The organism is Pseudarthrobacter linnaei, assembly GCF_055412825.1.
The window spans coordinates 1-57,671 of sequence record NZ_JBVAYX010000018.1 but is presented as its reverse complement, the minus strand read 5'-3'; the positions used below and the strand labels follow the sequence as shown (position 1 = coordinate 57,671).

The window sequence follows — 57,671 nt, the reverse complement described above, 5'->3', positions numbered from 1 at the left end:
GACGGCACCACCGGACAGGCCGGCCTCGAGCAGACCCAGGACGAGACCCTCAGGGGAACCGCGGGGAAACGGCTCTTCGAAATCGGCGCCGACGGGCTGCGCATCCCGGTCGGAGTCGACCAGCTGACCCCGGCCGTCAACGGCAAGGACATCAAGCTCACCCTGAACGCGGACCTCCAGTACTTCGCCCAGCAGGCCATCCAGAGCCAGCGGGACAAGCTCAACGCCGAGTGGGGCGTCGTGATCGTCCAGGACATCAAGACCGGCGACATCATCGCCATGGCGGACACCAACTCCCCGGACCCCAACGACCCGGGCAAGGCCGATGCCCAGGACCGCGGCGTCCGTGCCGTCACCGCGGCATACGAACCCGGATCGGTGCAAAAGATGATCACGGCCGCCGCCCTGATCGAGGAAGGCAAGTCCTTCCCGCTGGACAAGTTCACCATCCCGTCCTCGTACACCGTGGACGGGCAGACGTTCAGCGACTCCTTCCCGCATGGCACCGAGGAACGGACCCTGGCCGGCATCCTGGGCTGGTCGATGAACACCGGCACGGTCATGGCCGGCGAGCGGCTGAGCAAGGAACAGCGCTACGACTGGCTGAAGAAGTTCGGCATCGGCGAAGCGCCGGACATCGGCCTGCCCGCCGAGGCCACCGGCATCCTGACCCCCCACGAGCAATGGGACGGCCGCCAGGAGTACACCGTCCTGTTCGGCCAGGGCGTCTCGCAGTCCACGCTCCAGACCGTCCGGGCCTTTCAGAGCATCGGCAACAACGGGGTGATGCTCCAGCCGCGGCTGATCGACAGCTATATCAACCCGGACGGCACCGGGGAAAAGGCCCCGGCGCAGCCTTCGCGGCAGATCGTCACCCCGGAGACCGCCCGGCAGGTGCGGGACATCCTCGAAAGCGCCGTCACGGAGGGCCAGATCAAGGAGGCCGGCCTGGACGGCTACCGGGTCGGGGCGAAGACGGGCACCTCGCAGTCTCCGTGCGACGATGGCACCGCAGGCTTCTGCGGCTTCACGGCGTCGATGGTGGGAATGGCGCCGATGGACGATCCGCGGTTTATTGTTGAAGTGGTCCTGCAACGGCCCAAGGGCGATATCTACGGCATCTCGAACGGACCGGTCTTCCGGTCCGTGATGAGCCAGGCGCTGCGGACGTACAACGTCCCGCCGTCCACCGGCGATCCCGTCCGACTGCCGCAGTACGTGAAGTAGCACCCGCGCGGGAACCAGCACCACGCACGTCCGCCACCAACCTGTACCGGGAATACTGAGCCTGCCGGCCGGAGCAATCCTCCGTGCGCAGCGCCAGATCCACCAGCACCACCAACGGAGATCCACGTGACAGACCAGAATGCCCCCGGCGCTTCCGCCGCGCAGTCCGGCCCGGGGCCCGCCCCGGGCTTCAGGCCCACGGCGGTTGCTGCCGTGCCGCTGGCCGCCATCGGCGAGGCAATCGGCGTCGTTGTCCCCGGGGCGGCGGGCTCCGTCGCGGTCACCGGGATCTCCCTGAACTCCCGCACCGTCCAGCCCGGCGACCTCTACGTCGCCCTGCCCGGCGCGAGCCGGCACGGCGCCGACTTCGTCTCCCAGGCGCTGGCGGCCGGAGCGTCCGCCGTCCTGACGGACGACGCCGGTGCGCGCCTGCTTGCGTTCTCCCACGACATCGCCGTGCCGGTGCTGCTGGCCGGGGAACCCCGCAGCCTCGTCGGGCGGCTGTCCGCCCTGATCTATCGGAGCCGGCCGCAGGACGAGCCCGCTCCGGCCCTCTATGGCGTCACGGGCACCAACGGCAAGACCACCACGACCTACTTCATCAACGCCCTGCTGCAGGCCCTTGGGCAGAAGACAGGACTGATCGGCACCATCGAGATCCTGGCCGGCGGGGCTCCGATCCCCAGCCTCCTGACCACCCCGGAGTCCACCGACGTCCACGCGCTGCTGGCCATGATGCGCGAACGCGGCCTCGATGCGGCCTCGATGGAGGTTTCCTCGCATGCCATTTCCTTCCACCGCGTGGACGGGGTCCAGTTCGACGTCGCCGGCTTCACCAACCTGACCCAGGACCACCTCGACCTGCACGGCAGCATGGAGGAGTACTTCGAGACCAAGGCCCGGCTGTTCGCCCCCGGGCGGGCCCGCAGCGCCGTCGTGACCGTCGACGACGACTGGGGCGTGAAGCTTGCCGCAGCCGCCGGCATCCCGGTGACCACGCTAGCCGCGCACGTCACCGGCGGGGTGGCCGGAACGCCCGAAGCCGCGGACTGGACGGTCCTCCACCAGGCCCCGCGCGGACTCGGCACGGTCTTCACCCTCCGCCACCGCGACGGCACCGAGCTGCGCGTCCACACCGGGCTGCCCGGAAGCTTCAATGTGGCCAACGCCGCGCTGGCAACCGCCATGGTGCTCGCGGGCGGCCACGATGCCGCGGCAGTCCAGGCCGCGCTCGACGCCGGCGACCCCTTCACCGTCGCGGTCCCCGGCCGCATGCAGCTCGTCTCCACCGCCCCCGCCGCGGTGGTCGACTTTGCGCACAACCCCGATGCCCTGGCCCGCGCACTGGAGGCTGTCCGCTCCCCGGAACCGGGGTCCCGGGTGATCATTGTCTTTGGCGCCACCGGACAGCGGGACCAGGGCAAGCGCCCCGCCATGGGTGCCATCGCCGCGCGCCTCGCCGACATCGTCATTGTCAGCGACGACGACCCGCACGACGAGGACGCCGCGGAGATCCGCGCCGACGTCCTGGTGGGCGCAGTCGAGGCCAAGGAGCAAGAGGGCCTGGACTGCAGCATCATGGAGGTCTTCCCCCGCGATACCGCCATCCGGAAGGCCGTGGAACTCGCGGACCCGGCCGACACCATCCTCGTCGCGGGACGGGGCCACGAGATTTGGCAAGAAGTCAAGGGCGTCAACCTCGCCCTTGACGACAGGGTGGAGCTCCGCTCTGCCTTGACAGCTCGGGGATTCACCGTTCTCGAAGACCAGCGGATAGAGTCCTAAACCGAGATGATTGCATTTACCGCGGCGGAAATCGCCGACATAACGAACGGCCGGCTGGCCGCCGACCCGGGAACCACCCCCGGCTCCGTGGTCACCGACTCCCGGGAAGCCGCCCCGGGTTCCCTCTACGTGGCCAAGCCGGGCGACACGGCCGACGGCCATGACTTCGTCGGTGCGGCCTTCGACCGCGGCGCCGTACTGGCCCTGGTCGAACACGACGTCGCCGACGCCGCCGGCCGCAGCTACCCCGCCATCGTGGTCCAGGACTCGGTCATCGCGATGGGCGCCCTGGCCGCGGAAACCGTCCGGCGGATCCGCGCCGGCCGCGCGGCCGACGGCGAGCCGCTGACCGTGATTGGCATCACCGGGTCCGCCGGCAAGACCACCACCAAGGACCTGCTGGCCGGGATCCTGGCCGCGGAAGGCAACACCATTGCCCCGCAGGGTTCCTACAACGGCGAAGTCGGGGTCCCGCTCACGGTCTTCAAGGCCGGGGTCGACACCCGTTACCTCGTGATCGAGATGGGCGCCACGGGCGTCGGGCACATCAGCTACCTCGCCGAGATGGTCCGCCCCGACATCGGGGTGGTCCTTGGTGTCGGCACGGCCCACGCCGGCGAATTCGGCGGCGTGGACAACATCGCCCTCGCCAAGGGCGAGCTCGTCGAAGCCCTGCCTGCCACCGGCACCGCCGTCCTCAACCTGGACGACGCCCGCGTCGCCGCCATGGCCGCACGCACGCGGGCCACCGTGCTCGGCTACACCGCCAGGCCTGCCCGCGACAGCCTGATCGACACAGTCGAGGCACACACCAACGCTACAAACACTGGCGAAGCAGGCGCCGCCGGAGCAAGCACCGCCGCTGCAGAGCTGGTCCGTGCCGGGAGCCTCGGGCTCACGGCCGGCGGCAGCCCCGAATTCGACCTCTTCCTGCCGGGTGAAAGCGCCGGGCACCACGTCGCGGCCCGGCTGATCGGCGCCCACCACACCGCCAACCTGCTGGCAGCGGCGGCGGCGGCCCACGCCGCCGGCGTTCCCGCCGCGCGCATCGCGGCCTCGATGAGCGCACAGACAGCCGCCAGCCGGTGGCGGATGGAACGCACCGAACGGCCCGACGGCGTCACCGTCATCAACGACGCGTACAACGCCAACCCGGAATCCATGCGCGCCGCACTGCGCACCCTCGCCGACCTCGGCCGGGGCCGCCGGACCTGGGCCGTGCTCGGTGCCATGCTGGAGCTGGGCCCCGACTCCATCCGTGAACACATGGCCGTGGGCACCCAGGTGGTCCGGCTCAACATCTCCCGGCTCGTCGTCGTCGGACGCGAGGCCCGGTCCCTGTACGTCTCAGCCGTCAACGAGGGGTCCTGGGGCGACGAATGCGTCTTCGCCGAGACCCCGGAGGAAGCCTACGAGCTCCTGCAGGCCGAGCTGGAGCCCGGTGACCTGGTGCTCTTCAAGTCCTCCAACAGCATCGGGCTGCGCCACCTGGGCGATCGGATAGCATTACCCCCACAGACCCCCGGGACCGCTGCGGGTCCCGCTGAGGGAAGGGCTGCCGGAAACGCAGCCGGAGACGCCGCCGGAACCGCCACTGAAGGGAGTGCGCTGCTGTGATAGCACTGCTGATGGGCTCTGGACTGGCCCTGTTGTTCGCCTTCCTGGGCACCCCGCTCTTTATCCGCTTCCTCGTCCGTAAGAGCTACGGGCAATTCATCCGGGATGACGGACCCACCACCCACCACACGAAGCGCGGCACCCCCACCATGGGCGGCACCATTGTGGTCCTGGCGGTGCTCGCCAGCTACGGCATCACGCACGGCGTGATGTGGATGATCAACCCGGCATCCCCGGGCCCGTCCGCCTCAGCCATCCTGCTGCTGTTCCTTATGGTCGGCATGGGGCTGGTCGGCTTCCTGGATGACTTCATCAAGATCTCCAAGCAGCGGAGCCTGGGCCTGAACGCCAAGGCCAAGCTGATCCTGCAGGCCGCCGTGGGCATCATCTTCGCGGTCCTGGCCCTGCAGTTCCCGGACGAGAACGGCGTGACGCCCGCGTCCTACCAGATCTCCCTGGTCCGCGATATCCCGTGGCTGAACCTGGCCTTCGCCGGCACCCTGATCGGGGCCATCCTCTTCGTGCTGTGGTCGAACCTGATCATCACCGCCGCCACCAACGGCGTGAACCTCACGGACGGCCTCGACGGCCTCGCCGCCGGCGCCTCCATCATGGTCTTCGGCGCCTACACCCTGATGGGGATCTGGCAGAGCAACCAGGCCTGCGGCTCGCCCCGGCAGGCCGGCGCAGGCTGCTACATCGTCCGCGACCCGCTGGATCTGGCCCTGCTCGCCGCCATCCTCAGTGCGGCGCTGGTCGGCTTCCTGTGGTGGAACACCTCACCGGCCAAGATCTTCATGGGCGACACCGGATCGCTGGCCATCGGCGGCGCCGTCGCCGGTTTCGCCATCCTGTCCCGGACCGAGCTGCTGTTGGCCTTCATCGGCGGCCTCTTCGTCCTGATTACGCTCTCAGTCATCATCCAGGTCGGCTACTTCAAGATCACCAAGGGCAAACGGTTCTTCAAGATGGCCCCGCTCCAGCACCACTTTGAACTCAAAGGCTGGGCCGAGGTCACCGTCGTCGTCCGGTTCTGGATCCTGTGCGGACTCTTCGTCGCCGCCGGCCTGGGCATCTTCTACGCCGAATGGGTGGTCCTGCTGTGACCGGTCCGATTCCCGTCCCCCTCACCACCTCACCCAGGCTCCAGGGCCTGGTCAGTTGGGACTCCGACTGGGCCGGACTCCGGGTCGTCGTCACCGGCATCGGCGTCTCCGGCTTCGCCGCCGCCGACACGCTGATCGAACTGGGCGCCCGCGTGGTCGTGGTGGACGCCGCCACCGGCCCCACTGCGCAGGCCCAGGCGGACACTCTTCGCATCGTCGGCGCTGCCGGCGTCCTGCTGGGCGGGGACGCGGTGGAGGCCGTTCCGGAAATCGACGGCGCCAAGCCGGACCTGATCGTCACCTCCCCGGGCTGGCGGCCGGACCAGGCGCTGCTCGCTGCCGCGGCCCGGGCCCACATCCCGGTCTGGGGCGACGTCGAACTCGCCTGGCGGCTTCGCGAACGCCAGGGGCGCAAGACCGCCGACTGGCTGACCATCACCGGCACCAACGGCAAGACCACCACCGTCGGGCTGACGGAGTCGATGCTGCAGGCGGCCGGGCTCAAGGCCATCGCCGTCGGCAACGTCGGCACGCCGATCCTGGACGCCCTGCGCGATCCGGTGGACTACGATGTCTTCGCCGTCGAGCTCTCCAGCTTCCAGCTGCACTGGTCCGACTCCATCTCGCCCGTGGCGAGCGTCTGCCTCAATGTCGCCGAGGACCACGTCGACTGGCACGGCTCCTACGCTTCCTACCTGGCGGACAAGGCCAAGGTCTACGAACATACCCAGAAGGCGTGCATCTACAACGCCGAGCAGATCGAAACCGAACGCATGGTTGAGGACGCCGACGTCGTCGAGGGCTGCCGCGCGGTGGCCTTCACCACGCTCACACCGGCCGTCAGCATGCTCGGCGTCGTCGAAGGACTCCTGGTGGACCGCGCCTTCATTGCCGAGCGCAGGGACAGCGCCGCCGAACTGGCATCGGTGTCTGACCTCGGCCCGGTGGCTCCCCGCCACATGGTGGCCAATGCCCTGGCCGCCGCTGCCCTCGTCCGGGCCTACGGCGTCGAACCCGCCGCCGTCCGCAAGGGCCTGCTGAACTACCTGCCGGGGGACCACCGCATCCAGCTCGTCGCCCGCCACGACGATATCCTCTGGGTCAACGACTCCAAGGCCACCAACCCGCATGCCGCCGCCGCCTCGCTCTCCGCGTTCGAGAGCGTCGTGTGGATCGCAGGCGGGCTGTCCAAGGGCGTCAACTATGAGCCGCTGGTCCAAGAGCACGCCCGGCGGCTCAAGGCAGTGGTCCTCATCGGTGCGGACTCCAGCGATCTCCGCTCCGCGCTGCAGCGACACGCACCCGATGTCCCCGTGATCGACGCGGGGAAGGGCGAAAATGAAGAGGTGCAGACTGCCGGGACGGCCGGTGCCGTGGCAGGACCCTCGCCGGTTTTCGGTGAGACTGTGATGGCCCAGGCCGTTGCGTCGGCAGCGCAGCTGGCCGCCTCCGGGGACACTGTGCTCCTGGCCCCGGCGGCAGCATCCATGGATCAGTTCTCTTCCTACGCTCACCGTGGCGACGCCTTCATCGAAGCAGTCCGCGAGCTCGTGGAAGGGCAGGCTCAGACCAGCGAGGAGTAACAATGGTCAGCACGCCCACACGTCACCCCGCAGCCGCACCGGCCGCAACCAGGGCGCCCGCCGCAAAGCCACCGGCAGCGAAAGCACCAGCGGCCGGGGCTCCAACAGGCCCGCAAGCGGCCGTCCGGAGAGCCCAGGGCTGGTACCGGACATTCTGGTCCGCCCTGGAAGGAACCGGGAAATCCCGCAACGGCTCCACGTACTACCTGATCCTGGGATCAACCCTCGCGCTGACGGCCATCGGCATCATGATGGTGCTGTCCGCTTCCAGCGTCGAAGCCATCGCGGCAGGGGAGTCGCCCTACACCGCGGCCCTTAAGCAGGGGATGTTCGCCGGGATCGGGCTGTTCTTTATGTTCCTGCTCTCGCGGGTCAATGTCGTCTGGCTCAAGCGCGGCGCCTGGATCGCCATCCTCGTGGCGTTCGTGCTGCTGGTGCTCGTACTGCTCGTGGGCCGCAGCGCCCTCGGCAACCAGAACTGGATCGACATCGGACCTTTCACCTTCCAGCCCTCCGAGGCGGCCAAACTGGCGCTTGCCCTGTGGATGGCCACCGTCCTGGACCGCAAGGCCAAGCTGCTGTCCCAGGCCAAGCATGCCCTGATCCCCGTCGTGCTCCCGGGCGCCGCCGGAGTGATCGGGCTCATCCTCATGGGCAACGACCTCGGCACTGCCATGATCGTCATGATGATCACGGCCGCCGCCCTGTTCTTCGCCGGAGTGCGGCTGTACCTGTTCGGCATCGCCGGAATCGTCCTCGCCGCGGCCACCGCTGTCCTGGCCATCACGAGCCCCAACCGTGTCTGCCGCATCCTGTCCTGGACCGGGCAGACATGCGCGGACGGCTCCGACCTGAACTACCAGTCCACCAACGGCCTCTACGGGCTCGCCTCCGGTGGATGGTTCGGGGTGGGGCTGGGCCAGAGCCGGCAGAAGTACAGCTGGATCCCGGAAGCCCATAATGACTTCATCTTCGCCATCATCGGCGAGGAGCTTGGACTCGTCGGAACCCTGGTGGTGCTGGTCCTCTTCGCCATCCTGGGCACCGCCATCTACCGCGTGGTGGTGGCCCAGAAGGCCATGTTCCACCGGGTCCTGGCCGGCACCATCATGGTCTGGCTGCTCGGCCAAGCGACGGTCAACATGGCCGTGGTCACCGGGCTGGCCCCCGTGGTGGGAATCCCGCTCCCGTTCATTTCCTACGGCGGCTCGGCGCTGCTCATGTCGCTGTGCGCGATCGGCGTAGTCTTGTCACTGGCCCGGGCCCAGATGGCGCCCGGCCTGCAGCCCAAACGGCTGTTCAGGTTCGGCCCGGCCGGACTCGCGGCGTCCCTGCGGAAGCGGACTGCGGCGCGCACCGCGGCCGGACAGTCCGGCAAGTCCGGCAAGTCCGGCACGTCCGGACAGCCCGGCACCTCCGGCAAGCCCGGCAAATCCGGGAACAGTCCGGCAGCCGGGACCACCCCGGCCCGAAAGGCCACCGGCACGGCGGCCGCCGGAGCACCGGCTGCCGGAACACGGACCGCAAGAACGCCCGCCCCCAGTAATCCCGCACGAAAGCGTAAATAGGCCTCCATGAACACCGATGCATCTTTGTCCGTCGTCCTCGCCGGCGGCGGAACAGCCGGGCACATCAGCCCGCTCCTGGCCATCGCGAACGCACTCCGCGAGGCCCGCCCCGGTGCGCGGCTCCTGGCCGTCGGAACACCCGGCGGGATGGAAGCCCGGCTGGTCCCGGCCGCGGGACTGGACCTCGCCACAGTCAGCCGGGTGCCCTTCCCGCGCAGGCCTTCAATGGACCTGCTCCGGCTCCCCGGCCGGCTGGCCGGCGCCGTGAAACAGGCCGGCGTCATCCTCGACGGGGCGGAAGCGGACATCCTGGTCGGCGTCGGCGGGTACGTCTGCACCCCGATGTATCTCGCCGCCTGGCGCCGGAAAATCCCCATCGTCATCCACGAGGCGAACACCCGCCCGGGACTGGCGAACCGGGTGGGAGCCCGGCTGGGCGGACACGTCGCCGTCGCTTTCGCCGCCACCAGGCTGGGCGCCTCCCGGCACGTCGGCATGCCGATGCGCAAGGAAATCTCCGGCCTTGACCGGAAAGCGGCCCGGGCCGAGGCCCGGGCCGCCCTCGGCCTGGACCCGGACCGTCCGGCCCTGATTGTTACCGGCGGCTCCTCGGGCGCCCAAAGCATCAACCGCACCATCGCCGCCTCGGCCGGCCTCCTCGCGGAGGCCGGCATCCAGACCCTGCACCTCACCGGACGCGGCAAGGCAGTCCACGACGCCGACGGCAAGCCCCTCGCGGCCGCCGGCTACCAGCAGCGCGAATACGTCGACGGGATGGAAACCGTGTACGCAGCGGCAGACCTGCTGCTGGCCAGGTCCGGGGCGGCGACGGTTTGCGAGGTCGCCGCCGTCGGCCTGCCCGCCGTCTTCGTTCCGCTGCCGATCGGCAACGGCGAACAGGCCCTCAACGCCGCCGGACTCGTCGCAGCGGGAGGCGCCCTGCTCGTGGAGGACAGCACGTTTTCGCCCGGCTGGGTCAGCGAGCACATCATCCCGCTGCTCCAGGATCCCGACAGGCTCGCCCGGATGGCGGCCAGCGCCGAAAAACTCGGCATCCGGGACGCTGACCAGCGCATGGCCGGCCTCGTCCTGGAAACGGCGGCCGCGGTGAGCGCAAAGTCCCGGCAGGCACAGTCATTGAAGGCAAAGTCGTTGAAGGCAAAGCCCTCGACGCAGCACAGCAGGAAGCGGTAACGCAATGACCCAGCCCGAACACCAGCACATCCCCGCAGCGGCCCGCACCGGGGACGACCTCGGCCGGGTGCACTTCATCGGCATCGGCGGCGTCGGGATGTCCGCCGTGGCCCGCATCCTGGTGGCCCGAGGGCTGCCGGTCAGCGGCTCCGACGCCAAGGACCTGCCCGTGATGGCGGACCTGGCCGCCGCCGGCGCGCGGATCGGCGTCGGCTACGACGCTGCCAACCTGGGCGACGCACAAACCGTGGTCGCCGGTTCAGCCATCCGCCCGGACAATCCCGAACTCGTCGCGGCCCGGGACGCCGGGCTGCCTGTGCTGCACCGCTCCGAGGCCCTGGCGGCCGCGATGGCACAGGACACCGCCGTCACCGTGGCCGGCACGCACGGCAAGTCCACCACGACGTCGATGATCACCGTCCTCCTGCAGGGCGCCGGCCTGGACCCGTCCTTCGCCATCGGCGCGAACGTCCCGGCGCTGGGCGTCAACGCCGCCAGCGGCAGCTCGCCGGTCTTCGTCGCGGAAGCCGACGAATCCGACGGGTCCTTCCTGAACTACCGCCCGCAGATCGCCGTGGTGACCAACGTGGAGCCGGACCACCTCGACTACTACGGCACCGCCGAGGCCGTCTACGCCTCTTTCGACCGCTTCGCCGCCCTGCTTCCGGCCGACGGCGTGCTGGTTGCCTGTGCGGACGACCCCGGCGCCCGGGCACTTGCCCTGCGGACCCTGGAGCGCGGCAACACGCGCGTCGTGCTCTACGGCACCGGCGATGACGCCGAGGTTGTGCTGCACGACGGCGGCCCGGGGGACGTCGCGATCACCACCCCCGCGGGGCGCTTCCCTCTCGAGCTGCACGTCCCCGGGCGGCACAACGCCCTGAACGCGGCGGCCGCCTTCGCCGTCGCCCTGGAACTCGGAGTGGACCCCGGCCTGGCCGCCGGGGCCCTGGCCCACTTCACGGGGGCGTCCCGGCGCTTCGAATTCAAGGGCGGGGGCCGCGGGGTCCGGGTCTACGACGACTACGCCCACCACCCCACCGAAGTCCGCGCGGCCCTGTCCGCAGCCCGGTCGGTGGCTGGCGGCCACAAGCTGCACGTCCTCTTCCAGCCGCACCTGTTCTCCCGGACCCGGGAATTCGCCGAGGAGTTCGCCGCGGCACTCAACACCGCCGACACCGCACTGGTCCTGGACATCTACCCCGCCCGCGAAGATCCCATTCCCGGCGTCAGCAGCCAGCTGATTGCGGCGCACCTTGGCTCCGGCGGCCGGCTCGTCGGACCGGGCGACGAGGCTGTGCAGTCCGTTGTCTCCGCCGCCGCGCCGGGGGACATCGTGCTCACGGTCGGAGCCGGCGACGTCACCGCCTACGGGCCGCTGATCGTCGCGGCCCTGACCAACGGTGCCCACGGTGCCTAGCACCCGCCGGCCCAGCTACCGGGCGGGCGCACGCCGGCCGCCCGCGGCGCGCGCGGAGTCGGGGTCTTCGGACGTCATCTCCGCCTCCAAGGACAGCCCCGCGGGCGGCCATGCCACCGCCCCGCCGGCCCCGGACAACGTGCTGTCCTTCCCGGAACCCAAAGCCAAACGCCGCAGGCGTATCCTGCAGGGCACCATCGCGGCCCTGGTGGTGCTGGTCGGGGGCATCCTTGCCGCCGCCGTCTACTCGCCGGTCCTGGCCGTCCAGACAGTCACCGTGGAGGGGACCAAACTTCTGACACCGGACCAGGTGCGGACGGCCCTCGCGCCGCTGCAGGGCAAGCCGCTGCCGCAGATCAGCGACGACGACGTGACAGCCCTCCTGCAGCCGCTGGTCCAGGTCAAGAAGGTCACCGCCGAGGCCCGCCCGCCGTCGACGCTTCAGGTCAAGGTGACCGAACGCGTGCCGGTGGCATTGGTCAAACAGGGAGAGGCGCACCAGCTCGTCGACGTCGACGGCGTGAACCTCAGCGATACCGCCGACCCGGCCTCGGTTCCGCTACCGGTCATCGATGGCGGAGGCGGCACCCTGCCCAGGGACCTGTTCCATGCGATCACCGAAGTCCTGGGGGCCCTGCCGCCCGATGTGCTGGCCAGACTCTCGAACGCCTCGGCGAAGTCAGTGGACGCCGTTGAACTCAAGCTCGTCGACGGCCAGACGATTGTCTGGGGCAACGCGGGGGAGAAGGAGCTTAAGGCAAAGGTCCTCGAAGCCCTGCTGAAGGCACCCGCGGACCCGAAAAACCCGGTGCGGACCTACGATGTCAGCGTCCCGCGGCACCCGGTCACCCGATAGCCGCCGATCACTTCGGGGAAGCTATTTCACCGCTAATACCGCGACACGCGGCGCCGGTAATTGAATGTCCCCGGCATAGGAAATAGCGTCACAACATGAGTTACTTGACATAACTATAACCTTCAACTCGAAGGTTAGGGTTTAAAGCTTCAAGTCCGGCTCCATCAGTTTTCGCAATAGCGCAATAGAACACGAACAAGGGACACGTAACGTGGCAGCTCCGCAGAATTACTTGGCCGTCATCAAGGTCGTCGGCATCGGCGGCGGTGGCGTGAACGCAGTCAACCGCATGATCGAGGTGGGTCTTCGCGGCGTCGAATTCATCGCGGTCAACACCGATGCCCAGGCATTGTTGATGAGCGATGCAGACGTCAAGCTCGACATCGGGCGTGAGCTGACACGCGGCCTGGGAGCCGGTGCGAACCCGGAGGTCGGCCGGCAGGCTGCAGAGGACCACGCCGAGGAAATTGAAGAGGTCATCCGCGGCGCGGACATGGTCTTTGTCACCGCCGGCGAAGGCGGCGGCACGGGCACCGGGGGCGCTCCCGTCGTGGCCCGCATCGCCCGGTCGCTCGGCGCGCTTACCATCGGCGTTGTCACCCGCCCCTTCACCTTCGAAGGCCGCCGCCGCGCCGGCTCCGCCGAAGCCGGCATCGACGCCCTCCGCGACGAAGTCGACACCCTGATTGTTATCCCGAACGACCGCCTGCTCTCCATCAGTGACCGCAACGTCTCCGTCCTCGACGCGTTCCGTTCCGCCGACCAGGTCCTGCTCTCCGGTGTCCAGGGCATTACCGACCTGATCACCACCCCGGGCCTGATCAACCTCGACTTCGCCGACGTCAAGTCCGTGATGCAAGGCGCAGGCTCGGCGCTGATGGGAATCGGCTCGGCCCGCGGCGAAGACCGCGCGGTCAAGGCTGCGGAACTCGCCATCGCCTCCCCGCTGCTGGAGGCATCCATCGACGGAGCCCACGGCGTGCTGCTGTCGATCCAGGGCGGTTCGGACCTCGGACTCTTCGAAATCAACGAGGCGGCCCGTCTGGTCCAGGAAGTCGCCCACCCCGAGGCCAACATCATCTTCGGTGCGGTCATCGACGACGCCCTCGGCGACGAGGCCCGCGTCACGGTCATCGCGGCCGGCTTCGACGACGTCAAGGCCACCTCGCCGTCCATGGACCAGTCCCTTCCGCAGTCGGCTCCGCAGCGTCCGGCAGCGCCGGCAGCAGCCCCGGCCCAGGCTCCGGCCTCGGCCCAGGTCCAGCCGCTGCACGCCACGGTCGGCGCCTCCGGCTACGGCGCCTCCGGCTACGGCGGCTGGGGCCAGCAGCGACCGTCAGCAGTCCCGGCAGACGCCGGCTTCGACGTCGACCTGCCGTCCGTTGTGGAGCCGGACCTGTCCGGCCGCCACTCTGACGACCTGGATGTCCCTGACTTCCTCAAGTAAATCCTGATGCACCATGGCACTGCCGGATGGCAGTGCCATGGTGCTTTCTCGTAGGATCGAAGTTCTGCAAACAAATTTGGGCGGTGTGCTGAGTGTTCTCGTGGCGGGCGGAAGTCCGGCCCGGCGTGTGGGTGGCTTTCACCGACGCCGAGGCCGGCAACCTGGCGCTCCATGTCGGCGACGACCCGGCCGAGGTCGGGCACCGGCGCCGGGCCATCGAGGCGGCGCTGGGACTTAGCGGCCGGCCCTTCCAGTACATGAATCAGGTCCACGGCAACAACGTCGCCGGCATTGGCGCCGCTTCGGCGGTGGCCGGTGCCGGCGCCCCCACGGCCGGCGCCCCCACGGCCGGCGCCCCCACGGCCGGCCCCCCGGCTGCAGGCGTGCCGGCTGCCGGCGCCCCCACGGCCGACGCGATGGTGTCCTTCGGCGAACCCCTGGCCGTGATGGTGGCGGACTGTGTGCCGGTCGTCCTGGTGGGGGACAGAGCCGACGGAACATCCCCCGTCCTGGCGGTGGTGCACGCCGGGCGCCCCGGCGTTGCCTCCGGCGTCGTCCCGGCGGCGGTGGCGCGCATGCACGCGCTGGGCGCGGCAGGGCTGGGCGCCTGGATCGGCCCGTCCGTCTGCGGGCGCTGCTACGAGGTCCCCGGTGACATGCGCGACCACGTGGCGGCCCTGGTTCCCGCGGCCCGCTGCACCACCTCCCGCGGCACCCCTGGCCTGGACCTCCCGGCCGCCGTCCGCAGCCAACTGCAGGACGCCGGCGTCGGGGTCGAATACTCCGGGGGCTGCACCCTGGAGGACGACACCCTGTTCTCCTACCGCCGTGACCCGGACACCGGACGGTTCGCGGGACTCGTATGGACCGACGCCGGTCACTCCGTCCGGGGACCCGTCGGGCGAATGAGTAAATGAGTGAATGAGCGGATGACTGAACACGAGCCCGAACCCGGGCAGCACGATCCCCGGCTGGAGCAGCTCCGCGGGCGGCTCGCCGCCGTCCGGCAGCGCATCGACACCGCCGTCGCGGCCGCCGGCCGGCAGGAACGTCCGCGGCTGATCGTGGTTACCAAATTCCACCCCGCCGACGACGTCCGGCGGCTCGCCGCGCTCGGCATCACCGACGTCGGCGAGAACCGGGACCAGGAGGCCGCGGAGAAGGCTGGCGCATTGGTCGGGCTGCAGCTCCGCTGGCACTTCATCGGCCAGCTCCAGAGCAACAAGGCCAAGTCCGTCGTCAAATACGCCCACGCCGTGCACTCTGTGGACCGGCCGCAACTGGCCGCCGCCCTGGCCAGGGCCATGGCCGCCGAACAGGAACGGACCGGGCGGGCGCCGCTGGAGTGCTTCATCCAGGTCAGCCTCGACGACGAGGCGGGCGCCCACCGCGGCGGCGCCCTTCCGGCAGACGTCCCGGCGCTGGCAGAGCAGCTGGCCGCAGCGGAGGGGCTCCGCCTGGCCGGCGTGATGGCGGTCGCCCCCTTCGGCGCGGATCCGGTACCGGCATTCGAGAAGCTTGCGGAGCTGTCCGCCGGGCTGGCCGCCGTCCACCCCGGTGCCACGGGCATCTCCGCGGGCATGAGCCAGGATCTGGAACAGGCCGTCCGCTTCGGGGCGACACACCTGCGCGTTGGCTCCGATATTCTCGGTCCGCGTCCGGCGTTGCGGTAGGTTCAACGTATTGGAAGGTAATGGCGGGGATTCCAAGGCTACTAAGTCAAATGATCGGCCCGCTGACGGACACGATTAGGAGTCGACCATGGCCGGCGCTCTGCGCAAGACAATGATCTATCTTGGGCTCGCCGATGGCGACGAACACTATGAGTCCGAGCACCAAACATCGCACAAGGATGAGGACAATTCCATGGATCATGACCGCGAGGAACGCCGCGCACCGGCGCCTGTCCGCGAGGTCCCCAAGGAAGAGCCCTACGCCGCTGAAGAGGAATATCGCGCACCTGTGACACCCATCAAGCGAGCGGCATCAAGCCGTGAAGAGCACACCGGACTCCGCCAGATCACCACGATCCACCCGCGGTCCTACAACGACGCCAAACTCATCGGTGAAAGCTTCAGGGACGGCATCCCCGTCATCATGAACGTCACGGACATGGGTGAAGCAGACGCCAAGCGGCTCGTCGACTTCTCCGCCGGACTGGTCTTTGGACTCCGCGGCAGCATCGAGCGGGTCACCAACAAGGTCTTCCTGCTGTCGCCGTCGTACGTTGAAGTCATCGGCGACGACAAGAAGGTCAGCGAGACGCAGGCGGCCTTCTTCAACCAGAGCTAGACGGGGATTCTTCCGACAGATGCCAGGCAAGGACACCTTGTCTGGCATCCTTGCTGAATTTTCCGTGTTGAAATAGAGGCGTAACCATCAAGAGGACACTGCGGTATCCGGAATGAACATGGAGATATGAGCTAACTCATGGGAATTGTTTTCGGACTTGTCTATATCGCCCTGCTGTTGTTCTTTGTTGCCCTCATCGTCCGGCTGATCTTCGACTGGGTGCAGATGTTTGCGCGGAGCTGGCGGCCGCGCGGCGCGGCCCTCGTCACCGCACACGCTGTGTATTCCGTCACAGACAAGCCCCTCACACTGCTCCGGCGGTTCATCCCGCCGCTGCGGCTGGGGGGAATCTCCCTGGACCTCGGCTTCCTGCTCCTCTTTGTGGCAGTCACCATTGCCATGGCGGTAGCCAAGTACCTGGTGCTCTCCCAGCCCATCGTGGCGTAGCCGGCCCGCGGGCCCTGTCCGCGACCACCAACAGATTGAAACTCCGGTTTGACACTGCGGTGTTGAATTAGAGTAACCAGACCATATTTAGGTACCGTAGTTTGACGGCCGAAAGGCCTACTGACTAACTAGACCAACGAGGTGACCAGATGGCTTTGACGCCAGAAGACGTTGTCAACAAGCGCTTTCAGCCGACCAAGTTCCGCGAAGGCTACGACCAGGATGAAGTTGATGACTTCCTGGACGAGATCGTCGTCGAACTGCGACGCCTGAACCAGGAGAACGACGAGCTGCGCAAGAAGCTCGCCGAACTGGGCGCCGGCACGCCTGCCAGCTCCGCCGCCGCGGCTCCCGTCGTGGAAAAGGTTCCGGCACCCGTCAAGGTCGAGAAGGAAGACCGCGCCAAGGCAGAGGCCGAGGCCAAGGCCGCTGAAGCTGCCAAGGCTGCTGAAGCTGCCAAGAAAAAGGAAGCCGAGCAGGCAGCCGCCCCGGCACGCACCGTTGCCTCCCCGGCCGCCGAGTCCGCTGCAGGCCTGCTGGCCATGGCGCAGCAGATGCACGACAAGCACGTCGCCGACGGTGAGCAGCAGCGCGACAAAATCATCGCCGAAGCGCAGATCGAGGCCAGCAGCCTCGTCAACGACGCCCAGGAGAAGTCCCGCAAGATCCTCGGCGCCCTCGAGCAGCAGCGCTCCGTGCTGGAACGCAAGGTCGAGCAGCTCCGCGGCTTCGAGCGTGACTACCGCTCACGCCTGAAGGCCTACATCGAGGGCCAGCTGCGTGACCTGGACGCCCGTGGCTCTGTCGCGGCCCCTGAGGTCGAAGCCAGCAGCTAGGCGGAAAGCCAAGTATTCTGAAAGCCGGTGGCTGAGGATTCCTCGTCCGCCGGCTTTTGGCATTAACCCCCGGTTACCCCGGCGGCCGTGACCAAGCACCAGCTCCCAGTCCCCGCACTGGCCCGCGAACGAAAGCCTTATGACTGACGCACCATCACCCGACGCCACGCCGCCCGCTGAGTCGGTCCACACTGGCCCCACCAGGCCGCGGCCGCGCCGTGCCCTGCTGCTCGCCGTCTTCTTTGGCCTGGCGGTGTTCGCCTACGTCTTCGACCAGCTGACCAAACTGTGGGTTACCGGGAACATGACCGAGGGGGAGAGGATCCCGGTGCTGCCCCCGCTGTTGCACTGGTACTTCATCCGCAACTCCGGCGCTGCGTTCTCGATTGGCGAGAACGTCACCTGGGTGTTCACCATCATCATGACAGCGGTTTCCATCGCCATCCTGCTGCAGCTCCGCAAGCTGGGGTCGCTTTGGTGGGCCCTGGCCCTCGGGCTGCTGCTCGGCGGGGCGCTGGGCAACCTCACCGACCGGCTGTTCCGTGAGCCGTCGTTCGCCATGGGCCATGTCGTGGACTTCATCCAGCTCCCGAACTTCGCGATCTTCAATATCGCCGACTCGGCCGTGGTGTCCTCCGTGGTGATCATCTGCCTGCTGACGCTGCGCGGGATCTCGCTGGACGGCACCCACCTGACCAAGGACACAGCGAAACATGACTCCTGAGCACACGGCGCCTGAACCCAACACGCCCGAGGACCTGGTCCCCGAGGACCTGGCCCCCGAGGACCTGGCGTCAGCCGGTGGCCCGCCGGGGGACATCCTGCCCGAAGACGTCGACGACGACGTCGCTGCCGGTGCCACGGCCGCTGCCTCCTACAGGTTTGTGGTGCCGGATGAACTGGCGGGAAGCCGGGTGGATGCCGGGCTGGCGAAACTCATGGACATTTCCCGTTCACTGGCCGCCACGCTGATCGCGGAGGGCCACGTCATCAGCAAGGACAAAGCGGTCGGAAAGTCGCTCAAGCTTGCCTCCGGCGCCGTGCTCGACGTCACCGTCCCGGCACGCCGGGACCCCCTGGAAATTGTGGAGGAAGTAGTGGAAGGCCTGAACATCCTGCTGGACGATGACGAGTTCGTCGTTATCGACAAACCGGTCGGTGTGGCCGCGCATCCCTCGCCGGGCTGGGTGGGACCCACGGTCGTCGGCGGCCTGGCCGGCCTCGGCTACCGGATCTCCACGTCTGGCTCCCCGGAACGCTCCGGCATCGTCCACCGGCTCGACGTCGGGACGTCCGGGGTGATGGTGGTCGCCAAAACCGAAGACGCGTACACCGCGCTCAAGCGTGCCTTCAAGGAACGCACCGTGGACAAGGTCTACCACGCCGTGGTCCAGGGCCTTCCGGATCCGCTGGCCGGCACCATCGACGCCCCGATCGGCCGCCACCCGGGCCACGACTGGCGTTTCGCCGTGATCGAGGACGGCCGGGACTCCATCACGCACTATGAGGTCCTGGAGGCATTCGGGAAGGCCTCGCTCGTGGAAGTCCACCTCGAGACCGGCCGCACCCACCAGATCCGGGTCCACTTCTCCGCACTGCACCACCCCTGCGCCGGTGACCTGACCTACGGCGCGGACCCGCGCCTCGCCGCCACGCTGGGACTCACCCGGCAGTGGCTGCACGCCCGGCAGCTGGGCTTCGACCACCCCCGGACGGGGGAGCGGGTCACGGTCACCAGCGAGTACCCGCAGGACCTGCGGTACGCGCTGGAGGTCCTGGAGTCCGGACAGGCCTGACGCTCCTGCTGCGCCGCCGGATGTGACGTGGCAGATCGGGCGGCGGCCGGGGTGCCGCGCCGAAAGGTCGGTGCGCGGCACTAGAATGATTCGGTGACTTCCAGCAACGACTCGTTTGTCCATCTCCACAACCACACCGAGTACTCGATGCTGGACGGCGCCGCCCGGCTCAGTGAACTGTTCGATGAAACCGAGCGGCTCGGCATGCCGGCCCTCGCCACGACGGACCACGGCTACCTCTTCGGCGCCTTCGACTTCTGGAAACGGGCCACGGACCAGGGCATCAAACCGATCATCGGCGTCGAGGCCTATGTCACACCGGGGACGGCGCGCACGGACAAAACCCGCGTCCGCTGGGGCGAGGAAAACCAGCGCAAGGACGACATCTCCGGCGGTGGCGCCTACACCCACATGACGCTGCTCAGCTACAACAACGTGGGCATGCGGAACCTGTTCCGCGCCTCGTCGCTCGCCTCCCTGGACTCCGTCTTCGGCAAATGGCCCCGGCTGGACCGCCAACTGCTGAACACCTACTCCGAAGGCCTGATTGCCACCACCGGCTGCCCGTCCGGTGAGGTCCAGACCCGGCTCCGGCTCGGGCAGTACCGGGAAGCCGTCGAGGCGGCCGCCGAGTTCCGCGACATCTTCGGCGCCGAGAACTACTTCTGCGAACTCATGGACCATGGCCTGGACATCGAGCGGCGCGTCACCGGTGACCTGTTGCGTCTGGCCAAGGAACTGAACCTGCCGCTGGTGGCCACCAACGACCTTCACTACACCCACGAGCACGACGCGAAGGCGCACGAGGCCCTGCTGGCCATCCAGTCAGGCTCCACCCTGCTGGAGCCCACGTACGACAATGGCGGCTCGCGCTTCGCCTTCTCCGGCAGCGGCTACTACCTGAAGTCACCTCAGGAGATGCGGGAACTGTTCCGCGACCACCCGGAGGCGTGCGACAACACCCTCCTGATCGCCGAGCGCTGTGAAGTGTCCTTCAACACCGGCGCCAACTACATGCCCCGTTTCCCCTGCCCCGAGGGGGAGGACGAAACGTCCTGGCTGGTCAAGGAGGTCGACAAGGGACTCCAGTACCGCTATCCCAAGGGCATCCCGGACAAGGTGCGCACGCAGGCCGACTACGAACTCGGCGTCATCACGTCCATGGGGTTCCCGGGCTACTTCCTCGTGGTGGCCGACTTCATCAACTGGGCCAAGAACAACGGCATCCGGGTGGGTCCCGGACGTGGCTCGGGCGCCGGGTCCATGGTGGCCTACGCCATGCGCATCACCGACCTCGATCCGCTGCACCACGGCCTGATCTTCGAGCGCTTCCTCAACCCGGACCGCGTTTCCATGCCCGACTTCGACGTCGACTTCGATGACCGGCGCCGCTCTGAAGTCATCGACTACGTCACCCGCAAGTACGGCGACGAGCGCGTCGCGATGATCGTCACCTACGGCACCATCAAGACCAAGCAGGCGCTCAAGGACTCCTCGCGCGTGCTCGGCTACCCGTTCAGCATGGGCGAGCAGCTGACCAAGGCCCTGCCGCCGGCCGTGATGGCCAAGGACATCCCGCTGGCGGACATCCAGAACAAGGACTCCAAGCGCTACAGCGAGGCCGGTGACTTCCGGCAGCTGATCGCCACGGACCCGGAAGCCGCCAAGGTGTTTGAGACGGCGCTCGGCATCGAGGGCCTGAAACGCCAGTGGGGCGTCCACGCGGCCGGCGTCATCATGTCCTCGGACCCGATCATCGACGTCATCCCGGTGATGCGCCGTTTCCAGGACGGGCAGGTCATCACCCAGTTCGATTACCCCACGTCCGAGGGCCTCGGTCTGATCAAGATGGACTTCCTCGGACTGCGGAACCTCACGATCATTTCCGACGCCCTCGAGAACATCAAGATGAACCGCGGCGAGGACCTGGACCTGGAGGCGCTGGAACTCGACGACACGGCGTCCTACGAGCTGCTGGCCCGGGGCGACACCCTGGGGGTGTTCCAGCTCGACGGCGGCCCGATGCGCTCCCTGCTCAAGCTCATGAAGCCTGACAACTTCGAAGACATCTCCGCCGTGCTGGCCCTCTACCGGCCCGGACCCATGGGCGCCAACGCGCACACCGACTACGCGCTGCGCAAGAACAAAATCCAGGACGTCATCCCGATCCACCCGGAGCTGGAGGAACCGCTCTCCGAAATCCTTGGCGGCACCTATGGCCTGATCGTGTACCAGGAGCAGGTCATGGCCGTGGCGCAGAAGCTCGCCGGCTACACCCTGGGCCAGGCCGACATCCTGCGCCGCGCCATGGGCAAGAAAAAGAAATCCGAGCTGGACAAGCAGTTCGCCGGCTTCTCCCAGGGCATGCAGGACAACGGCTACTCCATGGCCGCTGTCAAGACCCTCTGGGACATCCTGCTGCCGTTCTCCGATTACGCCTTCAACAAGGCGCACTCGGCCGCATACGGCGTGATCTCCTACTGGACCGCCTACCTCAAGGCCCACTATGCGCCCGAGTACATGGCCGCCCTGCTCACCAGCGTCGGAGACGACAAGGACAAGTCGGCGATCTACCTCAACGAATGCCGGCGCATGGGCATCACGGTGCTGCCGCCGGACGTCAACGAATCCGCGCTGAACTTCACCCCCGTCGGCACCGACATCCGCTTCGGCATGGGTGCCATCCGCAATGTCGGCGTCAACGTCGTCGAGGCCATGGTGGCCGCCCGGGACAAGGAAGGCGCCTACACCTCCTTCAAGGACTACCTGGTGAAGGTTCCGGCGGTGGTGTGCAACAAGCGCACCATTGAATCGCTGATCAAGGCCGGCGCATTCGATTCCCTCGGCCACCACCGGCGCGCCCTGGCGATGATCCACGAAGAAGCGATCGACTCCGTCATCACGCTCAAGCGCAATGAGGCGATCGGCCAGTTCGACCTCTTCGCCGGGTTCGACGAGGCCGAATCCGAGGCCTCGCTGAGCATCGAGATCCCGGACCTGCCCGAATGGGAGAAGAAGGACAAGCTCTCCTTCGAACGGGACATGCTCGGCCTGTACGTCTCCGACCACCCGCTGCAGGGGCTCGAGGGTGTCCTGAGCCAGCACGCCGACCAGTCCATCACCTCGCTCATCGCTGAGGACGGCCCGCATGACGGCACCATTGTCACCATCGCCGGCATGATCACCTCACTGAGCCGGCGGATCGCGAAAGCCAGCGGCAACGCCTACGCCCGCGCGGAAATCGAGGACCTGGGCGGTTCCGTCGAGGTCATGTTCTTCGGCCAGGTCTACGGCCCCATCGCCTCCGTGCTCGCCGAAGACCTGATCGTGGTGGTCAAGGGAAGGCTGCAGCGCCGCGATGACGGCGCCGTCGCCCTCAACTGCATGGAACTGTCCGTCCCGGACCTCAGCGAGGGCCTCAACGGCCCGGTGGTGATCACCATGCAGACCCACAAGGCGACCGAAGCGGTCGTGACCGAGCTCGGGGACGTGCTGCGCACACACCGCGGCAAGTCCGAGGTCCGGCTGCACCTGCAGGGCGACTCCAGGGTGGAGATCATGGGCCTGCCCGTGCATCTGCGGGTGAACCCCAGCCCCTCCCTGTTCGGGGACCTGAAGGTGCTGCTCGGCCCGACCTGCCTGGACAACTGATGTGCAGGGGTTCGCGGTCCCGGGTTGGGCCGCGCGCCCGCAAGCTGACAGCTAACGCCCATGCCGCTCCAGAACATGGGCGTCAAGGGTCACCTCGCGAGGCGAAGTAGCCGGTCAGATCTCGTAATCGAGCGGCGCGGGCTGGCCGTAAGCGCCGGAGTGGTAGAGCAGGGGAGCGCCGCCGGCGCCCACCTCGCCTTCCACGACCTCGACCACCACCACGGCGTTGTTCTCGAAGGAGAGCCGCATCTGGACCTTGCCGATCAGCCAGCCCGCCACGTCATTCAGGATCGGCACCTCGTGGGGTCCGAGCTCCCAGTGATCGCCTTCGAAGCGGTTGCTGGTCCGGGCAAAGCGGTCGGCCAGCGCCTGGTTCTCCAGCCCCAGCATGTGGACGCCGATGTAGGTGGTGTTGGCCACGGCCGGCCAGGAGCTGGACGTGCGGGCCATGTTGAACGTGAACCGGGGCGGCTTCGCCGAGAGCGAAGCCACCGAGGTTGCCGTGAAACCGAAGGGGACGCCGTTGAAGTTGGCGGTGATGATGGCCACGCCGGCCGCATGCCGGCGGAACAGTTCCTTAAAGGTTCCCTCGAAGGCTTGGTCCTCTGTGGCCACTGCGATCCAACTCCCTGCTGCACGTGTGTGATGTTCCTACCTGCCAGCGTATTGCGCCCGCGAACGGCGGCGGTACTTGTTTACCCGGAGGCGTCATGTGGAACGTCACCCGCGGATGCGCAGTGTCATGGGCCCGGCCGGGGGAAAGCTTGTTAAGGTTTGTTGCATGACACAACCGGCAGTGCACGGCCAGGTCCCGCAGGATGCCCCGCAGGAGACTCCCCGGTTCCCGCTCCGGGGTTCCGGGCCGGACGCGGCGTCCGGCGGGCCGGGCCACGACGCCGGCGGGCCGGGCAACGACGCCGGCGTCCGGGCCACGTCGTGGCGGAAGGCCGCCGTCATCGCCGCCGCCGGCATCCCGGTAGGGCTGCTCTGGTGGCTCCTGGCGCCCTCCGGGCTGAACCTGCTCTCGGGCGATCCGGAGCTGCGCAGCGGCGGCAACACGGAAGGGTGGCTGCCGCGGGACCTGGTGCTGGCGGGCCTGTTCCTGCTCGCCGGCTGCATTTCCGGCGCCGTCGCCTCCGGCAGCAAGCACGACGCGCGGTCCGGCCGGGACGTTGTCCTTGCCGTGGGTGCCGGCGCGCTGGGCGCCCTTGCCGCCTGGGTGACCGGCGTTGTGTGTGGCCTCTGGTGGGGAACGCCCGAGGACACCTCGGCCAGCGCCAGCATTGCCTTCTCGCTGCGGTCCGTCGCCGTCCTCGCGATCTGGCCGGCTGCAACCGCGCTGACCATCTTCCTGAACACTGTCTTCACGACGCCGGAATCCGGTCCGGGGCCCGACCACGCGGCCGCAGAGCAGGCCCGAACCGGCAGCCCCGATGTAACAGGCGCGGGACCCGCCGGGGCTGCCCGTAAAATGAACGGGTGACCCCTTCAGCTGACAGCTCCGTGCCCGCCGTTACTGCGCCCCCGGTTCCCGCCGATCTCAACTTCCGCACCGTCGACCTCCGCGGCCGGCGGCTGACCCTTGCCGGCCTCCGCGCCGCGGTGCCCCGGGCGCAGGCCGGCACCATGGCCGATGCCGAGCACAAAGTCGTGGACATCATCGACGCCGTCCGGACCCGGGGTTTCGAGGCGCTCAGCGAGCTAGCCCTTACCTTCGACGGCGTGGAGCAGTCGCATCCCCGGGTCCCCGCCGCCGCGCTGGCGGCGGCTCTGGCCGGGCTCGACCCCGCCGTGCGGGCAGCTTTGGAAGAGTCCATCCGGCGCGCGCGGCTTTTCGCCGACGCCCAGCGGCCGGCTGACACCGACGTCGAACTCGGCGACGGCGCGGTGGTCAGCCAGAACTGGGTCCCCGTGGCTCGCGTGGGCCTCTACGTCCCGGGCGGGCTGGCGGTCTACCCGTCCTCCGTGATCATGAACGTCGTCCCAGCCCTCGCCGCCGGTGTTGAATCCATCGCTCTGGCATCTCCGCCGCAGAAGGACTTCGGCGGGCTCCCGCACCCCACGATCCTCGCCGCTGCGTGCCTGCTCGGGATTGACGAGGTCTACGCCATCGGCGGCGCCCAGGCGATTGCGGCCTTCGCGTACGGTATCCCCGCCGGGGAGGACCAGGCAGGACTGGACCCGGTGGACGTCGTCACCGGCCCGGGCAACGTCTTCGTCGCCACGGCGAAGCGCCTCGTCAAGGGCGTCGTCGGCATCGATTCCGAGGCCGGCACCACCGAGATCGCGATCCTCGCCGACGCCACGGCACAGCCGAACCTGGTCGCAGCTGACCTCATCAGCCAGGCCGAGCACGACCCCAAGGCGGCGTCCGTGCTGATCACGGACTCCGAGAACCTCGCCGCCGCCGTCCGGGTGGAACTGGAGCGCCAGGCGGCAACAACCAAGCACAGTGCGCGGGTCCGTGAGGCCCTCTCAGGCCCGCAGTCCGGCGTCGTCCTGGTGGACAATTTGGACCAGGGCATCGCGGCGTGCAACGCCTACGCCGCCGAACACCTGGAGATCATGACGGCGGACGCGGCTGTTGTCGCGGGCCGGATTCGCAGCGCCGGGGCGATCTTCGTGGGGGACTACAGCCCCGTCAGCCTGGGCGACTACTGCGCCGGCTCCAACCACGTTCTGCCGACCAGCGGCACCGCAGCGTTCTCCTCGGGGCTGAACGTGACCACTTTCCTGCGCGCCATCCAGGTGGTCAACTACTCCCGTGCCGCCCTGGCGGAGGTCAGCGGCCACATCGTGAGCCTGTCCGGGGCGGAGGACCTGCCGGCGCACGGCGATGCGGTCACCGCCCGGTTCCCGCAGGGCACCTGACCACAACATGTAGTAATTACAGGCTTGTTATTCAGCTACATCTAGTCGTAAACTGATGGCGGAGCCAACCGCTCCGGCGATCCATAACGGCGGTCCACAACGCGATCACCGTCCGGCCACTCGCTTGCGACAGGGGAGGAAACGTCATGTACTGTCCGTTTTGCCGTAACCCTGATTCGCGTGTGGTGGACAGCAGGATCGCCGACGACGGTTCCGCCATCCGCAGGCGCCGTCAGTGCCCCGAGTGCGGCCGCCGGTTCACTACTGTCGAGACCACAAGCCTGACCGTGATCAAGCGGTCGGGTGTCGGTGAGCCGTTCAGCCGCAGCAAGGTCATCAACGGCGTCCGCAAGGCCTGCCAGGGCCGTCCCGTCACCGAGGACGACCTCGCGATGCTGGCCCAGGAAGTCGAAGAGGCAATCCGTGCGTCCGGCGCCGCGGAAATCGAGGCGCATGAAGTCGGCCTCGCGATCCTGAACCCGCTCCAGCGGCTCGACGAGGTCGCCTACCTGCGCTTCGCGAGCGTCTACCAGGCGTTCGAATCCCTGGAGGACTTCGAAGCCGCCATTTCGCTACTCCGCCATGAGGCCGAGACCAAGGGCCGCGAGGGCACGAGCCAGCAGAAGAGCCAGCTCTAGGCCCGTCCAGGAGCGCCGGCTCACAGACTCCGGTGGTGGCAACGGAGGGGAAGCCGCGGCCACCACCGGCACCACATAACAAAAGAGCTATCACTCCGGGCCGTTCTAGGCATTCAGAACGACCCCGAGTGATAGCTCTTTTTTTGGCTACTTGGCGAGCTTGTGTTTCAGCGCGATCTCGAGGGCGGCGCCGACGATGCCGGCGTCGTTCTTCAGCTCGGCCGGAACGATGGGCGTGCGCAGCTGCAGCCGCGGCAGATATTCGTCCGCGCGCTTCGAGATGCCGCCGCCGATGATGAACAGCTCGGGGGAGAAGAGGAACTCCACGTGCGACAGGTAGCGCTGCAGCAGGACGCTGTACTCTTCCCAGCTCAGGCCGTCCCGCTCACGGGCCACCGCCGAGGCTTTGCTTTCGGCGTCAAATCCGTCAATTTCCAGATGGCCGAGTTCGGCGTTGGGGACCAGCTTGCCGTCGAAAATGAAGGCGGAACCAATACCGGTCCCGAGCGTGATGACCAGCACGGTCCCCTCCACGAATTCGCCAGCGCCGTAGCGTGCCTCGGCAAGGCCGGCGGCATCGGCGTCGTTGATGACCTCCACCGGCCTGCCCAGGCGGGCAGTCAACATCGCGTCGATGTCCATTTCCAGCCAGGACTTGTCGACGTTGGCGGCCGAGTGGACCACTCCGTGCTGGATGATACCGGGAAAGGTGACGCCCACCGGCGAGTCGGGGGCCGGAGCGTCCGGCCGGGCGGACAGCTCGGCGACAACCTGGGCCACAACCTCGGCCACGGATTCGGGTGTGGAGGGCTTCGGGGTGGGCATGCGCAGGCGGTCACCGACCAGTTTCCCCTTCTTCAGGTCCACGATCCCGCCCTTGATCCCGGTGCCACCGATGTCGATGCCGATGAGCGGAGCGTTCTTCTTCAACTTCTCGTCCTTCTTGGCCAATGTGGTTCCGTTCGTGGCAGGGGGCGGGGTAGGAGGGTGCGGCCCAAGGCCGACGGGCGAAGACCGGGATCTTCTGGTGGAGCGGGAATTAGGGGAGCGTCAAGACTTCCGCGCCGGACTCCGTGACAAGCAGGGTGTGCTCGAACTGTGCGGTACGTTTGCGGTCGCGGGTCACGACGGTCCAGTCATCGGCCCACATGTCCCAGTCCACGGTGCCAAGCGTCAGCATCGGTTCGATCGTAAAGACCATTCCGGCTTCGATGACGGTGTTGTAGGCGGGTGCGGCGTCGTAGTGGGGGATGATCAGGCCGGTGTGGAAAGCCTCACCGACGCCGTGGCCGGTAAAGTCCCGGACCACGCCATAACCGAAGCGCCTGGCGTAGGACTCGATGGTCCGCCCGATCACGTTGATTTCCCGGCCGGGGGCCACGGCACGGATGGCGCGGTTCAGGGACTCCTGCGTGCGCTCGACGAGCAGCCGGGATTCTTCATCGACATCCCCGGCCAGGAAGGTGTAGTTGGTGTCGCCGTGAACGCCGCCAATGAAGGCCGTGATGTCGATGTTGAGGATGTCCCCGTCCCGGACCACAGTGCTGTCCGGGATGCCGTGGCAGATGACTTCGTTCAGCGATGAGCACAGGGACTTGGGGAATCCGCGGTAGCCGAGGGTGGACGGGTACGCGTTGTGGTCGAGCAGGAACTCGTGGCCCACCCGGTCCAACTGGTCCGTGGTGACGCCGGGCTGGATGTGCTTTCCGACCTCCACGATCGCCTGCGCGGCGATCCGTGAGGCGATGCGGATCTTTTCGATGGTCTCCGCCGACTTGACCTCGGAGCCGGTGAACTTGGCCGGTGCGGGCTTACCCACGTATTCGGGACGCGGGATCGACACCGGAACGGGAAGCTGCGGACTGACGGCTCCCGGGACGAGGGTACCGATGGGTGCAGTCGAGGCGAGAGAAGGCATACATTGATCATATAAGGCGCGGCCGGAGGCAAATAAACAACGGCCAGGAAATATCAGCTGAGGAGCATCGATGCCGGAGTACTGGTACAACGTCAACACGCATGAGGTCGAAGAGGACGCCATGTCCGATTGGAGCCAGCTGATTGGCCCGTACAAGACGCGGGAAGAAGCTGAACACGCCCTCGAGAAGGTTAAGGCCCGCAACGAATCCTGGGAAAAAGGCGACGAGGACGACTAAAGGCGATCACCCATAGTGGAGCTGCAGGCACTCCTGGCAAGGGTCCTCGAGGGGCGCTGGCCAGGATGGATCCTCCGGGACTCCTGCAGGGAATCCGTGCCGGGCGTATTGAGGTACCAGTGCGGGAAGGGGTCCGGGGGCAGTTCCAGGTGGGGGTCCCGGTCTGGGTCCGCGGGCAAATCCTGGCCCGGTCCGTCGTCCGCGGGCGGGCCTTGGTCTAGGCCGTCGCCGGTNGGGTGGCAGGCCTGATCAATTCAACCAATTCAATACAATAAATTGGTATCAACAAACTTGGCACACTATTGAGTTCTCAAACAACAGACACATTCGAAGTACTACCCGAAACAATTCAATGCAATTGAATTATTCTGTTTCGCTTTTTCTTCGCTGCGATATTTGAAGCTTATTTCATTCATATCCACTTTGCAAATCCAGATTTTCATCTAAATTCCACTTGGTGGAACAATTGCGCCCACGAAAATGTGAAGCAATTTTCACTCCTGCGCCGCGTGCTCCAGGGGAGCCGAAAGCGCTAGAAGAATTGCTTCTCTATTTTTGTTGGGGTTGGTCACCACTCTGCGGTGGCGACTCAAAAAACAATACACCCTCCTTCCCGACCTTGCAACTGGGTCGGGCAGGAGGGTGCAGATGACGTGCGGTGCCGTTCTAGGCCGCGGAAACTTCCACCGTGGCAAGGTTCTTCTTGCCCCGGCGCAGCAACAGGTAGCGCCCGTGCAGCAGCTGGCCGGGCTCGATCACGGCGTCCGGATCCGCGACCTTGGCGTTGTTGACGTAGGCCCCGCCCTCCCCCACGGTGCGGCGGGCGGCGGACTTGCTCTCCGACAGGCCCGTGGCGACGAGCAGTTCGATAATGCCCAGACTGCCGGCATCGACGGTGGCCGACGGGAGTTCGGACGTGGCAGCCTTGAGCGTGGCCTCGTCCAGGACGCTGAGGTCACCATTGCCGAACAGTGCGGCAGAGGCGGCGATGACCTTCTCCGTGGCGTCCACGCCGTGGACGAGGCAGGTCACCTCGTAGGCGAGCTTCCGCTGTCCTTCGCGGGCGAAGGGCCGCTCGGCCACCGCGGTTTCCAAGGCCGCAATCTCGGCGCGGCCCAGGAAGGTAAACACCTTCAGGCGTGCCGCCACGTCGCTGTCCGCCGTGTTGAGCCAGAACTGGTAGAAGGCATAAGGGCTGCACATCTCCGGATCAAGCCAGATGGCGTTACCCTCGCTCTTGCCGAACTTCGTGCCGTCGGAGTTCGTGATGAGTGGAGTACCCAGCGCGTGGACGTGCTCGCCTTCTACCTTGCGGATGAGATCGGTGCCACTCGTAAGATTGCCCCACTGGTCCGAACCGCCGGTCTGCAGGACGCAGCCGTAGTCGCGGAAAAGCTGCAGGTAGTCCATGCCCTGAAGGATCTGGTAGCTGAACTCCGTGTAGCTGATCCCCTCGTCGGAATTCAGGCGGTTGGCAACAATGTCCTTCTTGATCATGGTGCCGACCCGGAAGTGTTTGCCGATCCCGCGAAGGAAGTCGATGGCGCTCAGCGGCGCGGTCCAGTCAAGGTTGTTGACCATTTGTGCCGCGTTGTCGCCCTCGAAGCTGAGGAAACGCTGGACCTGCTCCTGCAGTTTCCCGACCCATTCGGCGACCGTCTCGGGGGTGTTCAGCACGCGTTCGGCGGTCTGCCGGGGATCTCCGATCAGGCCGGTGGAGCCGCCGACCAGACCGAGGGGCTTGTGGCCGGCCAGCTGGATCCGGCGCATCAGCAGCAGCTGGACCAGGTTGCCCAGGTGCAGGCTTGCCGCGGTGGGGTCGAATCCGCAGTAATACGTCGCGGGATCACCGGCGAGGAGCTTCTCCAGCTCCGCCTCATCCGTTGAGACGTGGACCAGGCCTCGCCATTTCAGCTCCTGCCACACATTGGCGAAGCTGGGGTCATTCTGCTGGGAACGTAGATCATTTAGCTGGGACACGGAATCTAAGTTAGCAGGGTCCGGGCGCCGTCAGCGCCTGTGACCGCCGGGCGCCCGGGCGCCCGGCGGCGGTCCTCAGTCCTCGATGCCCGCCGGCACCCCGGCGGAGGCGATGAGCCGCAGCCGCTGGGTGGGCCTGGTCATCGCGACGTACAGGTCGCCGACCCGGCCGTGCTCATGGTTGAGCATGGCCGACGGCTCCAGCACCACGACGCCGTCGAACTCCAGGCCCTTGGCTTCACGGGGGCTGATCACCACGATGTCCTGCACGTAGCTGCCGGCATCCGTGCCGACGCGGCGGCCATAGACTGTGCGCAGCGCGGCGGTCGCCTCGGGGAGGAGCTCGCCGTCGGCAATGACGGCCAGCAGGCCGCCCTCAAGCGCGCCCAACTCCTCCGGCATGACCTCCACGAGCTTGCTGATGATGCCGCCGCGCTCGACGCGGTCGATCACCGGCGCCCAGCGGCCCTCGCGGACCGCCTTCGGTGCGGACACGACGAGCCCCGCCGCGTTGGCCATCCGGGCGGCCGCTTCCGCGATCTGCGACGGGGTGCGGTAGTTGACCGTGAGTTCCTCGAGCTGCCAGCGGTCGCCGAACATGGGCGCGAGGGCGCTGTGCCAGGAGTTGGCGCCGGCCACGGAGCTCGTCTGGGCAATATCGCCCACGATGGTGAAGGACTTCAGCGGGCAGCGGCGGACCAGCAGGCGCCACTGCATCGGAGAGAGCTCCTGGGCCTCGTCCACCACAATGTGCCCGAACGCCCAGCTGCGGTCCGTCGTGGCGCGCTCGGCGGCGGTCAGCCGGGCTTCGCGTTCCTGGTTTTGATCCACGAGCTCTTCCGCGGAGATCAGGACGTCCACGCCGGCTGTTTCCATATTGACCAGCGTCTGCTTGGCATTGGCCAGGTCGCGGGCACGGTCCTGTTCCTGCTGGGCAAGTCCGCGGCCTGCGGCAGCGTCGAGTTCGCCGAGGAGTTCGGCGGCCTCGTCCAGCAGCGGCACGTCCGCCTCGGTCCACGGGGCGTCGGCGGGCCGGAGCAGCAGTTCACGCTCGGCCGGGGTGAGGTGGGGGGTGCAGGCCGCCAGGATCGCCGGTCGGCTGAGGAGTTCACCGATGAGCTTCTCCGGCGTCATCGGCATCCAGCAGAGGTTCAGGGCGATGCGGACGTCCCGCGCGGAGCGGACGTCCTCCGCCAGGTAGGAGCGGTCAGCGTTGTTGCCGATGCTGCCGGCTTCCACGAGTTCCGTCAGCTGCTCGGTCAGTTCGCGCAGCAGGATCTTGACGAACGAGACACGGGCCTCGTTGTGCGGCTTGCCGGTCGAGCGGGCCCGGTCCCGGGCACGGCGGACCTGCCGCGGGGTGAGCAGAAGTTTGCGCCCGTCGACTTCGAGGACGCGGTTCTCCGCCGGGATTCGCTGCCGGTTGGCCACGGCGTTCGCCACGACCTCGGCCATGTCCAGCCTGCCCTTGATCGCCGCAACCGCGGAATCGGGTTCGGCGATGGCGTGGATGCCAGGCATCAGGCGCCCTACACTCGCCATCACGACTCCGGTTTCGCCGAGCGACGGCAGCACACGCTCGATGTACTTCATGAACGACGACGACGGGCCCACCAGCAGGACACCGGCGGTCTTGAGCCGGTCACGGTGGGTGTAGAGCAGGTAGGCGGCGCGGTGCAGTGCGACCGCGGTCTTGCCGGTGCCGGGACCGCCCTGGACGACGAGGGCACCAGAAATCGACGAACGGATGATTCGGTCCTGCTCGGACTGGATGGTCCCCACGATGTCCGACATCCGGCCGGTCCGCTTGGAGTTCAGGGCCGCCAGCAGGGCGCCCTCGCCCTGGAGGGACTCGTTGTCGGCCAGCAGGTCGGCGTCGAGGACGTCATCCTCGATCGCTTTGACCTCGCGGCCCTGCAGGACCAGGTGGCGGCGGCGGCGCACACCCTGCCGGTCGAACGCGGTGGCCTGGTAGAAGTGCCCGGCCTCGGGCGCGCGCCAGTCCAGCATGAGGCGCTGGAGGTCGTCGGTGGTCAGGCCGATCCGGCCGATGTACTGGGCCTCCCCGGAGTCGAGGTCGAGGCGGCCGAACACGAGCCGGTCGTCGACGGCGTCGAGCTGCGCCAGGCGGTCCTCGTACAGCGCGGCGAAGGCGTCGCGCTCGGAGACGTTCTGCATGGTGCCCACCGCACCGGCACGCCGTACCTGCGCCAGCTGGGCGCGCTTTTCCGCCCGCAGCTCATCCAGCCGGGCGTAGAGTCCGGCCACGTAGTCGCGTTCATGGGCCAAATCAGCGTCGTGCATCGAACGTTCCCCTATCGAAAAAGACAGACCAACCATTCTACAACCATTTTTGTCCCCCGCCGGCACATGTCAGTTTTGTGCAGGCATTCTACCGAGGGGTGCGGAATGGTCCACTCCTGCCGGCGGCAGCTTCCCGGCTTTGCGGCCGGTGATAACGCCGGTGCCGGCGGCGGACGCTGAAGCGAGGCGCACCTGGCAGGACACCATCACGGTGACGAACCGGACGATGGTATCGGCCGGGATATCTGACATCGCGCCGAGCATCCTGTTGGACAGCCAGAGGAAAAGTCCGGCAACAAGGACGCTTGTCGGCAGATCCTCGACCGGCGTCACTCCGTGCCCGAAACCGAAATGACTCCGGTTGCTGTGCCTGGCCCCGGGCTCGGAGCGGCGGGGCGGGGGTCTCAGGCGTCAGCGGGGGTTCCTATCGCCACACTCGACCGCGATGGCGGGCGGCCGATGCCCCGCCGCAACATCAGGAAGGACCAGTGCTCCGGGCGCCGCGCCCACGAGAGCCGTTCACGGCTCAGGGCCCCCGCCCGACCTCGGCCAGGGCGGGCGGCGCCTGCAACCGCACCCGACGCCGGGGTGGTGGAGTCAATCCTGGCCATCGTTCTCTGGGGGTGCTCGCTGTGATTCACCCATCACCCTTACTGGCCGGACCCGGGTCGCTGACCGGTGCGGCGGGTGAGCGCAGGAGCCCGTGCGCCAGCCCGTACCTGACGACGTCGAGCGCCTTGCTGAGCGCATGTTCCGCGTCGAACCGCTGGGCCGCCGCCGCATCCAGGCGGTCGTGGTCCTTCGCCCATTCGGAACGGCGGAACCGGTCAGCGTCCCCGTGCAGGAGCCGTCCGTAGAGAAAGTCTTCGAAAACCTCGCGGCCGTCGTCCGGGGCCGCTCCGGGCATCTCATGCTGGCGGCCCTGGACCATCTCGGCGGTGAACTGTTCAGCCACCGATTCCGCCCCCTCCGCGAGCCTGTGGTCTGCGGCATAGTTGCAAAGCCGGAGTGCCCTCACCACCAGTTTGAGGGACACGTGTTCATCCCGGACGATGAATTTGCGCAGCAGGGCCGCACGGAAGAGCTCCAGCCACCGCCGGCGTTCCGCCTCGGGGGAATCTGCCGGCACCGGCCCGTCAGCAGGCTTGAACAGCTCGACCATCCGGAAATAGTCGGCGGCCAGCTGCGCAAAGATCTCGAGCCGTTCGAGCTCGCTGCGTGGTTTCCCGCGCTTGCCCTCACCCATGTAATGCCATCCTCCCCCGCCGCCGGTTCCAGGAAACCGCCAATACCGCCAGAACCCCCAAACCACTTCAGCCGCCAGCCAAACCACAGCCGCCCGCCACAGCCGTCCGGCTAGGCCGTCCGCACCCTCGCGGCCTTGTAGCGCGAGACGGTCGGGTCACCGCTCAGCCAGAAGCGCCAAGGGTAGTCGTGGGTGCCTCCGGGGCCGGAGACACCGACGCGCGGCCCGGCGCTGACGTCCACAGCCGGCAGGGCGGGCAGTTCCAGTCCGAACGGGGCCTGGAGGGCGTCCCTGCCGCTGTCCGCCGTCGTGATTCCGAGCGACGTGGCGAGCCGGGCCGGGCCGCTCGCAAGGTCCTTGGGCGATTTCGACGCCGGCCGCCGGCTGAGCGCGAGCTGCTCGCCGGCCACAATCTCGCCGGCCCGCAGCAGCACGGCAGAGGCCACACCGGCAGGCCCGCACACGATGTTGGCGCAGTGGTGCATGCCGTAGGTGAAGTAGACGTAGAAACGGCCGGCCGGGCCGAACATCGGGGCGTTGCGCGCGGTCGCGCCGCGGAAGGTGTGCGAGCCGGGGTCCGGGTGCGGCGAGTCATGCGGGCCCAGGTAGGCCTCTACCTCCGTGATCCGCACGGACACCGGGCCGCCGCTCCCCCCATGCGTCAGCACCGCGCCGAGCAGCAGGGGCGCCACCTGCCGGGCGTCCAGGGACAGGAGCTCCCGCAGTGCGTCCGCGGGCGGCCCGCCGGAAGGGAGTCCGCGGCCCGGCACACGGAGTGGAGGCATCAACGTCATGCTCCGACTTTAACAAACGGCACCCTTCCCCTTCCACAGCCGTGTCCGATTTCCGCTAGCAGCAGCTCCCGGAAGCTGGCAGGATGAACGCATGGACTTCTGGCAGCGCTACCGGGCAATCGATGCCCGGGACACCCGGTTCGACGGGCAGTTCTACACCGCTGTCCGCACCACGGGCATCTATTGCCGGCCCTCCTGCCCGGCCCGGACCCCCAAGGCGGGGAATGTCACCTTCTACGAAACGTCCGCCGCCGCGCACGACGCCGGGTACCGGGCCTGCAAACGCTGCCTGCCCGAGGCCGTCCCCGGCACGCCGGCCTGGAACGTGCGCTCCGACATTGCCGGACGCGCGATGCGGCTCATCAACGACGGTGTGATCAACCGCGACGGTGTGGAGGGGCTGGCGGCCCGGCTGGGCTACTCCTCGCGGCAGCTCAACCGGATCCTGAGCCACGAACTCGGCGCGGGACCGCTGTCGCTGGCCCGGGCAGGCCGGGCCCAGACAGCCCGCACCCTGCTCGTTTCCACGACCATGAAAGTCGCCGACATTGCCTTCGCTGCAGGTTTCAGCAGCGTGCGCCAGTTCAACGGGACCATCGGCGAGATCTTCGCCATGACACCCTCGGCGCTGCGGGCCACGGCCCGGCACCACCGTCCGCCGGGCCCGCCCGCGCAGTCGACGACGGCACTGACATTGAACCTGCCGTACCGTGAGCCGTTCGACCCGGGTGTCTTCGAGTTCCTCGCGGTCCGGGCCATCCCGGGGATCGAACAAGGCTCGCCGACTTTCTATGCCCGGACCCTGCGCCTGGCCCATGGCGACGCCCGCTTCCGGGTGGACTACGACGCCGGCTCCCCGGGCCGTCCGCTCGTGCTGACCATCGGCGCCGTGGACCTCCGGGACCTGCCGCCCCTGCTCAGCAGGGTCCGGCGGCTGCTGGACCTCGACGCCGACCCGGTCGCCATCGACGGTGCGCTGGGGTCTGATCCGCGGCTCTCCGCCAGTGTCGCCGCGACCGCCGGGATCCGGATGCCCGGCGCCGTCGACCCGCAGGAACTGCTGGTCCGGGCCATGATCGGCCAGCAGATCACCGTCGCCGCCGCCCGTACCGCCCTCACCCAACTGTCCGCAGCCGGCAGCGAGAGCCTGGTCCCGGCGGACGGCCTGCACCGGCTGTTCCCGACGGCGGAGCAGATTGCCGGGCACGGTTTCGAACTGCTCCGCGGTCCCCAGCGCCGCATCGATTCCGTCCGCGCAGCCGCCGCGGCGATGGCCTCGGGCGGGCTCGACTTCGGCTACGGCGACGACCTTCCCGGCCTGGAGTCCAAACTGCTGCCCCTCGCCGGTGTGGGGCCTTGGACGGTGGGCTATCTGGCGATGCGCGTGATCGGCGCCCCGGATGTCTTCCTGGCCAACGACGCAGCGGTACGCAATGGCATCCGCTCCCTCGCCCGGACGACGGACGGCGCGGCAGCGGCCCCGGACACCACCTTGAGTCCTGATTTCCGGGAGCTCAGCCCCTGGCGCTCCTACGCCACGATGCACCTCTGGCGCGCTGCAGCGGCGGCCCAGGCCGCGGCGCGCAAAACGCCCCCGACTCAGACTCTGCCACCCCCGCACGCTCCGCCGCAGGCACGAACAAGGACTCCAGTTCAGGCCCCACCGCAGACTCCGAAGAAAGCGATCCGATGAAAGCCCAGTTGTTGACCATGTCCACCCCGGACGGCCCGTTCACCATCATTGCCCGGGACGGGGCCGTGCTGGCCTCGGGGTGGACTGCCGTTCCGGGCGAGCTGACCGGCCAGATCCATCCGGAGCTGCTTCCCGGGGATTACGAGACCGTCAGCGGGCTCGGCGGCATCTCGGCGGCGGTGGAGGATTTCTATGCCGGAAACCCCGGGCCCGCTATGGCGGTGCCGGTGCTGCAGAAGTCCGGTCCATTCCGGGGGCACGCGTGGGATGTCCTCAGGACGGTCGCGCCGGGACACCCCGTGACCTACACCGAGTACGCGGAGCTGTCCGGCAACGTCAAAGCCGTTCGCGCGGCGGCCAGCGCCTGCGCCTTCAACGCGGCAGCGCTGTTCGTCCCCTGCCACCGGGTGATCCGCACGGACGGCAGCCTGGGCGGCTTCCGCTGGGGGCTGGACATCAAGGAAAGCCTGCTGGACCGGGAACGCCGGCAGGGCTCCGACGTGGCATAGCGCCGGCCGCTTTGCGCCGAGTGCCAGTCGCCGAGGTGAGAGCTTGCGCCCGCGTCGCAACGGATCATCGGCGTCGGATGTCGCCTCGGCGCGGGTCCTAAGGGGTGACGGGCACCCCGGCCGGCCAGGGCAGCAGCGCCGGGAGGTCCACGCCGTCGGCCGCCGCGGTGGCGCGCAGGCTGCCGAGGCTCGGGGTGCGTCCCGCGAGCCAGGCCGCGATATCGGTCAGCATGCCGTTGATGGCGGTCGACCGGCCGCCAGGGGTACCGATCGACACTGCCGGCAGGCCGAGCGGCTGGAGCACGAACCGCTGCCCGTCCGGCACCCGCGCGGCGAGGAAATCGAAGAGGTGCTCGCAGAACGGCCGGCTCCACGTTTCCGGGCCGCGCCCGGTGCCGAGGTCGGTGGCGTGGATGACGAGCTCGCGCCAGAGCGCCAGCCCGCCGTCGACAACGACTCCCCCGCGGAAGCTGATGGGCGCCTGCCAGCCGGCGTCGTCCAGCGCGCCGAAGGCCTGCAGCGCCCGGTCCAGGGCGGCGTCCAGATCGGCCCGGTGTTCCGCGATCGGATGCCCGGCAGCCATCTCGATGGCGCGGGTCCGGCCCTCGTAGCCGCCGTCATAAAGCTCTATGCTGTCGCCTTGGGCGGCGTATTCCAGCTGGCGGGCCATCGCATTCGCGATCCCGCAGACGTGGGCCAGCACGTGGCCGCGCGTCCAGCCCGGCAGTTCCGAAGGGGCCTTGAGGTCCCCGTCGGAAAAAGTGGCCGCGATTCCAGTTACGACGCCGGCAGCGCGGCGCAGTTCGTCCAGGAGTTTTTCCGGCGTGATGGTGGTCATGGCGATCATCCTAATACGAACGCCATACGGACACCCTGAACGAATGCCGATTAACTGAACGACTCCGGCCCAAAGCGGTGGCGGAGATGCCGGCGGTCGTGCCGGGCCTGCCAGAACTCGATCTCCCGGGGCCGGAGGGCGTACAGCTGCCAGTCCGGGTTGTCGCTGCCGTCCGCGCCGGGCCGGGCGTGCCAGTCCGCAGCCGAGGCCTCGGCGGACAGCTCCACCACACCGCCGGTGACGCGCACCTGCCGACCCTGCTGCTGCCAGAAGAAGTTCAGGGCGGCGTGCGGGTTGGCCGCGAGTTCGAGCCCCTTGCGGGATTCCCTGGAAGTCGCGAAGTGCCAGCCCTCAGCATCGATGTCCTTGAGGATCAGCATCCGGGACGACGGCCTCCCGAGCTCATCCGCTGTGGCAAGGCTGCACGCGTTGGGCTGCGGGACACCGGCGGCCAGCGCCTCCTCGAGCCAGAGCCGAAAGAGTTCGGCGGCGTCCGCGGGGGCGGTGTCCGGGTCGAAGTCCGGGAGCACCTCGGGGAAATCGGGCAGGGCACGCAGCAGCTGGCGGAACGTTTCGCTCATGTCCCTACCTTAAACGAAGGAAGTCCCGGCAGGGCCCGACCATCAGTGGCCGGCCCTGCCGGGACTGCCCGGCGCGTGCTACCCCGCGTATCCGCGGACGGCGGCGAGCTCACCCTCGAGGGCGAGCAACTGCCGCTCGACGGCGGCCGGTGCGGTGCCGCCCTGGGAGTTCCGGCTGTTCAGCGAGCCTTCGGTGGACAGGACCGTACGGACCTCCGGCGTCAGGTGCGCGGAGATCGCGGCGTATTCCTCATCCGTGAGGTCCCAGAGTTCGACGCCGCGGCTTTCGGCCTGCTTGACCGCGGCGCCGGAGAGCTCGTGCGCCTCCCGGAACGGAACGCCCTGGCGGACCAGCCATTCGGCAATATCCGTGGCCAGCGCGAAGCCCTGCGGTGCCAGGGCCTCCATCCGTTCGGTATTGAACGTCAGCGTAGCGATCATGCCGGAGACTGCCGGGAGCAGGACCTCCAGCGTGTCGGCGGCGTCGAAGACCGGTTCCTTGTCCTCCTGCAGGTCGCGGTTGTACGCGAGCGGCAGCCCCTTCAGGGTGGCCAGCAGCCCGGTCAGGTTGCCGATCAGCCGGCCGGCCTTGCCGCGTGCCAGTTCCGCCACGTCCGGGTTCTTCTTCTGCGGCATGATCGAGGAGCCGGTGGAGTAGGAATCGTGCAGGGTGACGAAGGAGAACTCCTTGGTGGCCCACAGGATGACTTCCTCCGACACGCGGGAGAGGTCCACCCCGATCATGGCCGTGATCCACGCGAACTCGGCGAAGACATCGCGGGAGGCGGTGCCATCGATCGAGTTGTGCGTGGCGGAGAAGAAGCCCAGGTCCGCGGCCACGGCTTCCGGGTCCAGGCCCAGGGACGAACCCGCGAGGGCGCCGGAGCCGTAGGGCGAGACGCCGGCGCGCTTGTCCCAGTCCTGGAAACGCTGCACATCGCGCAGCAGCGCCCAGGCGTGGGCCAGCAGGTGGTGGCTGAGCAGCACCGGCTGGGCGTGCTGCAGGTGGGTGCGGCCGGGCATGGCCACGCCCCGGTGCGCCTTGGCCTGCTCGACGAGGGCATCGACCGTGGCGAGCACGCCGCGGGCGATGATCCGGGCGTGGTCGCGCAGGAACATCCTTCCCAGCGTGGCCACCTGGTCGTTGCGGGACCGGCCCGCGCGGAGTTTGCCGCCGAGCTGGGTGCCGGCGCGCTCGATCAGTCCGCGTTCCAGCGACCCGTGCACGTCCTCATCGGATTCCGCCGGCAGGTAGGCGCCGGAGGCGACGTCCATATCCAGCCGGCCCAGGGCGTCCAGCATGCCCTCGAGCTCGGCGTCGTCCAGCAGCCCGGCCTTATGCAGCACACGGGCGTGCGCCTTGGACCCGGCGATGTCGTAGCGGGCCAGCCGCCAGTCAAAGTGCGTGGACTTGCTCAGCGCGGCGAGGGCGTCCGCGGGGCCGCCGGCGAACCGGCCGCCCCACAGGGCACCCGCATTTGTCGCCTCGGACTTCTGCTCAGCCACGCGGGCTACTGACCTGCGACGCGGATGTCGCGGCCGGAGGCAACCTTGGCGGACATGCCCCACAGCTCGATGAAGCCGCGCGCCATCGACTGGTCGAAGGTGTCGCCGGTGTCATAGGTGGCGAGGTCGAAGTCGTAGAGCGAGGTCCCGGAGCGGCGCCCGTTGACGATCGCCTGGCCGCCGTGCAGCATCATGCGGATGTCACCCGTGACGTAGCGCTGCGTGTCCTCGATGAAGGCATCGAGGGAGCGCTTGAGCGGCGAGAACCACTGGCCGTCGTAGACCAGCTCGGACCAGCGCTGGCCGACCGTGGCCTTGAAGCGGGCCTGCTCGCGCTCGACCGTGATGTCCTCGAGGTGTTTGTGCGCGGTGATGAGAGCCATGGCGCCCGGTGCCTCGTAGACTTCGCGGGACTTGATGCCGACGAGGCGGTCCTCGACGACGTCGATGCGGCCGATGCCCTGGGCGCCGGCGCGGCGGTTGAGTTCCTTGATGGCCTGCAGCGGGGTGACCCTGATGCCGTCGATCGCGACCGGGATGCCGGCCTCGAAGGAGATGGTGACCTCGTCCGGGGCCGGGGGGAATTCCGGGGTCGCGGTGTAGTCGTAGATGTCCTTGGTGGGGGCGTTCCAGATGTCCTCGAGGTAGCCGGTCTCGACGGCGCGGCCCCAGACGTTCTGGTCGATCGAGTACGGGTTTTTCTTGGTGGTCTCGATCGGCAGTCCCTTGTCCTCCGCGAAGGCGATGGCCTTGTCGCGGGTCAGGGCGAGGTCGCGGACCGGGGCAATGCACTTCAGGTCCGGGCCGAGGGTCTGGATGCCGACTTCGAAGCGGACCTGGTCGTTGCCCTTGCCGGTGCAGCCGTGGGCCACCGTGGTGGCGCCGAACTCACGGGCGGCCTTGACGAGGTGCTTGACGATCACCGGGCGCGAGATCGCGGAGACCAGCGGGTAGTGGCCCTGGTAGAGGGCGTTGGCCTTCAGCGCGGGCATGCAGTATTCGTCGGCGAATTCGTCGGACGCGTCGGCCACGTAGGCCTCGACGGCGCCGCAGCCCAGGGCACGCTGGCGGATCGTCTCCAGCGACTCGCCGCCCTGTCCGACGTCGACCGCCACGGCGATAACCTCGGCGCCGGTCGCTTCACCGATCCAGCCGATGGCTACGGATGTATCCAGGCCACCGGAGTAGGCCAGCACAATACGCTCAGTCACTTGAAATGCTCCTTAGTTGTTTGGGGAAATTAGTTGTTTGGGAAAAATATCGAGGGAAAGCTTGTCTACGGAAAGCCTGTCACATCCCGGTCGCAGGCCCAATCTTCAGGCCGGGTGCTCTCAGCCGGTGCCGGCGTCCTCGGCGAGCTGCAGGAAACGGGCGGCCGTGCCGGCCCCGCCGAGCGGATCGCGGGTGACCAGCAACACGGTGTCGTCGCCGGCGATGGTGCCGAGGATCGAGGGCATCACGGAGTGGTCGATGGCCAGGGCGAGGAAGTTGGCCGCGCCCGGCGGCGTCCGGAGCACCACGATGTTCGCGGACGCTTCGGCGCTCACCAGCAGTTCCCCGCAGAGCCGGGCCAACCGCGCGTCGAGGATCTCCTGGGTGACGCCGCTCTTGGCGGCGCGTTCCCCGCCCTCCCCCGGCACCGCGTAGACGAGCACGCCGTCCTTGCCGCGCACCCGCACCGCGCCCAGCTCCACCAGGTCCCGGGACAGCGTGGCCTGGGTGACCTGGACGCCGTCGTCCGCGAGCAGCGCCGCCAGTTCGGCCTGCGAGCGGACCGATTCACCGGTGAGGATCGTGGTGATCCGCGCCTGCCGGGCCGTCTTGGTGGCCGGACTGGCCCCCGGAGAGGCGGGCTGGACGGACACTATCCGAGTCCTTCGACCGGCGCCAGCCCCTCGACGATAGCCAGCCGGGAACGGTGCATCAGCCACGCCATCAGGGCCTTCTGGGCGTGCAGCCGGTTCTCGGCCTCGTCCCAGACGACGGACTGCGGACCGTCGATGACGGCCGCGGCGATCTCGTAGCCGCGGTAGGCGGGCAGGCAGTGGAGCACGACAGCGTCCGGCGCGGCGAGCTTCATCGCCGCCTCATCGACGGCGTAGCGGCGGAACAGCTGCAGCCGGGCTTCCTTCTCGTCCTCCTGGCCCATGGACACCCAGGTGTCGGTGGCGACGACGTCGGCGCCGAGCAGCGCCTCGGCGGGGTCCACGGTGACGAGCACCGAGCCGCCGGTCTCCGCCGCACGGTCTTCGGCCGCAGCGATGATGGCCGGGGACGGCAGGTAGCCGTCCGGGCCGGCGATGCGGACATGCATGCCGGCGGTGACGCCTGCCAGCAGGTAGGAGTTGGCCATGTTGTTGGCGGAGTCGCCGAGGTAGCACATGGTCAGGCCCGCCAGGTCGCCCTTATGTTCCTTGATGGTGAGCAGGTCCGCGAGGAGCTGGCAGGGGTGGTAGTCATCGCACAGGGCGTTGATGACCGGCACGCGGGAGTTTGCGGCCATGGCCACCAGCCCGGAGTGGGCGCCGGTGCGCCAGACGATGGTGGACACCATGCGTTCCAGGACCTTGGCGGTGTCCTCGACGGATTCCTTATGGCCGATCTGCGCCTCGCCCGGGTTGATGACCAGCGCGTTGCCGCCCATGTCGGCGACGCCGGCTGCGAAGGACACCCGCGACCGGGTGGAGGTCTTGTCGAAGATCACGGCGACTGTCTGGCGTCCGCTGCCTTCCGCGGCGAAGGGCTGAACGCTGTAGGGGGCGGCCTTCATCCGGACGGCGAGGTCCAAGACCTCGGCCTGCTCGGCCGGGGTGAGGTCCGTGTCCTTAAGGAAGTGGCGGGTCTGGCTGGTAGAAGTCACGGTCGAAATGTCAGTCGCGGTCACTGGGCATCCTTTGCGGTCTGGAGGAGGGCGGGCAGTGCCGCGAGGAAGCGGTCGGCCTGTTCGGTGGTGAGGATCAGGGGAGGTGCGAGGCGGATGGTGTGCGGGCCGGGGCTGTTGACGATGAAGCCCGCCTCGAGGCCGGCGGCCACGAGGGCCGGGGCGACGTCGGCGTCCAGATCGAAGCCGATCAGGAGCCCTTCGCCACGGACCTCGGTGACGCCGTCGACCGCGGCGAGGCCGGCACGCAGGTGTCCGCCCACCGTCCGGACGTGGCCCAGTACCTGCTGGGTTTCCAGCACGTGCAGGGTGGCCAGCGCCGCGGCGGTGGCCACGGGGTTGCCGCCGAAGGTGGTCCCGTGCTGGCCGGCGGTCAGCAGGGCCGACGTGTCCGGGCCGTAGGTGACGAGGGCGCCGATCGGGAAGCCGCCGCCGAGGCCCTTGGCGAGGGTCACGGCGTCGGGCACAATCCCGGCGTCCCCGCTCGCGAGCCACTTGCCGGTGCGGCCGATGCCGGTCTGGACCTCGTCCAGGATCAGCAGGGCACCGGCGGCGCTGGTCGCCTCCCGGGCCGCCCGCAGATAGCCGGCCGGCAGCGGGCGGACCCCGGCCTCGCCCTGGATCGGTTCGAGGAAGACCGCGGCGACGGTGTCGTCCACCGCGGCGCGGAGGGCATCGATGTCGCCGAAGGGAACGTGCTCGACGCCGCCGGGCAGCGGGGCGAACGGCGCCCGGTAGGCTTCCTTCGCGGTCAGCGCCAGGGCGCCCATCGTGCGGCCGTGGAAGGCGCCTTGGAGGGCGATGATCCGGGTCCGCGGCTTCTTTTCCGATCCGGTGTTGCGCCGCGCCAGCTTGAAGGCGGCCTCGACGGCCTCGGTGCCGGAGTTGGCAAAGAACACCCTGGACCCGGCCGGGGCCTTGGTGATCTCCAGCAGCTTCTCGGCCAGCGCGATCTGGGTGGGGCTCGTGAAGAAATTCGAGACGTGGCCCAGGGTGGCGAGCTGGCTGGAGATCACCGAGGTGACGAACGGGTGCGCGTGGCCCAGGGCATTCACCGCGATCCCGCCGAGCAAGTCCAGGTATTCCTTGCCGTCGGCGTCCCACACCAAGCAGCCGGCGCCGCGGACCAGGACCCGCTGCGGGGTGCCGAAGACGCCCAGCAGCGAGGAGGAGTAACGGGAGAGCCAGTCGGCTCCCGTGCCGGGACCGCTATTCCCGACGATTGCGCTGAGTTCGGGGGATTTTTCCAGCTGGTTCATTTGTTGTCCTCGTCCGGGACGACCTGGGTGCCGATGCCCGCCGTCGTGAAGGTCTCCAGGAGCATCGAGTGCGGCAGCCTGCCGTCGACGATGTGCGCGCGTTCGACGCCGCCGTCAACGGCCTTGAGGCAGGCTTCCATTTTCGGGATCATCCCTGACTCCAGGCGCGGCAGCAGTGCGCGCAGTTCCGATGCGGTGAGCGAGGAAATCAGCGAGGAGCGGTCAGGCCAGTTGGCGTAGAGTCCCTCGACGTCGGTGAGGATGACCAGCTTCGAGGCGCCGAGGGCTTCGGCCAGGGCCGCCGCGGCGGTGTCCGCGTTGACGTTCAGCACCTGGCCGGTGGTCTGCGCCTGCTTGGCGCCCGGGTCGCCGCTGCCGTCCTCGAAGATTTCCGGAGCCACCGTGGAGATCACCGGGATGCGCCCGGCCGCGACGATGTCCAGGATTCCCTCCGGGTTCACGCCGATCACTTCGCCGACCAGGCCCAGGTCCACCTCCTCGCCATCCACAACCGTGCCGGTCCGGACCGCGCGGAGCAGGCCGCCGTCCTCGCCGGACATCCCCACAGCGTAGGGGCCGTGGGAGTTGATCAGGCCGACGAGCTCGCGGCCGACCTGGCCGGTGAGGACCATGCGGACCACGTCCATGGCCTCCGGCGTGGTGACCCGCAGCCCGCCCTTGAACTCCGATTCGATGCCGAGCCGGCTGAGCATGGCGTTGATCTGCGGGCCGCCGCCGTGCACCACCACCGGGTGGATCCCGACGTGGTGCAGGAAGACGACGTCCTCGGCGAAGGCGCGGCGGAGCTCGTCGTTGACCATGGCGTTGCCGCCGTACTTGATCACCATGGTGGTGCCGGCAAAGCGCTGGATCCACGGCAGTGCCTCGATCAGGGTGCCGGCCTTGCTCTGGGCATCGGACATGGAGGTGGTCTCGCGGGTCTGGGTGTTCATGCTGTTCGTCCCTCCGGGAACTGCCTAGCTGGAGTAGGCACTGTTTTCGTGGACGTACTCGTGGGTGAGGTCGTTGGTCCAGATCGTGGCCTCGGCCTCACCGGCCTGGAGATCGATGTCGACCCGGACCTCGCGGGGTTCCAGGTCCACGAGGCCGCGGTCATCGCCGATGCTGCCATTGCGGCAGATCTGCACGCCGTTCATGGAGACGTTGAGCCGGTCGGGCTCGAAGGCAGCGTCGGTGGTTCCGACCGCGGAGAGCACCCGGCCCCAGTTGGGGTCCTTGCCGAAGATCGCGGCCTTGAAGAGGTTGGAGCGGGCGACGGCGCGGCTGACCACCTCGGCGTCCTTTTCGCTGGCGGCGTTGAACGTGCGGATCGCGATGTCGTGGCTGGCGCCTTCGGCGTCGCCGATCAGCTTGCGGGCCAGTTCCGCGCAGACCTGGGTCAGGCCCTTGCCGAAGTCGACGGCGGACGGCACAGCGCCGGAGGCTGCGGAGGCGAGCAGCACCACGGTGTCGTTGGTGGACATGCAGCCGTCCGAGTCCGCCCGGTCAAAGGTGACCCGGGTGGCGTCCCGGAGCACGACGTCGAGCATGTCCGGCTGGACGTCGGCATCCGTGGTGAGGACCACCAGCATGGTGGCGAGCCCGGGGGCGAGCATTCCGGCGCCCTTGGCCATCCCGCCAATGGTGAATTCCTTGCCGTCGGCATCCGCGCCGATGAACAGCGCCTGCTTGGGCACGGAGTCCGTGGTCATGATCGCGGTGGCGGCGTCGGGTCCGCCGTCGGAGCTCAGCGCTGCCGTGGCGGCGCCGATCCCGGCGAGGATCTTGTCCATCGGCAGCTGCTCGCCGATCAGGCCGGTGGAGCAGACGAAGACGTCGGTGGCCGAGACGCCGAGCGCCTCCGCGGTCTTCTCGGCAGTGGTGTGCGTGTTTTGGAAACCCTGCGGGCCGGTGCAGGCGTTGGCTCCGCCGGAGTTCAGGATCACCGCGTCCACGCGGCCGTCCTTGACGACCTCGCGGGACCAGTGCACGGGGGCGGCGGCCACCCGGTTGGAGGTGAACACGGCCGCGGCCGCCTTGGCGGGGCCGTCGTTGACCACGAGGGCCAGGTCCGGGTTGCCGGAGGTCTTCAGGCCGGCCGTGACGCCGGCGGCGCGGAATCCCTGGGGGACGGTGATGCTCATGGTGCGACTCCCTGCAGATCGAGGCCGGCGGTTTCCGCCAGGCCGAGGGCAATATTCATGGACTGCACGGCCCCGCCGGCGGTCCCCTTGGTCAGGTTGTCGATGGCGCAGGTGACGATGACGCGGCCGGTATGCCCGTCGAGAGCCAGCTGCATCACGGCGTGGTTGGATCCCTGCACCGACTTGGTGGAGGGCCAGCGGCCTTCCGGGAGCAGGTGGACAAAGGGCTCGTCGTCGTACGCCTCGCTCCAGGCGTGGCGGAGTTCCTCGGCGGTGACGCCGGGCCGGACCTTCGCCGTCGCGGTGGTGAGGATGCCCCGGCTCATGGGGGCCAGGGTGGGGGTAAAGGACACCGTGACCGGCGCGTTCAGGGCCTGGGAGAGCCCCTGTTCGATCTCCGGGGTGTGCCGGTGTCCGCCGCCGACGCCGTACGGGCTCATCGAGCCCATGACTTCGGCGCCGATCAGGTTGACCTTGGCGGCCTTGCCGGCCCCGGAGGTGCCGGACGCGGAAACGATGACGACGTCGTCCGCCTGCAGCAGGTGGTTGCTGAAGCCCGGGGTCAGGGCCAGCAGGGCCGACGTCGGGTAGCAGCCCGGCACGGCGATCCGTTTGGCGCCGCGCAGCGCCTCGCGCTGGCCCGGAAGCTCCGGCAGCCCGTAGGGCCAGGTTCCAGCGTGCGGGGTGCCGTAGAACTTCTCCCAGGCGGCCGCATCGGACAGCCGGTGGTCGGCGCCGGCGTCGATGACGAGCGTCCCAGGCGGCAGCTGCGCCGCGATCTCCGCAGAGGCACCGTGTGGCAGGGCCAGGAACACGACGTCGTGTCCGGACAGGTTCGCCACAGTCGTGTCTTCGAGGATTCGGCTTGCCAGACCGTGGAGATGGGGCTGTAATTCCCCTAGTCTGGAACCGGCGTTGCTGTGGGCCGTGATGGCGCCGATCGTAACGTCGGGGTGGCCGGCGAGGAGCCGCAGCACCTCGCCGCCGGCATAACCGCTTGCGCCGGAGACGGCAACAGAAATAGTCATACCACCGACTATACAGCAAGAGTATGCATAGATGCCGATAATTATGCATACGCTGCTCCGTGTCCGGGCCTGGCCCCGGAAGGTCCCGACCGGCGCCCGCACCCGGCCGGTCGATCCGGTTCGGGAGGGCAGTGCAGTGCCGGGGCGTATCCTTGGGGAAGGGTGACCCCCCAATCTTGCCGTCCGAGTGTCGGGCGCAGCGTTGCCCGTAACAGTTTCGAGGCACGCGCTACATGACCCTCACCGCCGCAACGCCGGAGCGACCGAAATCGCGTATCCGGCAGCCGAACGCCGTCGTCCTGAGCTACTCCGAACTCCTGAAGACCGTCAAGGCTGCGGGACTGCTGGAACGCCGCGTCGGCTTCTACATCACGGTGTTCTCCGTGCTGGTCCTCCTGATGACCGCGACCTGGTTCGGCTTCGCCCTGATCGGTGACAGCTGGTTCCAGCTCCTCATCGCCGCGGCCATCGGCATCCTTTGCACCCAGCTGAGCTTCCTGGCCCACGAGGCCGGACACCGCCAGATCTTCGCCTCCCGCCGCGCCAATGACTGGGCCGCACGGCTGCTGGCCACCTCGGTCGCCGGGATCAGCTACTCCTGGTGGGAGCAGAAGCACGGCGCGCACCACAACCACCCCAACGTGATTTCGAAGGACCCGGACATCGCCACCGGCGCCATCGCATTCTTCCCGGAAGCCGCCGCCACCCGGCAGGGACGGCTTTCCTTCCTTACCCGCAAGCAGGGCTGGTTCTTCTTTCCGCTGCTGTTCCTCGTGGGCCTGGGCCTGCAGATCGATTCGATCAAGTTCATCTTCCAGCGCTCCAAGGTCACGCACCGCTGGGTTGAGATCCCGATCCTCGTGGTCCGCCTGAGCCTGCTCCCGGTGCTCGCCTTCACCTTCCTGCCGTGGGGCATGGCGCTCGCGTTCATCGCGGTCCAGCTCGCCGTCTTCGGTTTCTACATGGGAGCCTCCTTCGCCCCGAACCACAAGGGCATGCCGGTCCTGCCGGCCGACAGCCGCGTGGACTTCTTCAGCCGCCAGGTCCTGACGTCCCGGAACATCTCCGGCGGCCGCTTTATGGACATCCTGCTCGGCGGCCTCAACCGCCAGGCCGAGCATCACCTCTTCCCGGACATGGCCCGGCCGCAGCTCGACAAGGCCGCCGTGATCGTCCGCGAGTTCTGCGCGAAGCACCAGGTTCCCTACACCGAAACCACGCTGATGCAGTCGTACGGCATCATCGTCCGCTACCTCAACGACGTCGGCCTCTCCGCCGGACGCCACTTCGAGTGCCCGATGGCGACCGTCACCCGCCGCTACTAAGCGCCAGCGCTGGGCGGCTGCACTGGGCGGCAGCACTGGGCGGCAGCGCGGTTCCGCGGAGGCCTCCTGCCCGGGGCCATGATTTTCCTGTTTGACACGAAGTGACGGCCGGATACCGGCCGTCACTTCGTCCTTGGCGCCGGTGTCCCTAGGATGGGTCCAGGATAAGGGCCGAGAATTCCGGGCCGGAATACTCAGTCCGGAAATACTCAGTCCGGAGAATTCGGCCGCATAGTCAGCCAGGAAGATCATTGCTGATCTTCCGCCCACCCAAGGAGACACAGGATGCATGCAATCGTCGCCCGCGAGGCCGGGGGCCCCGGGGTCCTCACGCTCGCCCCGGTGGAACGCCCGGTTCCGGGTCCGGGCCAGCTGCTGGTGAAGGTCGCCGCCGTCGGGGTGAACTTCATCGACACCTACAAGCGCAGCGGCAGCTACAAGGTGACCTACCCCTTCACCCCCGGCTCGGAGGCCTCGGGCACGGTGGAGGAACTTGGTGACGGCGTGACCGGATTCTCCCCGGGCGACCGGGTCGCCACGGCTGAAGGCGTCAACTGCTATGCCGGCTACGCCCTGATCGATGAGGACAAGGCACTGCCGGTCCCCCACGGCGTGGACGACTTCACGGCCGCTGCCCTACCGCTGCAGGGGATCACCGCGCACTACCTGATCAATTCCTCCTTCAAGGTCGAGCCCGGCCACACCGTGCTGCTGCACGCCGGAGCCGGCGGCGTCGGACTCCTGCTGATCCAGCTGCTCAAGGCCCGGGGCGCGCGCGTCATCACGACCGTCTCTACCGGCGACAAGGAGCAGCTGGCCCGCGAGGCCGGCGCCGACCATGTGCTGCGCTACGAGGGCTTCGCCGCCAGGGTGCGTGAACTGACCGACGGGGCCGGCGCGGACGTGGTGTACGACGGCGTCGGGAAGGACACCTTTGACGGGTCCCTCGAGGCCCTGCGCATCCGGGGCACGCTGGTGCTCTTCGGTGCCGCTTCCGGGCCGGTGCCGCCCTTCGATCCGCAGCGGCTCAACGCCGGAGGCTCGCTGTACCTGACCCGGCCGACAGTGGGCCATTTCCTGCGCAACGCGCGGGAGCGCCGCTGGCGCTCGGACGAGCTCTTCGCGGCGGTCGCCGACGGAAGCCTCAAGGTCCGGATTGGCGCCCGCTACGATCTGGCGGAAGCCGCCCGGGCCCACGATGACCTGGAGCAGCGGCGCACCACCGGCAAAGTCATCCTGATTCCGTAGCTCCTGCCGCCCGACGGCAGGGGGACACGTCGGCAAAAAGAGCGTGCGGACAACCGGCCGGAGGCGGAGTATTAACACAAAGCGACGCCGGACACCTTCCGTTCACCTAGGCCGGAGAAGATCCCCCTGTGACTGAGCAACAACAGCAACCCCAACGCAACGGCCTTCCGCAGGCGCTCGCCACCGTCAGCCCGGTCTTCCAGGCGCAACTCCCGGGGTCGCTGGCCGCACCGCCGGAGCGGACGCTGGTCGACATCCTCCATGACTCGGCCAGTCGCTTCCCGGATGCCTCCGCGCTCGACGACGGCCACCAGTCGCTCAGTTATGCCCAGCTGCTGTCGGCGGTCCGGGCCAAGGCACGGGAGCTGCACCGGGCAGGACTGGGGGCCGGGGACAAGATCGGCGTCCGGATTCCCTCCGGCACCAACCAGCTCTACATCGCCGTCCTGGCTGTGCTCCTCATCGGGGCGGCATATGTCCCGGTCGACGCCGACGATCCGGAGGAGCGCGCCCGGCTGGTGTTCGGCGAAGCCCGGGTCGCCGGCACGCTACACGGCGCCGCGGAGATTGTGACGGAGGGTTCCCGGCCCCGCCCGTTCCCGGCCCCGCGGCTGCCCGGCCCGGACGACGACGCCTGGGTCATCTTCACGTCCGGCTCCACCGGCACCCCCAAAGGCGTCGCCGTGCAGCACCGCTCCGCGGCGGCCTTTGTCGACGCCGAGGCCCGGATTTTCCTCCAGGACGATCCCATCGGCCCGCAGGACCGTGTCCTGGCGGGACTGTCGGTGGCCTTCGACGCCTCCTGCGAGGAAATGTGGCTGGCCTGGCGGTACGGCGCCTGCCTGGTCCCGGCGCCGCGGGCCCTGGTCCGGACCGGCATGGACCTCGGCCCCTGGCTGATCAGCCACGGCATCACCGTCGTGTCCACCGTTCCCACCCTTGCCGCGCTCTGGCCGGCGGAGTCCCTGGAGAGCGTACGTCTGCTGATTTTCGGCGGCGAGGCGTGCCCGCCGGACCTCGCCGAGCGGCTCGCCGTCGAGGGCCGCGAGGTCTGGAACACTTACGGCCCCACCGAGGCCACCGTCGTGGCCTGCGCTGCGCCGCTGCGGGGTACCGGACCAGTCCGGATCGGCCTGCCGCTGGACGGCTGGGACCTCGCCGTCGTGGACGCCGACTCCGTGCCGGTCGCCGAGGGGGAAATCGGCGAACTGATCATCGGCGGCGTCGGCCTGGCCCGGTACCTGGACCCGGCCAAGGACGCCGAGAAATATGCCCCCATGCCGTCGCTCGGCTGGACGCGCGCCTACCGCTCCGGCGACCTGGTCCGCTACGAGGCCGCGGGGCTGATCTTCCAGGGCCGCGCCGACGAACAGGTCAAGCTGGGCGGGCGCCGGATCGAACTCGGCGAGATCGACGCCGCCCTGCAGGCTTTGCCGGACGTGGCCGGCGCGGCCGCAACCGTGCAGACGACGGCGGCCGGAAACCAGATCCTCGTCGGTTACCTGTCCCCCGCCGGCGGCCGGGATCTCGATCTGGCGGCCGCCCGGGAGCTCCTTGGCGAAAGTCTGCCGGCTGCGCTGATTCCGCTGCTGACCGTGGTCGATTCGCTGCCTACCAAGACCAGCGGCAAAGTCGACCGGCACGCGTTGCCCTGGCCGCTGGCCGGGGCCGGCGCCACCGGCGCCGCAGCGGCCCCGCTGAACCTCCCGGATGATGCAACCTGGATCGTGGAGCAGTGGAGTGCGGTGCTCGGCAGCGCCGTGTCCAACCTGGACGCCGACTTCTTCGCCTACGGGGGCGGGTCTCTCGCCGCCGCGCAGCTCGTGTCCGCCCTTCGCGTGCGCTACCCCACCATCACGGTGGCCGACATCTACGCCACTCCCCGGGTCGGGGCGCTCATCGAAACCGCGCGCCAGTCGCTGCCCGAGGGCGGGGCTGGTCCGGCCCCGGAACGCACGGTCCGGCGCACGGCCCGCAAGTCACAGGTCTTCCAGACGCTGATGGGCGTTCCGCTGCACATCCTGGTCGGCATGCGCTGGCTGACGTATCTCATGGCGGCGAACAATCTGCTCTCCTCCCTGGCCGGCTTCTCGGCGGCGCCCACGGTGTCCTGGTGGTGGGTGGGCGCCTCCTGGCTCGTCTTCGTCAGCCCTGCGGGCCGGATGCTGATCTCCATCGCCGCCGCCCGGCTGCTGCTGCGCAAGGCGGTGCCGGGAACGTACCCGCGCTCCGGCCGGGTGCACCTGCGCCTCTGGCTGGCCGAGCAGATCCAGGACCTGGCCGGCGCGGTGAGCCTGGCCAGCGCCCCCTGGGTGCCGTATTACGCCCGGGCCCTCGGGGCGAAGATCGGCGACGACGTCCAGCTTCACTCGCTGCCGCCCGTCACCGGCCTGCTCTCGCTCGGCAGCGGCTGCAACGTCGAGCCCGAGGTCGATCTGTCCGGCTGGTGGATCGACGGCGACGTCGTCCACATCGGCGCCATCCGTATCGGGCCCCGCGCAACCATCGGCGCCCGCAGTACCCTGATGCCCGGGGCAACGATCGGCGCCGGGGCCCGGGTGGAACCCGGCTCGGCCGTGCTGGGCAAGGTGAAGGCCGGGCAGCTGGTCGCCGGGTCCCCGGCCGAGCGGCGGGGCAAGGCCAAACACTCCTGGCCGGAGGCTCCCCCGGAGCACCGGCTGATCGGCCGGCTCTGGTTTGCCGGCTTCGCCACCGCCTCGGCGGCCCTGGCCCTGATCCCCTATCTGTCCGCCGCCGCCGCGGCCCTCGTGGTCTTTGCCTTCATCCGGGGCAGCGCCTCGCTGACCGCCGCGCTGCCGCAGCTCCTGCTGTCCCTGCCGCCGGCGGCTCTCGTCTGGTTCCTATCCAACCTTGTGCTGATCCTCCTCACCACCCGGCTCCTGGGGCTGGGGCTGGCCGAAGGCTACTACCGGGTGCGCAGCAGGATCGGCTGGCAGGTCTGGGCCACAGAACGGGTCCTGGACCTGGCCCGCGACCTGCTCTTCCCCATCTACGCCAGTCTCTTCACACCGGTCTGGCTGCGCCTGCTGGGCGCGAGGATCGGCAAGAACGTGGAGGCCTCCACTGTCCTGCTGATCCCGAAGATGACCACCGTGGGCGAAGGAGCCTTCCTGGCCGATGACACGATGGTGGCCTCCTATGAGCTCGACGGCGGCTGGTTGCGGATCGCCCCCGCGAAGATTGGCAAACGCTCCTTCCTGGGCAACTCCGGGATGACCGCGGCCGGCCGCAACGTTCCCAAAAACTCCCTCGTGGCCGTGCTCTCGGCCACTCCCGCGAAGGCGAAGGCCGGGACATCCTGGCTGGGCAGCCCGCCGGTCCGGCTCCGGCGGACCGCCATCGCCTCCGACGACACGAGGACGTACCAGCCGCCGCTGAGGCTGAAGATCGCCCGGGCGCTGTGGGAACTGTGCCGTTTTGTCCCCGTCGTGGCGACGGTCGCGATCGCCGCAGGGGTTCTCCTCGCCTTCGACTGGCTCGCCACGGTCTTCAATTACGGCATCGCGGCGCTCCTGGGCGGCGTCGTGATCCTGCTCGCCGGCGCCGCGGCAGCCGGCAGCGCCGTCGTGGCGAAATGGCTGCTGGTGGGGCGCATCCGGCCCGGCGAGCACCCGCTGTGGAGCTCCTTCATCTGGCGCAACGAGGTCGTGGATACCTTCATCGAAATGGTCAGTGCGCCCTGGTTCGCGCGCTCGGCCGCCGGGACCCCCGCCCTTGTCTGGTGGCTGCGGGCCCTCGGGGCACGGATCGGCGCCGGCACCTGGTGCGAGAGCTACTGGCTTCCCGAGGCGGATCTCGTCACCCTGGGCCGGAACTCCACGGTCAACCGCGGCTGCGTGGTCCAGACCCATCTCTTCCACGACCGCGTCATGAGCATCGACACTGTTACGCTCGATGACGGGGCAACGATGGGACCGCACGGAGTCATCCTCCCGCAGGCGCGGATTGGCAAGGGGGGCACCGTGGGCCCGGCATCCCTGGTCATGCGGGGTGAGACGGTGCCCGCCGCGAGCTACTGGATGGGGAATCCGGTGAGCCCGTGGGTCGGGCCGGCGGTGCCGGCCCCTAAGCCGAAGTAGCCCCGCGCTGTTCGTCCTGCACCTGCAATCCCGAAAGCCGGTTTGATGAGTTCGAGTCCCCTGAGTCCCGCTGCCCCGGCGGGCGCCGGCAGCGGCCTGCCCACCGACGATGCGGCGGGCTCCCCCGACCCCTACCTGCCGGGCCATGGCACGGATGCCTACCGGGTGACCCGCTATGAACTCGAGCTGGACTACAAGCTCAGTAGCAACCGCCTGAACGGACGCGCCGTGGTGCATGCCGTGACGCAACGCCCCACCTCGGCCATTGTGCTGGACCTGACCGGACTCCGGGCCACCAAGATCCAGCTCAGCGGGCGGAGGGTGCGGAAGTTCAGCCAGCGCGCCGACCAGCTCGTCGTCGTCCCCGATGCCGGCCTGCTGCCGGGTGAGGAATTCACCCTGGACATCCGCTACGAGGGCAACCCGACGCCCCGACGCGGGCTATGGGGCGAAGTGGGCTGGGAGGAACTGACCGACGGCGTCCTCGTGGCGGGCCAGCCCAACGGCGCACCGTCCTGGTTCCCCTGCAACGACCACCCGCTGGACAAGGCCAGTTACCGAATCTCGGTGACCACGGATGCGAACTACCGGGCCGTGTGCAACGGGATCCTGATCGCCCGCACCAGCCGGTCCAGCCGCGAGACCTGGGTCTACGAGCAGACGGAGCCCATGTCCACCTACCTCGCCACGGTCCAGATCGGCCGCTACGAGCTCCTGACCCTCAACCCCGTCACTGCGGCGGCGCAGGTGCCCCAGTACGCGGCCGTTCCGTCTGCGCTGGCCGACGCGGCCCGGGCGGGACTGGCGCGGCAGCCAGAGATGATGCGCACCTTCATCGACTGCTTTGGCCCGTATCCTTTCGCAGAGTACACGGTGGTGGTGGCGGGCGACGAGCTGGAAATCCCACTGGAGGCGCAGAGCCTGTCCATCTTCGGCCCCAACCATCTGGAGCCTGGCTGGGACTCCCAGCGGCTCATCGCCCACGAGTTGTCCCACCAGTGGTTTGGCAACTCGCTGACGGCGGCCTCGTGGAAGGACATTTGGCTGCACGAGGGATTTGCCTGCTATGCGGAATGGATCTGGTCCGAAGAGGCCGGGGTCATGACGGTGGCGCGCCGGGCCGCCAGCGCGTGGCGGAAACTCAGCGCCGGAAAGCAGGACCTGCTCGTGGGCGACCCCGGGCCGGAACTGATGTTCGATGACCGGGTGTACAAACGCGGCGCCCTGGCGCTGCATGCCCTGCGCCTGCGCTGCGGCGACCTGGCGTTCTTCTCCCTCCTGCACGAATGGGCCAGCCAGAACCGGCACGGCTCCGTCTCGACGCCGCAGTTCATCCTCACCGCGGACCACGCGACCGGCCTCGACACGGAGGCACTGCTGCACCCGTGGCTGTACCAGGAGGCCCTGCCGCCCCTGCCTCTCAGCGGCTAGGGACAACTTGGCGGATTGACCGCCCCGAATCAGCGTGCAGCCTGTCGTTCAGGCGCACTGGATCAGGAAGGATTCCGGGTGGGGCCCACCGGGGCCCGGTGGCCAGGGCGGATCCGCCAAGTCAGCCGGGGACCATTCGTGCCCCCGTATCGAGGTACCAGTGCGGGAAGGGGTCCGCGGGCAGTTCCAGGTTGGGGTCCCGGTCTGGGTCCGGGGGCAGGTCCAGGTTGGGATCCCGGTCTGGGTCCGCGGGCAGTTCCAGGTGGGGGTCCCGGTCTGGGTCCGGGGGCAGTTCCAGGTGGGGGTCCCGGTCTGGGTCCGGGGGCAGTTCCAGGTTGGGATCCCGGTCTGGGTCCGCGGGCAGTTCCAGGTGGGGATCCCGGTCTGGGTCCGCGGGCAGTTCCAGGTGGGGATCCCGGTCTGGGTCCGGGGGCAAATCCTGGCCCGGTCCGTCGTCCGCGGGCGGGCCTTGGTCTAGGCCGTCGCCGGCGGGCAGGAGGTGGGGTGGCCAGTCGGATGGTTCCCAGTCCTGTTGTTCGCTGGGATAGTTCCGGCCTGAGGGCGAGGTCCAGCCGGGCGGTTTGTTTTTGCTGGCCCCGGCCGGTGTCCAGGCGGAGCCGTGTTTCAGGCCGTGGTGCTTGCGGCACGGCTGGCCGAGGTTGGTGATCCCGGTGGTGCCTCCGTCGGCCCAGGCCAGCAGGTGGTCGGCCTCGTTGTCCAGGGACGGGTTGTTACAGCCCGGGAAGGGGCACCGGCCGTCGCGCAGCCGGAGCCATTGGCGCATCGCCTTCGGGATCCGGTAGCTGGTCCGGCCGATTTCCAGCGGGGCACCGTCCCGCGGGTCGGTCAGGACCCGGTGGAAGGACTCCGCGCCGTCGGCGACCAGCGCCCGGGCCATGGACGGCGGGATCGGCCCGTACCCGTCCAGCATCGCCGGTTCCTCACCGGCACCCAGGAGCGAGGGGACCGGGACGGTGATCAGGACCTGCGCCCGCGGGACCGGCACACCCGGGCACCCGCCCCCACAGGCACCCGCGCAGCCGCCCGCGGACGTACCGGTTCCGCCGCCGGCAGGAGCACTGCCGGCCGGGCCTCTCGAGGTCCCGGCGCAGGCGCAGGTGTTGGTGTTGTTGCCCAGCAGCCAGGTGGCGGCGATGTCGGCGCGGAGCTGGGTCAGGGTCCGGGGTNCGCCGTCGGCGACCAGCGCCCGGGCCATGGACGGCGGGATCGGCCCGTACCCGTCCAGCATCGCCGGTTCCTCACCGGCACCCAGGAGCGAGAGGACCGGGACGGTGATCAGGACCTGCGCCCGCGGGACCGGCACACCCGGGCACCCGCCGTTGCCATCGGCGTCGGTGCCGGTGCCCAGCAGCCAGGTGGCGGCGATGTCGGCGCGGAGCTGGGTCAGGGTCCGGGGCTCGGCCGGGCCCTGGAGGGCGCGGGCGGCGGCGGTGGTCCGTTCCCAGATCCCCGCGGCGGTGCCGGCCGGGAGGTAGGCGGAGAGCCAGGCCATCCCGTCCCGGTCCGGGGCGAATTCAACCCGCCGGTCCTTGGCGCTCCTGGTGTGGCGTTGTTCGATGCTGACCGGGTGGTGGCGTTCGCGCCAGGTGCGTGATTTCGTGCGGAACCGTCCCGGGACGAGTTCCCCGGCGGGGCAGCCGCGGGCCGGGTTGGGGACCCCGGGGTCCAGGAAATGCGCCTCCAGCGCGGCCGCCCCGGCCGCGTCCAGGTCAGTGGTTTCCTCCACCATGATCCGGGCGTGGGCCCAGGAGATCGACCCGGCCTGCAGCGCGTTCAGGGTCAGCGGCAGCGACGCCGTCAGCACCTGGCACTCACCCAGCAGGGTCCCGGCGGCGTGTTCACTGACGGTCAGGACACACGCGAGCTCCGCGACCAACGCCATCTCCTGGACGGTGCGGTCCCGCAGGGACGCCGCCGGGGACGCCAGGGCCCTCGTGGCCTCCGCGTAGTCCGCGGTCAGCCGCACCTTCAACGCCACGCTCCGGGCCTCCAGCCGCGCCAACTCCCCGAGCCCGTCCAGGCACGCATCCGCCAGATCCCGCAACGGATCAGCCCACAGCGGACCAGACCCGGCCTCCCGGGACGGACCGGCCTCCAGAAGCGGACCGGCATCCCCGGACGAATCAACGCGCGCCGGACCAGCGAGGCCCGCACCGGACGGACCAGCGAGGTCCGCCTGAGACTGATCAGCATTGCCTGCCGGGGCGCCGGTGAAGGCCGCAAGCGCAGCAACGGACGCGGCGACAGCCGCCAGGGCCTCCCTGCCCTCCGCACTCCACACCGTGCTTTCCAT

Annotated in this window: 47 protein-coding genes (1 of these 47 running past the window's edge); 28 read left to right on the top strand and 19 right to left on the bottom strand. The window is 68.6% G+C overall.

The genetic code is table 11. From position 1 onward, the window contains the following. From ACZYZ3_RS14715 to dnaE, 18 genes are all read left to right on the top strand, one after another. Nucleotides 1-1,227 carry the 3' portion of a peptidoglycan D,D-transpeptidase FtsI family protein gene (locus ACZYZ3_RS14715; protein WP_463964555.1) on the top strand. Its footprint begins 576 nt before the window's first position, so the window shows 1,227 of its 1,803 coding nt (coding positions 577-1,803); its start codon lies beyond the left edge, outside the window; its stop codon occupies nt 1,225-1,227. Nucleotides 1,228-1,353: 126 nt separating this feature from the next. Further along, nucleotides 1,354-3,012: a UDP-N-acetylmuramoyl-L-alanyl-D-glutamate--2,6-diaminopimelate ligase gene (locus ACZYZ3_RS14710; protein WP_463964554.1), complete on the top strand. Its 1,659-nt coding sequence runs from the start codon at nt 1,354-1,356 to the stop codon at nt 3,010-3,012. A gap of 6 nt (nt 3,013-3,018) precedes the next feature. Then, the gene (locus ACZYZ3_RS14705) at nt 3,019-4,629 is read left to right on the top strand and encodes a UDP-N-acetylmuramoyl-tripeptide--D-alanyl-D-alanine ligase (RefSeq protein ID WP_463964553.1); all 1,611 of its coding nucleotides are present in this window, start codon (nt 3,019-3,021) and stop codon (nt 4,627-4,629) included. Continuing rightward, nucleotides 4,626-5,735, top strand: a complete 1,110-nt coding sequence (gene mraY, locus ACZYZ3_RS14700) for a phospho-N-acetylmuramoyl-pentapeptide-transferase (protein ID WP_463964552.1) — start codon at nt 4,626-4,628, stop codon at nt 5,733-5,735. The genes ACZYZ3_RS14705 and mraY overlap by 4 nt, the downstream gene beginning before the upstream one ends. Further along, nucleotides 5,717-7,318: a UDP-N-acetylmuramoyl-L-alanine--D-glutamate ligase gene (gene murD / locus ACZYZ3_RS14695; protein ID WP_463964551.1), complete on the top strand. Its 1,602-nt coding sequence runs from the start codon at nt 5,717-5,719 to the stop codon at nt 7,316-7,318. Before mraY ends, murD begins: the two co-directional genes overlap by 19 nt. 2 nt (nt 7,319-7,320) lie before the next feature. Next, nucleotides 7,321-8,886: a putative lipid II flippase FtsW gene (ftsW, locus tag ACZYZ3_RS14690; RefSeq protein ID WP_463964550.1), complete on the top strand. Its 1,566-nt coding sequence runs from the start codon at nt 7,321-7,323 to the stop codon at nt 8,884-8,886. A gap of 6 nt (nt 8,887-8,892) precedes the next feature. Then, complete coding sequence (gene murG, locus ACZYZ3_RS14685) at nt 8,893-10,080, top strand: undecaprenyldiphospho-muramoylpentapeptide beta-N-acetylglucosaminyltransferase (protein ID WP_463964549.1); 1,188 nt, start codon at nt 8,893-8,895, stop codon at nt 10,078-10,080. Nucleotides 10,081-10,084: 4 nt separating this feature from the next. Then, nucleotides 10,085-11,500, top strand: a complete 1,416-nt coding sequence (gene murC, locus ACZYZ3_RS14680; protein ID WP_463964548.1) for a UDP-N-acetylmuramate--L-alanine ligase — start codon at nt 10,085-10,087, stop codon at nt 11,498-11,500. Continuing rightward, a complete protein-coding gene (locus tag ACZYZ3_RS14675; RefSeq protein WP_463964547.1) occupies nt 11,493-12,356 on the top strand; it encodes a cell division protein FtsQ/DivIB in 864 nt (287 codons plus the stop codon). Before murC ends, ACZYZ3_RS14675 begins: the two co-directional genes overlap by 8 nt. A gap of 211 nt (nt 12,357-12,567) precedes the next feature. Continuing rightward, nucleotides 12,568-13,803: a cell division protein FtsZ gene (gene ftsZ / locus ACZYZ3_RS14670; RefSeq protein ID WP_463964546.1), complete on the top strand. Its 1,236-nt coding sequence runs from the start codon at nt 12,568-12,570 to the stop codon at nt 13,801-13,803. Nucleotides 13,804-13,895: 92 nt separating this feature from the next. Then, the gene (locus ACZYZ3_RS14665; RefSeq protein ID WP_463964545.1) at nt 13,896-14,720 is read left to right on the top strand and encodes a purine nucleoside phosphorylase YfiH/LACC1 family protein; all 825 of its coding nucleotides are present in this window, start codon (nt 13,896-13,898) and stop codon (nt 14,718-14,720) included. A gap of 12 nt (nt 14,721-14,732) precedes the next feature. Next, on the top strand, nt 14,733-15,476 hold the full coding sequence (locus ACZYZ3_RS14660) for a YggS family pyridoxal phosphate-dependent enzyme (protein WP_463964544.1): 744 nt from the start codon (nt 14,733-14,735) through the stop codon (nt 15,474-15,476). An 88-nt stretch (nt 15,477-15,564) separates the two neighbouring features. Next, nucleotides 15,565-16,095: a cell division protein SepF gene (locus ACZYZ3_RS14655; protein WP_463964543.1), complete on the top strand. Its 531-nt coding sequence runs from the start codon at nt 15,565-15,567 to the stop codon at nt 16,093-16,095. A gap of 138 nt (nt 16,096-16,233) precedes the next feature. Then, a complete protein-coding gene (locus ACZYZ3_RS14650; RefSeq protein WP_463964542.1) occupies nt 16,234-16,542 on the top strand; it encodes a YggT family protein in 309 nt (102 codons plus the stop codon). Between the two features lie 149 nt (nt 16,543-16,691). Continuing rightward, nucleotides 16,692-17,378: a DivIVA domain-containing protein gene (locus ACZYZ3_RS14645; RefSeq protein WP_463964541.1), complete on the top strand. Its 687-nt coding sequence runs from the start codon at nt 16,692-16,694 to the stop codon at nt 17,376-17,378. Between the two features lie 139 nt (nt 17,379-17,517). Continuing rightward, a complete protein-coding gene (gene lspA / locus ACZYZ3_RS14640) occupies nt 17,518-18,102 on the top strand; it encodes a signal peptidase II (RefSeq protein WP_463964540.1) in 585 nt (194 codons plus the stop codon). Further along, on the top strand, nt 18,092-19,174 hold the full coding sequence (locus ACZYZ3_RS14635; RefSeq protein WP_463964539.1) for an RluA family pseudouridine synthase: 1,083 nt from the start codon (nt 18,092-18,094) through the stop codon (nt 19,172-19,174). Before lspA ends, ACZYZ3_RS14635 begins: the two co-directional genes overlap by 11 nt. Nucleotides 19,175-19,267: 93 nt before the next feature. Continuing rightward, nucleotides 19,268-22,825 carry a DNA polymerase III subunit alpha gene (dnaE, locus tag ACZYZ3_RS14630; protein WP_463964538.1) on the top strand — a complete coding sequence of 1,186 codons (3,558 nt, stop codon included), beginning with the start codon at nt 19,268-19,270 and terminating at the stop codon, nt 22,823-22,825. 114 nt (nt 22,826-22,939) lie between these two features. Here the strand turns inward: dnaE and ACZYZ3_RS14625 are convergent, their stop codons facing one another. Then, nucleotides 22,940-23,440, bottom strand: a complete 501-nt coding sequence (locus ACZYZ3_RS14625) for a flavin reductase family protein (RefSeq protein ID WP_463964537.1) — start codon at nt 23,438-23,440, stop codon at nt 22,940-22,942. Nucleotides 23,441-23,606: 166 nt separating this feature from the next. Here ACZYZ3_RS14625 and ACZYZ3_RS14620 point away from each other — a divergent pair, with 166 nt between their 5' ends. The 3 genes from ACZYZ3_RS14620 to nrdR all read left to right on the top strand — a co-directional run bounded on the left by ACZYZ3_RS14620 (nt 23,607) and on the right by nrdR (nt 26,334). Continuing rightward, entirely contained in the window at nt 23,607-24,308 is a 702-nt protein-coding gene (locus ACZYZ3_RS14620) for a hypothetical protein (protein ID WP_463964536.1), read from the top strand. Next, nucleotides 24,305-25,696, top strand: coding sequence for a histidinol dehydrogenase (gene hisD, locus ACZYZ3_RS14615; RefSeq protein ID WP_463964535.1), 1,392 nt, complete (start codon nt 24,305-24,307; stop codon nt 25,694-25,696). Before ACZYZ3_RS14620 ends, hisD begins: the two co-directional genes overlap by 4 nt. Nucleotides 25,697-25,842: 146 nt before the next feature. Next, nucleotides 25,843-26,334 carry a transcriptional regulator NrdR gene (gene nrdR, locus ACZYZ3_RS14610; protein ID WP_463964534.1) on the top strand — a complete coding sequence of 164 codons (492 nt, stop codon included), beginning with the start codon at nt 25,843-25,845 and terminating at the stop codon, nt 26,332-26,334. Nucleotides 26,335-26,481: 147 nt separating this feature from the next. Here nrdR and ppgK read toward each other — a convergent pair whose 3' ends face one another. Further along, nucleotides 26,482-27,285 (bottom strand): polyphosphate--glucose phosphotransferase, encoded by an 804-nt coding sequence (gene ppgK / locus ACZYZ3_RS14605; protein ID WP_463964533.1) that lies wholly within the window; start codon nt 27,283-27,285, stop codon nt 26,482-26,484. A gap of 88 nt (nt 27,286-27,373) precedes the next feature. Then, a complete protein-coding gene (gene map / locus ACZYZ3_RS14600; RefSeq protein WP_463964532.1) occupies nt 27,374-28,252 on the bottom strand; it encodes a type I methionyl aminopeptidase in 879 nt (292 codons plus the stop codon). 70 nt (nt 28,253-28,322) lie between these two features. On the opposite strand from map, the gene ACZYZ3_RS14595 reads away from it, so the two are divergent. Continuing rightward, entirely contained in the window at nt 28,323-28,490 is a 168-nt protein-coding gene (locus ACZYZ3_RS14595; protein ID WP_128081649.1) for an SPOR domain-containing protein, read from the top strand. A gap of 666 nt (nt 28,491-29,156) precedes the next feature. Here the strand turns inward: ACZYZ3_RS14595 and tyrS are convergent. The 5 genes from tyrS to ACZYZ3_RS14570 form a co-directional block, all read right to left on the bottom strand. Next, nucleotides 29,157-30,470 carry a tyrosine--tRNA ligase gene (gene tyrS, locus ACZYZ3_RS14590; protein ID WP_463964531.1) on the bottom strand — a complete coding sequence of 438 codons (1,314 nt, stop codon included), beginning with the start codon at nt 30,468-30,470 and terminating at the stop codon, nt 29,157-29,159. 75 nt (nt 30,471-30,545) lie between these two features. After that, nucleotides 30,546-32,774: a HelD family protein gene (locus ACZYZ3_RS14585; RefSeq protein ID WP_463964530.1), complete on the bottom strand. Its 2,229-nt coding sequence runs from the start codon at nt 32,772-32,774 to the stop codon at nt 30,546-30,548. A 69-nt stretch (nt 32,775-32,843) separates the two neighbouring features. Continuing rightward, nucleotides 32,844-33,026: a hypothetical protein gene (locus ACZYZ3_RS14580; protein WP_463964529.1), complete on the bottom strand. Its 183-nt coding sequence runs from the start codon at nt 33,024-33,026 to the stop codon at nt 32,844-32,846. A gap of 385 nt (nt 33,027-33,411) precedes the next feature. Beyond that, nucleotides 33,412-34,020, bottom strand: a complete 609-nt coding sequence (locus ACZYZ3_RS14575) for a hypothetical protein (protein WP_463964528.1) — start codon at nt 34,018-34,020, stop codon at nt 33,412-33,414. Nucleotides 34,021-34,130: 110 nt separating this feature from the next. Next, nucleotides 34,131-34,805 carry a DNA-3-methyladenine glycosylase gene (locus tag ACZYZ3_RS14570; RefSeq protein WP_463964565.1) on the bottom strand — a complete coding sequence of 225 codons (675 nt, stop codon included), beginning with the start codon at nt 34,803-34,805 and terminating at the stop codon, nt 34,131-34,133. Nucleotides 34,806-34,905: 100 nt separating this feature from the next. Between ACZYZ3_RS14570 and ACZYZ3_RS14565 the strand changes: the two genes are divergently transcribed. Together ACZYZ3_RS14565 and ACZYZ3_RS14560 are read left to right on the top strand one after the other, a co-directional pair. After that, entirely contained in the window at nt 34,906-36,507 is a 1,602-nt protein-coding gene (locus ACZYZ3_RS14565; protein ID WP_463964527.1) for an AlkA N-terminal domain-containing protein, read from the top strand. Further along, complete coding sequence (locus ACZYZ3_RS14560; RefSeq protein ID WP_463964526.1) at nt 36,504-37,016, top strand: methylated-DNA--[protein]-cysteine S-methyltransferase; 513 nt, start codon at nt 36,504-36,506, stop codon at nt 37,014-37,016. The genes ACZYZ3_RS14565 and ACZYZ3_RS14560 overlap by 4 nt, the downstream gene beginning before the upstream one ends. 97 nt (nt 37,017-37,113) lie before the next feature. On the opposite strand, the gene ACZYZ3_RS14555 is transcribed toward ACZYZ3_RS14560, so the two are convergent. The 10 genes from ACZYZ3_RS14555 to argC all read right to left on the bottom strand — a co-directional run bounded on the left by ACZYZ3_RS14555 (nt 37,114) and on the right by argC (nt 47,253). Next, nucleotides 37,114-37,854 (bottom strand): maleylpyruvate isomerase family mycothiol-dependent enzyme, encoded by a 741-nt coding sequence (locus ACZYZ3_RS14555; protein ID WP_463964525.1) that lies wholly within the window; start codon nt 37,852-37,854, stop codon nt 37,114-37,116. A 50-nt stretch (nt 37,855-37,904) separates the two neighbouring features. Continuing rightward, nucleotides 37,905-38,435 carry a pyridoxine/pyridoxamine 5'-phosphate oxidase gene (locus tag ACZYZ3_RS14550; protein ID WP_463964524.1) on the bottom strand — a complete coding sequence of 177 codons (531 nt, stop codon included), beginning with the start codon at nt 38,433-38,435 and terminating at the stop codon, nt 37,905-37,907. A 78-nt stretch (nt 38,436-38,513) separates the two neighbouring features. Continuing rightward, nucleotides 38,514-39,941, bottom strand: coding sequence for an argininosuccinate lyase (gene argH / locus ACZYZ3_RS14545; protein ID WP_463964523.1), 1,428 nt, complete (start codon nt 39,939-39,941; stop codon nt 38,514-38,516). Nucleotides 39,942-39,946: 5 nt separating this feature from the next. Continuing rightward, entirely contained in the window at nt 39,947-41,152 is a 1,206-nt protein-coding gene (locus ACZYZ3_RS14540) for an argininosuccinate synthase (RefSeq protein ID WP_463964522.1), read from the bottom strand. A 120-nt stretch (nt 41,153-41,272) separates the two neighbouring features. Continuing rightward, nucleotides 41,273-41,806: an arginine repressor gene (locus tag ACZYZ3_RS14535; RefSeq protein WP_463964521.1), complete on the bottom strand. Its 534-nt coding sequence runs from the start codon at nt 41,804-41,806 to the stop codon at nt 41,273-41,275. Next, a complete protein-coding gene (argF, locus tag ACZYZ3_RS14530; RefSeq protein WP_463964520.1) occupies nt 41,806-42,801 on the bottom strand; it encodes an ornithine carbamoyltransferase in 996 nt (331 codons plus the stop codon). The genes ACZYZ3_RS14535 and argF overlap by 1 nt, the downstream gene beginning before the upstream one ends. Nucleotides 42,802-42,821: 20 nt before the next feature. After that, nucleotides 42,822-44,081 (bottom strand): acetylornithine transaminase, encoded by a 1,260-nt coding sequence (locus ACZYZ3_RS14525; protein ID WP_463964519.1) that lies wholly within the window; start codon nt 44,079-44,081, stop codon nt 42,822-42,824. Continuing rightward, nucleotides 44,078-45,034, bottom strand: a complete 957-nt coding sequence (gene argB / locus ACZYZ3_RS14520; RefSeq protein ID WP_463964518.1) for an acetylglutamate kinase — start codon at nt 45,032-45,034, stop codon at nt 44,078-44,080. The genes ACZYZ3_RS14525 and argB overlap by 4 nt, the downstream gene beginning before the upstream one ends. Nucleotides 45,035-45,058: 24 nt before the next feature. Further along, nucleotides 45,059-46,225 (bottom strand): bifunctional glutamate N-acetyltransferase/amino-acid acetyltransferase ArgJ, encoded by a 1,167-nt coding sequence (gene argJ, locus ACZYZ3_RS14515; RefSeq protein ID WP_463964517.1) that lies wholly within the window; start codon nt 46,223-46,225, stop codon nt 45,059-45,061. After that, nucleotides 46,222-47,253, bottom strand: coding sequence for an N-acetyl-gamma-glutamyl-phosphate reductase (argC, locus tag ACZYZ3_RS14510; RefSeq protein ID WP_463964516.1), 1,032 nt, complete (start codon nt 47,251-47,253; stop codon nt 46,222-46,224). The genes argJ and argC overlap by 4 nt, the downstream gene beginning before the upstream one ends. A 233-nt stretch (nt 47,254-47,486) precedes the next feature. Here argC and ACZYZ3_RS14505 point away from each other — a divergent pair, with 233 nt between their 5' ends. The 4 genes from ACZYZ3_RS14505 to ACZYZ3_RS14490 all read left to right on the top strand — a co-directional run bounded on the left by ACZYZ3_RS14505 (nt 47,487) and on the right by ACZYZ3_RS14490 (nt 55,357). Next, nucleotides 47,487-48,578: a fatty acid desaturase family protein gene (locus ACZYZ3_RS14505; protein WP_463964515.1), complete on the top strand. Its 1,092-nt coding sequence runs from the start codon at nt 47,487-47,489 to the stop codon at nt 48,576-48,578. Between the two features lie 285 nt (nt 48,579-48,863). Continuing rightward, nucleotides 48,864-49,826: a quinone oxidoreductase family protein gene (locus tag ACZYZ3_RS14500; protein ID WP_463964514.1), complete on the top strand. Its 963-nt coding sequence runs from the start codon at nt 48,864-48,866 to the stop codon at nt 49,824-49,826. A gap of 221 nt (nt 49,827-50,047) precedes the next feature. Beyond that, nucleotides 50,048-53,926, top strand: a complete 3,879-nt coding sequence (locus ACZYZ3_RS14495; protein WP_463964564.1) for a Pls/PosA family non-ribosomal peptide synthetase — start codon at nt 50,048-50,050, stop codon at nt 53,924-53,926. Nucleotides 53,927-53,971: 45 nt separating this feature from the next. After that, nucleotides 53,972-55,357: a M1 family metallopeptidase gene (locus tag ACZYZ3_RS14490; RefSeq protein WP_463964513.1), complete on the top strand. Its 1,386-nt coding sequence runs from the start codon at nt 53,972-53,974 to the stop codon at nt 55,355-55,357. Between the two features lie 121 nt (nt 55,358-55,478). Here ACZYZ3_RS14490 and ACZYZ3_RS14485 read toward each other — a convergent pair whose 3' ends face one another. Further along, a complete protein-coding gene (locus tag ACZYZ3_RS14485; RefSeq protein ID WP_463964512.1) occupies nt 55,479-57,671 on the bottom strand; it encodes an HNH endonuclease signature motif containing protein in 2,193 nt (730 codons plus the stop codon).

Coding starts and splice junctions, on each gene's coding strand:
- ACZYZ3_RS14705 (WP_463964553.1), top strand. CDS start 3,019: ATGATTGCATTTACCGCGGCGGAAATCGCCGACATAACGAACGGCCGG.
- murD (WP_463964551.1), top strand. CDS start 5,717: ATGGGTGGTCCTGCTGTGACCGGTCCGATTCCCGTCCCCCTCACCACC.
- ftsW (WP_463964550.1), top strand. CDS start 7,321: ATGGTCAGCACGCCCACACGTCACCCCGCAGCCGCACCGGCCGCAACC.
- murG (WP_463964549.1), top strand. CDS start 8,893: ATGAACACCGATGCATCTTTGTCCGTCGTCCTCGCCGGCGGCGGAACA.
- murC (WP_463964548.1), top strand. CDS start 10,085: ATGACCCAGCCCGAACACCAGCACATCCCCGCAGCGGCCCGCACCGGG.
- ACZYZ3_RS14660 (WP_463964544.1), top strand. CDS start 14,733: ATGACTGAACACGAGCCCGAACCCGGGCAGCACGATCCCCGGCTGGAG.
- ACZYZ3_RS14655 (WP_463964543.1), top strand. CDS start 15,565: ATGGCCGGCGCTCTGCGCAAGACAATGATCTATCTTGGGCTCGCCGAT.
- ACZYZ3_RS14650 (WP_463964542.1), top strand. CDS start 16,234: ATGGGAATTGTTTTCGGACTTGTCTATATCGCCCTGCTGTTGTTCTTT.
- ACZYZ3_RS14645 (WP_463964541.1), top strand. CDS start 16,692: ATGGCTTTGACGCCAGAAGACGTTGTCAACAAGCGCTTTCAGCCGACC.
- lspA (WP_463964540.1), top strand. CDS start 17,518: ATGACTGACGCACCATCACCCGACGCCACGCCGCCCGCTGAGTCGGTC.
- ACZYZ3_RS14635 (WP_463964539.1), top strand. CDS start 18,092: ATGACTCCTGAGCACACGGCGCCTGAACCCAACACGCCCGAGGACCTG.
- ACZYZ3_RS14620 (WP_463964536.1), top strand. CDS start 23,607: ATGACACAACCGGCAGTGCACGGCCAGGTCCCGCAGGATGCCCCGCAG.
- nrdR (WP_463964534.1), top strand. CDS start 25,843: ATGTACTGTCCGTTTTGCCGTAACCCTGATTCGCGTGTGGTGGACAGC.
- map (WP_463964532.1), bottom strand. CDS start 28,252: ATGCCTTCTCTCGCCTCGACTGCACCCATCGGTACCCTCGTCCCGGGA.
- ACZYZ3_RS14595 (WP_128081649.1), top strand. CDS start 28,323: ATGCCGGAGTACTGGTACAACGTCAACACGCATGAGGTCGAAGAGGAC.
- ACZYZ3_RS14585 (WP_463964530.1), bottom strand. CDS start 32,774: ATGCACGACGCTGATTTGGCCCATGAACGCGACTACGTGGCCGGACTC.
- ACZYZ3_RS14580 (WP_463964529.1), bottom strand. CDS start 33,026: ATGTCAGATATCCCGGCCGATACCATCGTCCGGTTCGTCACCGTGATG.
- ACZYZ3_RS14575 (WP_463964528.1), bottom strand. CDS start 34,020: ATGGGTGAGGGCAAGCGCGGGAAACCACGCAGCGAGCTCGAACGGCTC.
- ACZYZ3_RS14570 (WP_463964565.1), bottom strand. CDS start 34,805: ATGCCTCCACTCCGTGTGCCGGGCCGCGGACTCCCTTCCGGCGGGCCG.
- ACZYZ3_RS14565 (WP_463964527.1), top strand. CDS start 34,906: ATGGACTTCTGGCAGCGCTACCGGGCAATCGATGCCCGGGACACCCGG.
- ACZYZ3_RS14560 (WP_463964526.1), top strand. CDS start 36,504: ATGAAAGCCCAGTTGTTGACCATGTCCACCCCGGACGGCCCGTTCACC.
- ACZYZ3_RS14555 (WP_463964525.1), bottom strand. CDS start 37,854: ATGACCACCATCACGCCGGAAAAACTCCTGGACGAACTGCGCCGCGCT.
- ACZYZ3_RS14550 (WP_463964524.1), bottom strand. CDS start 38,435: ATGAGCGAAACGTTCCGCCAGCTGCTGCGTGCCCTGCCCGATTTCCCC.
- ACZYZ3_RS14525 (WP_463964519.1), bottom strand. CDS start 44,081: ATGAACCAGCTGGAAAAATCCCCCGAACTCAGCGCAATCGTCGGGAAT.
- argB (WP_463964518.1), bottom strand. CDS start 45,034: ATGAACACCCAGACCCGCGAGACCACCTCCATGTCCGATGCCCAGAGC.
- argJ (WP_463964517.1), bottom strand. CDS start 46,225: ATGAGCATCACCGTCCCCCAGGGATTCCGCGCCGCCGGCGTCACGGCC.
- argC (WP_463964516.1), bottom strand. CDS start 47,253: ATGACTATTTCTGTTGCCGTCTCCGGCGCAAGCGGTTATGCCGGCGGC.
- ACZYZ3_RS14505 (WP_463964515.1), top strand. CDS start 47,487: ATGACCCTCACCGCCGCAACGCCGGAGCGACCGAAATCGCGTATCCGG.
- ACZYZ3_RS14500 (WP_463964514.1), top strand. CDS start 48,864: ATGCATGCAATCGTCGCCCGCGAGGCCGGGGGCCCCGGGGTCCTCACG.
- ACZYZ3_RS14490 (WP_463964513.1), top strand. CDS start 53,972: ATGAGTTCGAGTCCCCTGAGTCCCGCTGCCCCGGCGGGCGCCGGCAGC.